At 65.9% G+C, this 56413-nt stretch carries 46 protein-coding genes, 4 tRNA genes and 1 pseudogene (2 of these 51 cut by a window edge); 34 read left to right on the top strand and 17 right to left on the bottom strand.

What is annotated here, in order from left to right; translation table 11 throughout:
* The 7 genes from sdhA to lolD all read left to right on the top strand — a co-directional run.
* Positions 1-1721, top strand: partial view of a succinate dehydrogenase flavoprotein subunit gene (gene sdhA / locus ACCQ10_RS10950; RefSeq protein ID WP_039409054.1) — the 3' portion only. Its footprint begins 70 nt before the window's first position; only the last 1721 of its 1791 coding nucleotides appear in the window; its start codon lies off the left edge, out of view; the stop codon is at positions 1719-1721.
* A 9-nt stretch (positions 1722-1730) separates the two neighbouring features.
* Positions 1731-1934 carry a hypothetical protein gene (locus ACCQ10_RS10945; protein WP_372363107.1) on the top strand — a complete coding sequence of 68 codons (204 nt, stop codon included), beginning with the start codon at positions 1731-1733 and terminating at the stop codon, positions 1932-1934.
* 16 nt (positions 1935-1950) lie between these two features.
* Positions 1951-2733, top strand: a complete 783-nt coding sequence (locus ACCQ10_RS10940; protein WP_039409057.1) for a succinate dehydrogenase iron-sulfur subunit — start codon at positions 1951-1953, stop codon at positions 2731-2733.
* Positions 2734-2841: 108 nt separating this feature from the next.
* Positions 2842-3090: an FAD assembly factor SdhE gene (locus ACCQ10_RS10935; RefSeq protein ID WP_047694862.1), complete on the top strand. Its 249-nt coding sequence runs from the start codon at positions 2842-2844 to the stop codon at positions 3088-3090.
* The gene (locus tag ACCQ10_RS10930) at positions 3041-3493 is read left to right on the top strand and encodes a YgfX family protein (protein ID WP_372360636.1); all 453 of its coding nucleotides are present in this window, start codon (positions 3041-3043) and stop codon (positions 3491-3493) included. Before ACCQ10_RS10935 ends, ACCQ10_RS10930 begins: the two co-directional genes overlap by 50 nt.
* 23 nt (positions 3494-3516) lie before the next feature.
* On the top strand, positions 3517-4758 hold the full coding sequence (locus ACCQ10_RS10925) for a lipoprotein-releasing ABC transporter permease subunit (RefSeq protein WP_039565431.1): 1242 nt from the start codon (positions 3517-3519) through the stop codon (positions 4756-4758).
* Positions 4751-5506 carry a lipoprotein-releasing ABC transporter ATP-binding protein LolD gene (gene lolD / locus ACCQ10_RS10920; RefSeq protein ID WP_184370767.1) on the top strand — a complete coding sequence of 252 codons (756 nt, stop codon included), beginning with the start codon at positions 4751-4753 and terminating at the stop codon, positions 5504-5506. The genes ACCQ10_RS10925 and lolD overlap by 8 nt, the downstream gene beginning before the upstream one ends.
* Before the next feature lie 82 nt (positions 5507-5588).
* Here lolD and ACCQ10_RS10915 read toward each other — a convergent pair whose 3' ends face one another.
* A complete protein-coding gene (locus ACCQ10_RS10915) occupies positions 5589-6653 on the bottom strand; it encodes an SDR family oxidoreductase (RefSeq protein ID WP_372360635.1) in 1065 nt (354 codons plus the stop codon).
* A 425-nt stretch (positions 6654-7078) separates the two neighbouring features.
* On the opposite strand from ACCQ10_RS10915, the pseudogene ACCQ10_RS10910 reads away from it, so the two are divergent.
* From ACCQ10_RS10910 to ACCQ10_RS10850, 13 genes and pseudogenes are all read left to right on the top strand, one after another.
* Positions 7079-9610: pseudogene (locus ACCQ10_RS10910) on the top strand (DNA internalization-related competence protein ComEC/Rec2); the annotation flags it as partial.
* Positions 9504-10166: a MotA/TolQ/ExbB proton channel family protein gene (locus tag ACCQ10_RS10905; protein ID WP_047694852.1), complete on the top strand. Its 663-nt coding sequence runs from the start codon at positions 9504-9506 to the stop codon at positions 10164-10166. The pseudogene ACCQ10_RS10910 and the gene ACCQ10_RS10905, both read left to right, overlap by 107 nt.
* 3 nt (positions 10167-10169) lie before the next feature.
* A complete protein-coding gene (locus ACCQ10_RS10900; protein ID WP_372360634.1) occupies positions 10170-10625 on the top strand; it encodes an ExbD/TolR family protein in 456 nt (151 codons plus the stop codon).
* Positions 10622-12391 carry a lipid A export permease/ATP-binding protein MsbA gene (msbA, locus tag ACCQ10_RS10895; RefSeq protein WP_372360633.1) on the top strand — a complete coding sequence of 590 codons (1770 nt, stop codon included), beginning with the start codon at positions 10622-10624 and terminating at the stop codon, positions 12389-12391. The genes ACCQ10_RS10900 and msbA overlap by 4 nt, the downstream gene beginning before the upstream one ends.
* Positions 12388-13425 (top strand): tetraacyldisaccharide 4'-kinase, encoded by a 1038-nt coding sequence (gene lpxK / locus ACCQ10_RS10890; RefSeq protein ID WP_372360632.1) that lies wholly within the window; start codon positions 12388-12390, stop codon positions 13423-13425. The genes msbA and lpxK overlap by 4 nt, the downstream gene beginning before the upstream one ends.
* 300 nt (positions 13426-13725) lie before the next feature.
* Positions 13726-14505, top strand: coding sequence for a 3-deoxy-manno-octulosonate cytidylyltransferase (kdsB, locus tag ACCQ10_RS10885; RefSeq protein WP_372360631.1), 780 nt, complete (start codon positions 13726-13728; stop codon positions 14503-14505).
* The gene (locus ACCQ10_RS10880) at positions 14502-14966 is read left to right on the top strand and encodes a low molecular weight protein-tyrosine-phosphatase (protein WP_372360629.1); all 465 of its coding nucleotides are present in this window, start codon (positions 14502-14504) and stop codon (positions 14964-14966) included. The genes kdsB and ACCQ10_RS10880 overlap by 4 nt, the downstream gene beginning before the upstream one ends.
* A 23-nt stretch (positions 14967-14989) precedes the next feature.
* Positions 14990-16408, top strand: a complete 1419-nt coding sequence (locus ACCQ10_RS10875; protein ID WP_179455879.1) for a hypothetical protein — start codon at positions 14990-14992, stop codon at positions 16406-16408.
* Positions 16405-18261, top strand: a complete 1857-nt coding sequence (gene uvrC, locus ACCQ10_RS10870) for an excinuclease ABC subunit UvrC (protein ID WP_372360628.1) — start codon at positions 16405-16407, stop codon at positions 18259-18261. Before ACCQ10_RS10875 ends, uvrC begins: the two co-directional genes overlap by 4 nt.
* On the top strand, positions 18261-18893 hold the full coding sequence (gene pgsA / locus ACCQ10_RS10865) for a CDP-diacylglycerol--glycerol-3-phosphate 3-phosphatidyltransferase (protein WP_047694836.1): 633 nt from the start codon (positions 18261-18263) through the stop codon (positions 18891-18893). Before uvrC ends, pgsA begins: the two co-directional genes overlap by 1 nt.
* Before the next feature lie 36 nt (positions 18894-18929).
* A tRNA-Gly gene (locus ACCQ10_RS10860) sits at positions 18930-19005 on the top strand.
* 67 nt (positions 19006-19072) lie between these two features.
* Positions 19073-19146: transfer RNA gene (locus ACCQ10_RS10855), tRNA-Cys, on the top strand.
* Between the two features lie 78 nt (positions 19147-19224).
* A tRNA-Gly gene (locus tag ACCQ10_RS10850) sits at positions 19225-19300 on the top strand.
* A gap of 553 nt (positions 19301-19853) precedes the next feature.
* Here ACCQ10_RS10850 and ACCQ10_RS10845 read toward each other — a convergent pair.
* Positions 19854-19937 (bottom strand) — tRNA-Leu (locus tag ACCQ10_RS10845).
* 140 nt (positions 19938-20077) lie between these two features.
* Here ACCQ10_RS10845 and ACCQ10_RS10840 point away from each other — a divergent pair.
* A complete protein-coding gene (locus ACCQ10_RS10840; RefSeq protein ID WP_372360627.1) occupies positions 20078-21370 on the top strand; it encodes a nucleotide sugar dehydrogenase in 1293 nt (430 codons plus the stop codon).
* On the opposite strand, the gene ACCQ10_RS10835 is transcribed toward ACCQ10_RS10840, so the two are convergent.
* Positions 21354-22616 carry a TIGR03862 family flavoprotein gene (locus ACCQ10_RS10835; protein ID WP_372363106.1) on the bottom strand — a complete coding sequence of 421 codons (1263 nt, stop codon included), beginning with the start codon at positions 22614-22616 and terminating at the stop codon, positions 21354-21356. The genes ACCQ10_RS10840 and ACCQ10_RS10835 overlap by 17 nt on opposite strands.
* Before the next feature lie 11 nt (positions 22617-22627).
* Entirely contained in the window at positions 22628-23059 is a 432-nt protein-coding gene (locus ACCQ10_RS10830; RefSeq protein ID WP_372360626.1) for an FKBP-type peptidyl-prolyl cis-trans isomerase, read from the bottom strand.
* A gap of 59 nt (positions 23060-23118) precedes the next feature.
* Here ACCQ10_RS10830 and ACCQ10_RS10825 point away from each other — a divergent pair, with 59 nt between their 5' ends.
* The 3 genes from ACCQ10_RS10825 to ACCQ10_RS10815 all read left to right on the top strand — a co-directional run bounded on the left by ACCQ10_RS10825 (position 23119) and on the right by ACCQ10_RS10815 (position 25275).
* The gene (locus ACCQ10_RS10825; RefSeq protein WP_047694826.1) at positions 23119-23484 is read left to right on the top strand and encodes a DUF6164 family protein; all 366 of its coding nucleotides are present in this window, start codon (positions 23119-23121) and stop codon (positions 23482-23484) included.
* 173 nt (positions 23485-23657) lie between these two features.
* The gene (locus ACCQ10_RS10820) at positions 23658-24419 is read left to right on the top strand and encodes a sulfurtransferase (RefSeq protein WP_372360625.1); all 762 of its coding nucleotides are present in this window, start codon (positions 23658-23660) and stop codon (positions 24417-24419) included.
* Positions 24420-24627: 208 nt separating this feature from the next.
* Positions 24628-25275, top strand: a complete 648-nt coding sequence (locus ACCQ10_RS10815) for a response regulator (protein WP_372360624.1) — start codon at positions 24628-24630, stop codon at positions 25273-25275.
* A gap of 568 nt (positions 25276-25843) precedes the next feature.
* Here ACCQ10_RS10815 and ACCQ10_RS10810 read toward each other — a convergent pair.
* A complete protein-coding gene (locus ACCQ10_RS10810) occupies positions 25844-29590 on the bottom strand; it encodes an Rne/Rng family ribonuclease (RefSeq protein ID WP_372363105.1) in 3747 nt (1248 codons plus the stop codon).
* Positions 29591-30001: 411 nt separating this feature from the next.
* On the opposite strand from ACCQ10_RS10810, the gene ACCQ10_RS10805 reads away from it, so the two are divergent.
* Entirely contained in the window at positions 30002-30988 is a 987-nt protein-coding gene (locus tag ACCQ10_RS10805; RefSeq protein WP_104580679.1) for an RluA family pseudouridine synthase, read from the top strand.
* A gap of 154 nt (positions 30989-31142) precedes the next feature.
* On the opposite strand, the gene ACCQ10_RS10800 is transcribed toward ACCQ10_RS10805, so the two are convergent.
* The 4 genes from ACCQ10_RS10800 to ACCQ10_RS10785 all read right to left on the bottom strand — a co-directional run bounded on the left by ACCQ10_RS10800 (position 31143) and on the right by ACCQ10_RS10785 (position 35021).
* Positions 31143-32951 (bottom strand): DUF3300 domain-containing protein, encoded by a 1809-nt coding sequence (locus ACCQ10_RS10800; protein ID WP_372360623.1) that lies wholly within the window; start codon positions 32949-32951, stop codon positions 31143-31145.
* 242 nt (positions 32952-33193) lie between these two features.
* Complete coding sequence (gene zupT, locus ACCQ10_RS10795) at positions 33194-34012, bottom strand: zinc transporter ZupT (RefSeq protein ID WP_184440477.1); 819 nt, start codon at positions 34010-34012, stop codon at positions 33194-33196.
* Between the two features lie 233 nt (positions 34013-34245).
* A complete protein-coding gene (locus ACCQ10_RS10790; protein ID WP_166751046.1) occupies positions 34246-34668 on the bottom strand; it encodes an energy transducer TonB in 423 nt (140 codons plus the stop codon).
* Complete coding sequence (locus tag ACCQ10_RS10785; protein ID WP_039409115.1) at positions 34665-35021, bottom strand: 4a-hydroxytetrahydrobiopterin dehydratase; 357 nt, start codon at positions 35019-35021, stop codon at positions 34665-34667. The genes ACCQ10_RS10790 and ACCQ10_RS10785 overlap by 4 nt, the downstream gene beginning before the upstream one ends.
* A gap of 88 nt (positions 35022-35109) precedes the next feature.
* On the opposite strand from ACCQ10_RS10785, the gene ACCQ10_RS10780 reads away from it, so the two are divergent.
* The 3 genes from ACCQ10_RS10780 to ACCQ10_RS10770 all read left to right on the top strand — a co-directional run bounded on the left by ACCQ10_RS10780 (position 35110) and on the right by ACCQ10_RS10770 (position 38261).
* Entirely contained in the window at positions 35110-35709 is a 600-nt protein-coding gene (locus ACCQ10_RS10780; protein WP_372363104.1) for an NfuA family Fe-S biogenesis protein, read from the top strand.
* A gap of 13 nt (positions 35710-35722) precedes the next feature.
* A complete protein-coding gene (locus tag ACCQ10_RS10775) occupies positions 35723-37501 on the top strand; it encodes a transmembrane repetitive protein (protein WP_372363103.1) in 1779 nt (592 codons plus the stop codon).
* A 109-nt stretch (positions 37502-37610) separates the two neighbouring features.
* Positions 37611-38261, top strand: coding sequence for a TraX family protein (locus tag ACCQ10_RS10770; protein WP_372360622.1), 651 nt, complete (start codon positions 37611-37613; stop codon positions 38259-38261).
* A 690-nt stretch (positions 38262-38951) separates the two neighbouring features.
* On the opposite strand, the gene ACCQ10_RS10765 is transcribed toward ACCQ10_RS10770, so the two are convergent.
* Entirely contained in the window at positions 38952-39125 is a 174-nt protein-coding gene (locus tag ACCQ10_RS10765) for a hypothetical protein (protein ID WP_372360621.1), read from the bottom strand.
* On the opposite strand from ACCQ10_RS10765, the gene ACCQ10_RS10760 reads away from it, so the two are divergent.
* Positions 39124-40695: a thioredoxin family protein gene (locus tag ACCQ10_RS10760; RefSeq protein WP_372360620.1), complete on the top strand. Its 1572-nt coding sequence runs from the start codon at positions 39124-39126 to the stop codon at positions 40693-40695. The genes ACCQ10_RS10765 and ACCQ10_RS10760 overlap by 2 nt on opposite strands.
* Before the next feature lie 179 nt (positions 40696-40874).
* On the opposite strand, the gene ACCQ10_RS10755 is transcribed toward ACCQ10_RS10760, so the two are convergent.
* Positions 40875-41486: a DUF1349 domain-containing protein gene (locus tag ACCQ10_RS10755; protein ID WP_372363102.1), complete on the bottom strand. Its 612-nt coding sequence runs from the start codon at positions 41484-41486 to the stop codon at positions 40875-40877.
* A gap of 229 nt (positions 41487-41715) precedes the next feature.
* Here ACCQ10_RS10755 and ACCQ10_RS10750 point away from each other — a divergent pair, with 229 nt between their 5' ends.
* The 3 genes from ACCQ10_RS10750 to ACCQ10_RS10740 all read left to right on the top strand — a co-directional run bounded on the left by ACCQ10_RS10750 (position 41716) and on the right by ACCQ10_RS10740 (position 43477).
* Positions 41716-42258, top strand: a complete 543-nt coding sequence (locus ACCQ10_RS10750; protein ID WP_372360619.1) for a TetR/AcrR family transcriptional regulator — start codon at positions 41716-41718, stop codon at positions 42256-42258.
* A 369-nt stretch (positions 42259-42627) separates the two neighbouring features.
* Positions 42628-43053, top strand: coding sequence for a YqaA family protein (locus ACCQ10_RS10745; RefSeq protein WP_039414550.1), 426 nt, complete (start codon positions 42628-42630; stop codon positions 43051-43053).
* 148 nt (positions 43054-43201) lie between these two features.
* Complete coding sequence (locus ACCQ10_RS10740) at positions 43202-43477, top strand: hypothetical protein (protein ID WP_372360618.1); 276 nt, start codon at positions 43202-43204, stop codon at positions 43475-43477.
* A 69-nt stretch (positions 43478-43546) separates the two neighbouring features.
* On the opposite strand, the gene ACCQ10_RS10735 is transcribed toward ACCQ10_RS10740, so the two are convergent.
* The 4 genes from ACCQ10_RS10735 to ACCQ10_RS10720 form a co-directional block, all read right to left on the bottom strand.
* Positions 43547-44605, bottom strand: a complete 1059-nt coding sequence (locus tag ACCQ10_RS10735) for a Gfo/Idh/MocA family protein (protein ID WP_372360617.1) — start codon at positions 44603-44605, stop codon at positions 43547-43549.
* Between the two features lie 327 nt (positions 44606-44932).
* Complete coding sequence (locus tag ACCQ10_RS10730) at positions 44933-45616, bottom strand: thermonuclease family protein (RefSeq protein ID WP_355603195.1); 684 nt, start codon at positions 45614-45616, stop codon at positions 44933-44935.
* Between the two features lie 397 nt (positions 45617-46013).
* Positions 46014-47330: a PQQ-dependent sugar dehydrogenase gene (locus tag ACCQ10_RS10725; protein WP_372360615.1), complete on the bottom strand. Its 1317-nt coding sequence runs from the start codon at positions 47328-47330 to the stop codon at positions 46014-46016.
* Positions 47327-47743 carry a hypothetical protein gene (locus ACCQ10_RS10720; RefSeq protein WP_166748598.1) on the bottom strand — a complete coding sequence of 139 codons (417 nt, stop codon included), beginning with the start codon at positions 47741-47743 and terminating at the stop codon, positions 47327-47329. The genes ACCQ10_RS10725 and ACCQ10_RS10720 overlap by 4 nt, the downstream gene beginning before the upstream one ends.
* A 703-nt stretch (positions 47744-48446) precedes the next feature.
* On the opposite strand from ACCQ10_RS10720, the gene ACCQ10_RS10715 reads away from it, so the two are divergent.
* Positions 48447-49079 carry a carboxymuconolactone decarboxylase family protein gene (locus ACCQ10_RS10715; protein ID WP_372360614.1) on the top strand — a complete coding sequence of 211 codons (633 nt, stop codon included), beginning with the start codon at positions 48447-48449 and terminating at the stop codon, positions 49077-49079.
* A gap of 63 nt (positions 49080-49142) precedes the next feature.
* Here the strand turns inward: ACCQ10_RS10715 and ACCQ10_RS10710 are convergent, their stop codons facing one another.
* Positions 49143-49433 carry a hypothetical protein gene (locus ACCQ10_RS10710; RefSeq protein WP_052210042.1) on the bottom strand — a complete coding sequence of 97 codons (291 nt, stop codon included), beginning with the start codon at positions 49431-49433 and terminating at the stop codon, positions 49143-49145.
* Between the two features lie 1201 nt (positions 49434-50634).
* Between ACCQ10_RS10710 and ACCQ10_RS10705 the strand changes: the two genes are divergently transcribed.
* On the top strand, positions 50635-53454 hold the full coding sequence (locus tag ACCQ10_RS10705) for a S8 family serine peptidase (protein WP_372360613.1): 2820 nt from the start codon (positions 50635-50637) through the stop codon (positions 53452-53454).
* Positions 53455-53724: 270 nt separating this feature from the next.
* On the opposite strand, the gene ACCQ10_RS10700 is transcribed toward ACCQ10_RS10705, so the two are convergent.
* Positions 53725-56413, bottom strand: the 3' end of a protein-coding gene (locus tag ACCQ10_RS10700) for an autotransporter-associated beta strand repeat-containing protein (RefSeq protein ID WP_372360612.1). The gene runs 7511 nt beyond the window's last position; 2689 of the gene's 10200 nt are visible here — the last part of the coding sequence; its start codon lies off the right edge, out of view — the gene reads right to left on this strand; the stop codon is at positions 53725-53727.

The following is a 56413-nucleotide window of genomic DNA, read 5'->3' as shown; positions in this document are numbered from 1 at the left end:
GCGCCACGTTCGGTCTGGCCCAGAAGGGCTTGCAGACCGTCTGCCTGACCAAGGTCTTCCCGACCCGTTCGCATACCGTCGCTGCGCAGGGCGGTATTTCCGCCGCGCTCGGCAACATGGGCGAGGACGACTGGCGCTATCACTTCTACGACACCATCAAGGGCTCCGACTGGCTGGGCGACCAGGACGCGATCGAGTACATGTGTCGCGAGGCGATCCCGGCCATCATCGAGCTGGAGCACTACGGTGTGCCGTTCTCGCGCACCGAAGAGGGCAAGATCTACCAGCGCCCGTTCGGCGGCATGACCACCAAGTACGGCGAAGGCCCGTCCGCGCAGCGCACCTGCGCCGCAGCCGACCGTACCGGCCACGCCATGTTGCACACGCTGTACCAGCAGTCGCTGGCGCACAACGCGCGCTTCATGATCGAGTACTTCGCGCTCGACCTGATCTTCGACGAAGAAGGCGTCTGCCGCGGCGTGCTTGCGCTGGACATGGCCGATGGCACGTTGCACCTGTTCCGCGCCCATGGCGTGGTGCTGGCCACCGGCGGTTACGGCCGTGCCTATTTCAGCGCCACCTCCGCGCATACCTGTACCGGTGACGGCGGTGGTCTGGTGATGCGTGCCGGCCTGCCGGTGCAGGACATGGAGTTCGTGCAGTTCCATCCCACCGGCATTTACGGTGCGGGCTGCCTGATCACCGAGGGCGTGCGCGGCGAAGGCGGCATTTTGCGTAACAGCAATGGCGAGCGCTTCATGGAGCGCTATGCACCGCACTACAAGGATCTGGCCTCGCGCGACGTGGTATCGCGCTCGATGACGGTGGAGATCCGCGAAGGCCGTGGCGTGGGTGAGCACAAGGATCACATCCTGCTCGACCTGACCCACCTCGGCCCGGAAGTGATCAACGACAAGCTGCCCGGTATCGCCGAAAGCGCGCACATCTTTGCCGGTGTGGACGTGACCAAGCAGCCGATTCCGGTGCTGCCGACCGTGCACTACAACATGGGTGGCATCCCGACCAACTATTACGGCGAAGTCGTGCGCAAGCAGGGCGACAACCCGGACGCGGTGGTGCCCGGCCTGTACGCCATCGGCGAAGCGGCCTGCGTGTCGGTACATGGCGCAAACCGCCTGGGCTCCAACTCGTTGCTGGACCTGGTGGTGTTCGGTCGTGCGGTGGCCAACCGTTGCGCCGAAACGGTTAAGACCAACCAGCCGCACAAGCCGCTGCCGTCCGACGCCTGCGACAAGGCGCTGGGCCTGCTGGACAAGCTGCGCTATGCCAACGGCTCCACGCCGACCTCGGTGATCCGCGACAACATGCAGCGCACCATGCAGTCGGACGCGGCCGTGTTCCGTACCAGCAAGACGCTGAAGGAAGGCGTGGACAAGATGGCCGAGATCTTCGCTTCCTTCGAAGACGTCAAGGTGTCGGACCGCTCGCTGGTGTGGAACTCGGACCTGATCGAGACCTACGAATTGAACAACCTGCTGCTCAATGCAGTGGCGACGATCAATTCGGCCGAGCAACGCAAGGAAAGCCGTGGCGCGCACTCGCACGAGGACTTCCCGGACCGCGACGACGTCAACTGGCAGAAGCACACGCTGGTGACCGTCGACGACAAGGGCAAATGCGAATTCGAGTATCGCCCGGTGCACATGTACACGCTGAGCAAGGACGTGGACGTGGTCCCGCCGAAGCCGCGCGTGTACTGATTGATGCGTCTGCAACACGCTACGTCTGCGTCGAAGGTGCCTGCCGGTGTGTTCCGGCAGATTGGCGCCATCGTGCAGCAGCGGGGCTGTCGCAGGACGCAGGCGCAGCGCCGGCAACCGGCCGGCCGCTGCGCCATCGATTCGATGGTGGCATCCACCGTTTTCACTTTCATGCGCACGGTGCGGTTGTCGTTCGCACCGCGCATCGCCTGAGCCAACGAGAGCAGCTATGGCAGAGTTCACCCTCCCCAAGAATTCAAAGATCGGCAAGGGCAAGCATTACCCTGCACAGGGCGCCAAGAACACGCGCACCTTCAAGGTCTACCGCTGGGATCCGGATGGCGACGCCAACCCGCGTACCGACAGCTATGAGATCGATCTCGACAAGTGCGGCCCGATGGTGTTGGACGCGCTGATCAAGATCAAGAACGAGATCGACCCGACCCTGGCGTTCCGTCGTTCGTGCCGCGAAGGCATCTGCGGCTCGTGCGCGATGAACATCGACGGCACCAATACGCTGGCCTGCACCAAGGCGATTGCGGCCTGCGGCAAGTCGGAAGTGCCGATCTATCCGTTGCCGCACATGAGCGTGATCAAGGATCTGGTGCCGGACCTGACGCATTTCTATGCGCAGTATGCCTCGATCAAACCCTGGATCCGCACCCAGACCCCGCCGCCGCCGGATCGCGAGCGCCTGCAGTCGCCGGAAGATCGCAAGAAGCTCGACGGCCTGTACGAGTGCATCCTGTGCGCGTGCTGCTCGACCAGCTGCCCGAGCTACTGGTGGAACGGCGAGCGTTACCTGGGCCCGGCCATCCTGTTGCAGGCCTACCGCTGGATCATCGATTCGCGCGACGAAGACACCGGTGCGCGCCTGGACGATCTGGAAGACCCGTTCAAGCTGTATCGCTGCCACACCATCATGAACTGCGCACGGACCTGCCCGAAGGGCCTGAATCCGGCACTGGCTATTGCCGAAATCAAGAAGCTGATGATGGCGCGTCGCGCCTGATTGCTGGCAGCGCGGTCCCGCCTGGCGGGATGTGGTTCGCAGCGGCACCGGCCCTTGGGTCAGGTGCCGCTGTCGTTTTCGCCTCTGGCCAGGCGATAGGGAGATGAAATGGACGAGCAAACCTTGCTGAAAAAGTTGCGCTGGCGTTGCCGGCGTGGCATGCGCGAACTGGACCAACTGTTCGGGCGTTATCTGGATCAACGCTGGGCGCAGGCTTCCGAGTCCGAGCGCGCTGTTTTCCTACAGCTGCTGGATTGCGAAGACGATAAGTTGTGGCGCTGGTTCATGGGATACGAGGCCTGCCCCGATGCCGCCAATGCCGCCCTCATCGCCGATATCCGCGCCTTGCCGGCTTGAGTGGCGGCCTTCGCGCGGGCTTGTCTGCGCAGTGAGCGCACTGGCCGTGCTGGCGCTGTGCGCGGTGTGGCGTAGCGGGGCGCCGCTATGGCTGGCGGCGTTGCTGTCTGCCTGGGTGCCGGTATCTGCCGCGCGATCGCTTCGGGCGTTGTTGCGCTCGCCTGCGCGTCAGGTGCTGATCCCGTGGGGCGAGCTGCCCGCCAGCATCGACGGCCAAGCCGTGCAGGACCTGCAGGTTGCGTGGCGTGGGCCGATCGCGGTGGTGTCGTGGGCACGTGCCGATGCACGCCGCGAACGCCTGCATTTCTGGCCTGACACCCTGCCGGCGCCGCAACGACGTGAACTGCGTCTGGCCGCTCACGCACACGCCATTTCGTCCCGGCGGTCGCTAGTGGCACCATAGCGTCCCTTTCCTGGTTGAACCGCATGTTCAAACCTATCCCGGTTGCCATCGGCTTGCGCTACCTGCGCGCCAAGCGGCGCAATGGCTTCATCTCGTTTATCTCGATGGCATCGATCCTGGGCATCGCCCTGGGCGTCACCGTGCTGATCACCACGCTGGCGGTGATGAGCGGTTTTCAGAAAGAGATCCGCGACCGTCTGTTGCAGATGGCCGCGCATGCCACCGTCAGTGCCGACGGCGCGCCCATGCGCGATTGGCAGCATGCGGTCGAGGTCGCCATGGCCGACCCGCGCATCGCCGGCGCGGCCCCCTACATCGAAACCGAATCGTTGCTGCAGGGCCCGCGCAAGCAGCCGGCCATTGTGCGTGGCGTCGTTCCGTCGGAAGAGGCCAAGGTGTCGGTGCTGGCCAAGAAGATGCAGCAGGGCTCGGTGGACAGCCTGACGCCCGGTTCCTACAACATCGTCATCGGCAAGGAACTGGCCCTGTGGCTGGGCGTGGACGTGGGCGACGGCATCGTCGTGCTGCTCAGCGATACCCAGGCCACGCCGTTGGGCGCCATGCCGCGGCTCAAGCGCTTTACCGTCAGTGGAATCTTCGAGGCCGGTTACAACGAAATCGATCGCGGACTGGCAGTGGTCAACATGCAGGATCTGGCGCGCGTCTTGCGCATGGACGGCGTGACCGGCGTGCGCCTGAAACTGCACGACATGGATCAGGCCTGGCCGGTGGCGCGCGATCTGGCGGTGAAACTGCACGGCCCATACCGGGTGAGCGACTGGACGCAGGAAAACGCCAATCTCTATCACTCGCTGAAGATGGAAAAGACCGTGATGGGCATCCTGCTGTCGCTGATCGTGGCGATGGGCGCCTTCAACCTGGTGTCGTCGCAGGTGATGCTGGTGACCGACAAGCAGGCCGACATCGCCATCCTGCGCACACTGGGCCTGTCGCCCGGCGGGGTGATGCAGGTGTTCATGGTGCAGGGGTCGTTGATCGGTTTCATGGGCACGATCATGGGAGTGATCGGCGGCATCGTGCTGACGCTCAATCTCGAGCGCATCCTTGGTGTGATCGAAACGATCTTCAGCGTCAAGCTGCTGCCGGAAGACGTCTATTACATCACCGGCCTGCCCACCGACATGCAGACCCAGGATGTGGTCGTGATCACGGTGGTGGCATTGGTGATGAGTTTCCTGGCGACCCTGTATCCGGCGTGGCGCGCCTCACGCACCCAGCCGGCGGAGGCGCTGCGTTATGAATGAGATCCGGGATTCGGGATTCGGGAATCGGGAATCGGTCGTGCAAAAGCCAAACCAAGCAGAGGCAGTGATTCGGGCCGAGGGTCTGGCCAAGACCTACGCCGAAGGCAAGATGCGCACGCCGGTTTTCGACGGCCTGGATCTGTCGGTGGCCACCGGCGAGACCGTGGCCATCGTCGGCGCGTCTGGTGCTGGCAAGAGCACCTTGCTGCACCTGCTCGGCGGGCTGGATATTCCCACCTCGGGCGAGGTGTATGTGGCGGGCGAGCGCATGTCGGCGCTGTCCGATGGCCAGCGCGGCAAGCTACGCAACCAGGCGCTCGGTTTCGTGTATCAGTTCCATCACCTGCTGCCGGAATTCACCGCACTGGAGAACGTGATGATGCCGGTGCTGCTGTCGGGCCAGGACGTGCCGGTTGCCAGGGCGCAGGCGCTGCAGTTGCTGGAATCGGTCGGGCTCGGGCATCGCATCGAACACAAGCCCAGCGAGCTGTCGGGTGGCGAGCGTCAACGTTGCGCAGTGGCACGCGCCCTGGTCAACAAGCCCGGCTGCGTGCTGGGCGACGAACCCACCGGCAATCTCGACGACAAGACCGCCGGCACGGTGTTCGAGCTGATGCTGGAACTCAACCGCGCGCAGCGCACCAGCCTGGTGCTGGTGACGCACGACCGCAGCCTGGCACGGCGTCTGGACCGCGTGCTGGAGCTGCATCAAGGCAGGCTGCGCGAATTGGCGCCGTCGGCGGTATAGCTGCGAGCCTGCCGACCGTGATGCGGCAGATCGCGTACTGCTGCGGGTTGAAGGCCGACCCGCAGCGATGCAATCCCGTCGATCAGGGGATGATGCGCAGCGCCCGCAACCGGGTAAACAGCTCGAAGAACGAGGCGCGGCTGTCGTAGAAATCTACGAAGCCCAGCTCGCGGCTCTTGGTCATGTCGTTGACGCACTCGATCTCGCGGCCCAGGTCCGCATCGGTATGCCACCACGAGGCCAGGCGATTGACGTCCGCTTCCACCAGGTCGTGCTTTGCCGCCAGTTCGGCCCAAAGCGCAGGGGCCGCCTCGGTCAGGCGCGCTTCCAACGGCTGCGGTGTGTCCGGGCAGGGCGCGGCGTCGAGTTCGAAGAACGCGGCGATCTCGCCCCACATCCAGCGCCAGCGGAATACATCGCCATTGACGGTGTTGAAGGCCTGGTTGCGTGCGGCCGGGCTCAGGCCTGCCCAGGCCAGCTGACGCCCGAGCAGCCCGGCATCGGTCAGATCGGTGAGGCTGTTCCACTGCGCCTGCGAGCCCGGGAATACGAAGGGCTGGCCGGTGTGCTTGCACAGCGATGCATAGACCGCCAGCGTCACGCCCATGTTCATCGCATTGCTGCCATTGGCCATGCCGATCATGGTGTGCGAACGATGCACGCTCCACCCGAAGCCATGACGCTCGGCGTGCGCGAACAGCAGGTCTTCGAGCGTGTAATAGAAATTCTCGCCCGGCTGGCGTGGTTCGCTCTCGCGGAACGGCGTTTCGGCCTTGCCGCTGCCGTAATTTTCGAACGCACCCAGATAATGCTTGGTGCCGGTGACCAGGGCCATGTGCTGCAGCGGCGCATCGCTCAGCGCATCGCACAGGTGACGCATCATTGCGCCGTTGGCTTCGACGTTCTCGCGCTCGGTGTCGCGACGCGTCCAGGTGCAGAAAAAGACGTGGGTAATCGGCAGGCCACGCAAGGCCTTGGCCGCGCTATCCGCGTCGAGCAGGTCGGCTGCGACGGGAATGACGCCATCCTGCGGCAGTGGGCGACGTGCGAGGCCGTAAACGGTCCATCCATCGGCAACCAGGACGTTGGCGAGGTTGTAACCGGAAATGCCGGTCACGCCGACAATCAATGCAATGCCTTTACGCATGTGGGGGAACTCCTCGGAAACAGCGTCGAACATAGCGCTTCGCTCATGAAATCGAGGCGAATTGGGGGCGGCGCCGGCTGGCAGGCTGCACTGGCGATCGTGCGTCACGCAGTGTCCTGCTGATCGGCACGGTGATGCCTCGATGGCGTAGACGGAAGCGGATGCCGCGGTGTCGCGCTCACCGCGTTCGATCGAGTTCGCTTGTCGGCTCCGTTGCTCGGCGTGCCGCTGCGCGGTGCAGGCATGTCGGCCGGGACGACCGCTGCAAGGTGCAACGCCCACCGCACTCTCGCGCCCGCGCAGGGTGTGTTCGTCACGCTCCGCTTTTTCCTACCTGACACGGCGCAGATCACCGCTATGGCCGGTCCGGGCCGTGGTCTAGGCTCGTGCTCTCGGCCTGAACCTTCAGGAGCTGGACCAGCGACATGGATGTGTCAGCACAAGCGCCGCCACCGCCGCGGTTTGCCTCGGCGGTACCCATTGCAGCTGCCATGCTGCTGGGTGTCGTTGGCTGCGCGTGGTCGCCCGCAGTGCTGCCGCGCGCGCTCTACATGGGGTGCCTGCTCGCAGGCGTGCTGATTATCGGCATTGGCCTGTGGCGGTGGCCGCGCCACGGCGCCTGGATGCTGGGGCTTGCAACGGTGTCGCTGGGGTTTGGACTCACCGGCTGGCACGCCACCACCGTGCTGCAGTCGCAGCTGCTGCCAGGTGACGAAGCGCGCGAACGCGCGGTACAGGGGCGGATCATCGGCCTGCCAGTGGCCGAGCAACGCCGGACACGCTTCCAGCTACGGGTCGACGCCGATCGGACGCAGTCGCCGGCATTGCGCGGCAAGCTGTTGCAGCTGGCCTGGTACGACGCCTTCGGCACCTACCGGATCGGCCCGCGCGCGGCCCTGCGCGCCGGAGCGCACTGGCAGCTGCGGCTCAAGCTGCGAGCGCCACGCGGCTTGCGTAACCCCGGCGGGTTCGATGCCGAACGCCAGGCGCTGGCGCAGCGCATCGCCGCGACCGGCTACGTGCGCGACCCCGACGGCGCGCGCCAGGTCGTCGCGCCGCACGGTGTGGACGCCTGGCGCGACCGCATGTCGCAACGAATTGCCGAGCAGGTGCCCGGGCCTTCGGCGCCGTATCTGCGCGCCCTGGCACTGGGCGATACGCGTGGGCTGGACGATGCCGCATGGGCAACCTTGCGCGCGACCGGGCTCAGTCATCTGATCGCAATCTCGGGCTTCCATGTCGGCCTGGTGGCTGCCTTCTTTGCATTGGCAGTCACCGGTGTGTGGCGATGGCGGCCGGGCCTGGCCATCGTGATTCCACGCATCCACGCCGCAGCAATCGCTGCGTTGATCGGTGCGACCGCCTACGCGGTGCTGGCCGGCCTGGCCTTGCCGACGGTCCGCACCGTGTTGATGATCGCGGTCGTCGCCGCGGCGCGCGTGGCGCGGCGACGCGCCACAACGGCGCAGATGCTTGCGCTCGCCTTGCTCGCGGTAGTGGCCTGGGACCCGTTGAGCGTGCTGGTGGCAGGCTTCTGGCTCAGTTTCGCCGGCGTCGCCTGGCTGGTGTGGTGCCTGCCGGCCGACGACCGCGCCATCCTGCGCGGCTTTCTGTCCGCACAGACCGTTGCCACGGTGGGCCTGCTGCCGCTGACGGTCAGCTTGTTCGGGCAAGCCTCGCTGGTGGGCCCGTTCGCCAACCTGGTCGCCATTCCGTGGTGGACCTTCGTGGTTGTTCCGCTATGCCTGATCGGCACCGCACTGGAGGCACTGTACGTCGGAGCGGGGCTCTGGGCGTGGCAGTTGGCGGGGTGGTGTTTCGAGCTGACCTGGCCGGGCTTTGTCTGGCTTGGGCAGACCACGGTGGCCTTGTGGTGGGTGCCCGAATCCGATGCGGTCGCGCTGATCGCCGCGCTGCTGGGCGCGTTCTGGCTGTTGCTGCCGCGCGGCACGCCGGGCAAGACCGTGGCGGCCCTGTTGTGGCTGCCGCTGCTCTGGCCGGATCGCGCCATGCCCGGCGCCGGCGAAGCCGACGTGCAGGTGATGGATGTGGGGCAGGGGCTGGCGGTGCTGGTGCGCACGCAACGGCATGCACTGCTGTTGGACACCGGCCCTGCGGTGCGCGACGGCTTCGACGCCGGTGAGCGCGTGGTCCTGCCGGCCTTGCGCGCGCTCGGGGTGCGCAGGCTGGACGCACTCGTGCTCAGTCATGCCGATGCCGATCATGCCGGCGGCTATGCCGCGGTGCGCGCGGGGTTGCCGGTCGCAGCCACGTTGGCGCCACCCGGCGCACCGCTGGATGTCAGTGCGCGCTGTCATGCGGGGCAGCGCTGGGAGTGGGATGGCGTGCGCTTTCGCTTCCTGCATCCAGGTGCCGATTTCCCGTATTTGCGCAATCAATCCAGCTGCGTGCTGCTGGTGCAGACGCCACACGTCAGCGCCTTGCTTCCGGGGGATATCGACGCGCTGGTGGAGCGCCGGCTGATGCGCGCGCAGGCGGGCGCGTTGCACGCCGACCTCGTGGTGGTGCCGCACCATGGCAGCGCAGATGGGTCGCATGCCGGCTTCGTTGCTGCCACCGGTGCGCGGTTGGCGCTGGTGTCCTCCGGGTACGGCAACCGCTTCGGACATCCGCGCGCGCAGGTCGTGCAGCGTTGGCAGGGCGGTGGCGCGGAGGTGCTCGATACGGCCGAGTCCGGCGCAATCAGGGTCTGGCTCGGCGCCGATGGCCTGCAGGTCCGCGAGCGACGGCGCTGGCAGGCGCGGCTGTGGGATGCTGCGGAACGGCGGCGGTCGGCTGCTATCCTATCGGCGAGCGAATAGGCGGCCGCGCTGCCGGAGGAATCACATCGTGTTGGAGCTGGTCAAGGCGGGTGGTTGGCCGATGGTGCCGTTGCTGTTGTTGGGTGTGGTCGCCTTGGCGATCGTGCTGGAACGTCTGTGGACCTTGCGCCGCAACGAGGTGACACCGCCCGGGCTGGGTGAGGAGGTCCGCAACTGGGCCGCACGCGGCAAGCTGGACCCCTCCCATATCGAATCGCTGCGGCGCAACTCGCCGTTGGGCGCGTTGTTGGCCGCCGCGCTGGATGTGCGTGGCCGGCCGCGTGATCTGATCCGCGAGCGGATCGAGGACACCGGTCGCCACGTGGTGCATCGCATGGAGCGTTATCTGAATGCGCTGGGCACGATTGCGTCGGCCGGGCCGTTGCTGGGGCTGTTGGGCACCGTGGTCGGCATGATCCAGATGTTCCTGGGCATCCTCGATCACGGCGTGGGCGATGTGAATCAGCTCGCCGGCGGCATCGGCAAGGCGCTGGTCTGTACCGCCACCGGCATGATCATCGCCGTGCCGGCATTGATGGCGCATCGCTTCTTCAAGGGGCGCATTGCGGGCTACATCATCGAGATGGAGCAGGAGGCCACCTTGCTGCTGGACACCATGGACGGCCGACCGGTTGTTTCGGCTGCAGTGCCGGCGCCGGCAGTCGCCAAGCCCGTCACGGCGAAGGGCTGACGGATGCGCATCGGCAGTGACCGAAGCCAGGACGAGCCGCACATCGATCTGGTGCCATTGATTGACGTCATCCTCGTCCTCATCATCTTCTTCGTGGTGACCACGACTTTCGACGCACGCTCCACGCTGCAACTGCAGCTGCCCACTGCCAGCGACCAGAACACCAGTGCGCCGCCGCGCGCGCTCAGTGTGCTGGTCAATGCCGATGGCCATTACTTCATCAACGATCAGGAAGTACTGCGCGCGGATGTGGATTCGCTCAAGCAGACCATCGCCCAGATTGCCGGCGATGACCGCGAGCAGACGGTGCTGATGCGCGCCGATGCACGGACGCCGTACCAGGCCGTGGTCACTGCGCAGGATGCGTTGGGGCAGCTCGGCTTCCGGCGCATTGCCATCGCCACGGCGCCCCAGACCGGCAGCGCCGGCACGACACGTACCAACGGAACCCGCCAGTGACCACCTCCACCGACCGCCCGGCGCCAGTCTCGTCCTGGCGCACGTACCGTCGCCTGCTGGCTTTCGCCAAGCCGTACCGGCTGTTGCTGGTCGCCGCACTGATCGCCGCGTTGATCGAAGCAGCAGGCACCACCGGCTTTCTGGCGTTGATGAAGCCGATCACCGACGAAACCTTCATCTACAAGAATGCCGAGGTCAGCCGCTGGTTGCCGGTGCAGATCATCCTGCTGTTTGTGGTGCGTGGGGTGGCCGGCTACATCACCGACATGGCGATGGGCAAATCCGCGCGCAGCATCGCGCGCGATCTGCGCGTCAAGGTGATGGCCAAGTACCTGCGCCTGCCTGGCTCGCGGTTCGATTCCGAGCCGGTGCCGTCGATGCTGATCCGTCTGGGTTCGGACTCGGATCAGGTGGCGCAGGCAGCGGTGGATGCGGTCAAGGTGATGATCCAGCAGTCGTTGCAGGTGATCGGCGCGTTGGCGCTGATGCTGTGGCATAGCTGGCAGGTCACCCTGACCATCCTGGTGCTGGCGCCGGTCCTGGCCTGGGTGATGGACAAGGTGGCGCGCCGGTATCGGCGCATCAGCCACAGCATCCAGGAAAGCGGCGCGCACTTGTTGCAGGCCGCCGACCAGACCTTGTCCAGCCACCAGGAGGTCAAGATCTACGGCGCCCAACAGACCGAAATGGAGCGCTATGGCACGCTGGCCGACCGCAATCTACGGCTGGCGATGAAGGTCGAATCTACGCGCGGCATTTCCACCGCCACGGTGCAGATGATCGGTGCGATCGGGCTGTCGGCGCTGCTGTTCGTGGCAGGTGCACAGGCCTTGGCCGGGCGGCTGACCGCCGGCGACTTCGTGGTGCTGATGACCTCCATGCTCACGATCATTCCGGGCCTCAAGCAGCTCACCAATGTGCAGAACATGGTGCAGCGTGGGCTGGCCTCCGCCGAGCGCCTGTTTTCGGTGCTCGACAGCCCCGACGAGCCCGATCAGGGAACGGTGCCGCTCACCCGCGCAAAGGGCTTGATCGAATTTCGCGATGTGACCGCACGCTATCCCGGCCAGGTGAATCCTGCGCTGGCCGAGGTCAGCTTCGTCGCGCAGCCCGGCACGGTCACCGCGATCGTCGGTCGCTCCGGCAGCGGCAAATCCAGTCTGATCAAGCTGATCCCGCGCTTCTACGAAGCCGAGACAGGGCAGATCCTGCTCGACGGACATCCGGTGCAGGCCTACGCGCTGGCCGATCTGCGTCGACAGATCGCGCTGGTCGGACAGCAGGTGATGCTGTTCGACGGCAGCATCGCCGACAACGTCGCCTATGGCGAAATGCGCACCGCAGATGCCGGGCAACTGGAGCGTGCGATTCTGGGCGCCAATGCGATGGAGTTCGTCGCGCAATTGCCCGAGGGGTTGCAGTCGCATGTCGGGACGAAGGGCGGTCGCCTGTCGGGCGGGCAGCGGCAGCGCCTGGCGATCGCACGTGCGATGCTCAAGGATGCGCCCATCCTGATTCTGGATGAAGCCACCGCAGCGCTGGACAACGAATCCGAGCGGCTGGTGCAGGATGCCCTGCACAAGCTGATGCCCGACCGCACCACGCTGGTGATCGCACACCGCCTGTCCACCATCGAACATGCCGACCAGGTATTGGTGATGGACCAGGGCCGCATCGTCGAGCGCGGCACCCACAGCGAATTGCTGGCGCAGGGCGGGCTGTATTCGCATCTGCACGGCATGCAGTTCCGCGAACGCCAGGCATGAGCAAGCGCGGCACCCGCACCCCGGGTTATTGGTACGACAACAGCCCGATCCCGCTGGCCGCACGCCTGCTGGCACCGATCTACGCCGCGGCCATTGCGTTGCGGCGCAGCGTCTACCGGCGTGGCTTGCGCAAGCGGCATGGCATCCCGGCGCCGGTGATCGTGGTCGGCAATGTCACCGCTGGAGGCACCGGCAAGACCCCGCTGACCATTGCCCTGGTGTCCAAGTTGCAGGATGCCGGCTGGACGCCCGGCGTGGCCAGCCGCGGCTATGGTCGCGATGACGCAGGCACGGCCCGCTGGGTGGATGCCGATACCCCGGTGGCACTGGGCGGCGACGAGCCGGTCCTGATCGCCTGGAAGACCGGCGCGCGCGTGCGCGTGGACAGCGACCGCGTCGCTGCCGCCAGGGCGCTGGTGGAAGCAGGTTGCGACATCATCGTGTGCGACGACGGTCTGCAGCACTACCGGCTGGCGCGCGACGTGGAGATCGAAGTGGTCGATGGCCAGCGCCGCTACGGAAATGGCCGGCTGCTGCCGGCCGGGCCGCTGCGCGAACCGGCCGCGCGTGCGCGCGATTGTGATTTTCGGGTGGTCAATCTGGGCCAGGCCAGCGCTACCGCGGCCCCGCAGGCGCCGGACGATTCCGGTTTCGGCGAGTGGCAGATGCGGCTCAGCATCGACAGCGTGCAACCGATGGATGGCAAGCGCGCGCAACCCTTGAGCATGCTGGCCGGGCAGCGCGTGCATGCGGTGGCTGGCATCGCGCACCCGGAGCGGTTCTTTGCGATGCTGCGGGCACGCGGCATTGGCGTGGTGCCGCATGCATTCCCGGACCACCATGTGTATCGCGCTGAAGATTTCAGCTTCGGCAGTCGCCTGCCAGTGCTGATGACCGAAAAAGACGCGGTGAAGTGCCGGCCATTTGCCGACGAGTGGCTGTACAGCGTGCCGCTCAAGGCAGACCTGCCTGCTGCGTTCTGGGTGAGCCTGCTGGACCGCTTGAACAAGCTGGCAAGCCGCCAAGGCGCATGAACTGCGGCCGTGCGGCGCGGTGTAGCGCGCGAGGCGCGGATAGGAGCGTGGGGGTTGGTGCCCAAGTGCGCAGGCATCATCCGCTCCGTGGCAGCCACGCATGTCGCACTGCCATCGTCGCACTCGCAACACCCCTGCATGCACTGTTCCATGCAGGTCAGCCACTACACTGCGAACCAGCCTGACGTCGGCCTTGTGGCGCGCTGTTGCAGTTTTCCAGAAGCGCGTTGTGCGGGCAGGCGCACTGCGATCATCCTGCCGACATCCATCCCACCATTCCGCCGTTCAGAGCGCATACGCATGACCAACCCAACGCCTGCCGATTTCGTCGTCGCCATCCCGGCGCGCTACGCGTCCACGCGCTTGCCCGGCAAGCCGCTGCAACGTCTCGGCGATCGTCCGATGATCCAGCATGTGGCCGAGCGGGCGCTGCTGGCCGGCGCGCGCGCGGTCTGGGTGGCCACCGATGATGCGCGGATTGCCGAAGCCATCGCGCACGTGCCGGGCGTGCAGGTGGCCATGACCGGTAGCGAGCACCTCTCCGGTACCGACCGCCTTGCCGAATGCGCTCGCATCGCCGGCTGGGATGCGGACACCTGCGTGGTGAATCTGCAAGGCGACGAGCCCTTTGCGCCTGCTGCCGGCATCCGCGCAGTCGCCGAGCTGCTGCTGCACTCCGGTGCCGACATGGCCACGCTTGCCGCACAGGTGGACACCGCGCACGACCTGTTCGACCCGAACGTGGTGAAGCTGGTGTGCACCGCAGGCGGGGATGCGCTGTATTTCAGCCGCGCGCCGATCCCCTGGCACCGCGACAGCTTCGCCAGCCAACCCGAGCAGCTGCCGGTGGACGGGCAGTGGCTGCGTCATATCGGCATCTACGCGTACCGCGCCGGTTTCCTGCAACGGTTTGCGGCCATGCCGCCGGGCATGCTGGAACGCCTCGAATCGCTGGAGCAGCTGCGGGTGATGGAGGCCGGGTATCGCATCGCCGTTGCGTTGACGCCGGAGCAGTTTCCGCCGGGCATCGACACGCCCGATGATCTGGCCCGTGCCCAGGCGCGCGTGGCCTCTGCATGAAGCTGTTGATCGTGTGTCTGGGCAATATCTGCCGCTCGCCGATGGGCGAGGGCGCCGTCCGCGCGCAGCTGGACGAGGCGCGGCTGTCGCGGCGCATCCAGGTCGATTCGGCAGGCACCGGCGACTGGCACGCTGGCGATCCGCCGGACCCGCGCGCCATCCGCTGCGCGCGCGGGCATGGTGTCGACATTTCCGGCCTGCGTGCGCGTCAGGTGCTGCGCGAGGATTTCGAGCACTTCGACTGGCTGCTGTGCGCCGACGGCAACAATCTACGTGATCTGCAACGGATCGCCCCCGCAACGCTGCGCGACAAGGTGGGACTGTGGTTGCCGTGGGCCGGCGTGGAGACACGTGACGATATCCCCGATCCATATACCGGCAGCAGCAAGGATTTCGAGCAGGTCTGGCAACTGGTCGATACCGCCGCGCGGCAGACGGTGGCCAGACTCACCCGAGGCTAATCACGCTTGGGCATAATCACCGCATGAATGCCCAGCTCACCCAGGAACTGCCGGAATTTCCCACCTGGCTCAACGCCAGGCCGTCCACCTTGCAGGAACATCGCGGCCGTGCGCTCGTGCTGGCCTTCGTCAACGCCAGCTCGGTGTGGTGCGCCGAACGCCTGGCCGAACTAGCGCAATGGCAGGCACGCAGCCCCGGGCGCTTGCAGGTGATCGTGGTGCAGGTGCCGCGCTTCGACAGCGAGCGTCTGCCGCAACGCTCGCTCAAGCAGTTGCGCGGCCACGGCGTCAGCGCGCCGATCCTGCTCGACAAGGACTGGGAAACCTGGCGCCGGTTCAACATCCAGTCCTGGCCCACGCTGGTGCTGCTGGACGCCTACGGGCGCGAGCGCCAGCGTCTTGTCGGCGTCACCGGCGATCTGGACAGGGCGCTGGCCGCCTTGTGCGACGGCCAGCAGCCGCCTTCCGATGCAGACCTGCAGGGCGTGGCCGAGCGCGACCCCGAGCCGCGGTTGGCATTGCGCTTTCCCACCGGCCTGGCCGCGACCGAAGACCGTCTGTACGTCGCCGACACCGGCCACCATCGCGTGCTCGAGTGCACGCATGGCGGCCGTGTGCTGCGTCAGTTCGGACATGGCAACGCCGACCTCATCGATGGCGGCATCGGCGAAGCCGCATTCCGCCGCCCGCAAGGCCTGGCACTGGAACGCGACCAGCTCTACGTCGCCGATACCGGCAACCACGCGTTACGGCGCATCAACCTGCGCAGCGGGCAGGTGGACACCCTGTGCGGCACCGGTCGCTCTGGCGAGCCGGTCGAAGGGCCGCTGGCGTTCGCCGGCGCGTCCGCTCTGAACTACCCGCAGGGTCTGGCCGTTGCCGACAACCAGGTGTTGATCGCCATGGCCGGCGACAACCGCATCTGGAGCTACGACCTGGGTCGCGCGGCATTGAGTGCGCGCGCCGGCACCGGCTCCCTTGAAATCCGCGATGGCAGCGGCCATCTCGCAGCTTTCGCGCAACCGGCAGGATTGGCGGCAGTGCAGCAAGTGGCGTACGTCTGCGATGGACTGGGCTCGTCGATCCGCACCATGCAGTTGCGCGGTGACCTGGTGCAGACCCTGGTCGGCGGGCAGGGCCTGTGGCAGTTCGGCGATGAGGATGGGCCACGCGGCACCGCGCAGTTGCAGTTTCCGCAAGCCATCGCGCTGGCCGCCGACTCGCCGTTGCTGTGGATCGCCGACACCGGCAACGGCCGCCTGCGCTGCCTGCGCCTGGGCGGCGGCGAGCTGACCACGGTCGAGCTGCCGCGGCGCCTGCATGGCCCGGCCGGTCTGGCGGTGGCCGCCGGTGCGGTCTGGATTGCCGAAACCGATGCCCATGCCGTGCTGCGTTACGACCTGGCAAGCGGCGTACTGAGTGATGTTGCGATAGACGAATGAACGCAAGGCCCCAAGCCGATTTCGATGGAAAAGCGTTTGCTGCGCAGCTGAGCACCGCGCCCGGCGTCTACCGCATGTATGCGGCCGACGACACCTTGCTGTACGTCGGCAAGGCGGGCGCGCTGCGCAAGCGCGTGGGCAGCTATTTCAACGGCACGCCGAAGAATGCACGGCTGACCTCGATGCTGTCGCAGGTGGCGCGCATGGACGTCACCGTGACCCGCAGCGAGGCCGAAGCGCTGCTGCTGGAAAACCAGCTCATCAAGTCGCTGTCGCCGCGCTACAACGTGTCCTTGCGCGATGACAAGAGCTACCCGTACGTGCTGCTCACGCGCGAGGACTGGCCGCGGATCGCCTTGCATCGTGGCCCGCGTGCCGTGCAGGGGCGCTACTTCGGCCCGTACACCGGCGTGACCGGCGTACGTGAGACGCTGAGCCTGATGCACAAGCTGTTCAAGTTGCGCAGTTGCGAAGACAGCGTGTTCCGTAACCGCTCGCGGCCATGTCTGCAGTATCAGATCGGCCGTTGCAGTGGCCCATGCGTGGATCTGGTGGCCGCGCCCGATTACGCCGAGTCGGTGCGCCGCGCCACCATGTTTCTGGAAGGCAAGAGCGACCAGCTCGGCGAAGAGATCATGCATTCGATGCAGCAGGCCAGCGAGGCGCTGGAATTCGAGCGTGCTGCGCGCTTGCGCGATCTGTTGTCGTCGTTGCGCAGCATGCAGAACCGCCAGTACGTCGATGGCCGCGCCGCCGACCTGGATGTGCTGGCCTGCGCCACGCAGTCCAGCCAGGCCTGCGTGCTGCTGCTGAGCTTCCGCGATGGTCGCAACCTGGGCACGCGCTCGTTCTTTCCCAAGACCAACGGTGAGGACAGCGCCGAGGAGATTCTCGGCGCATTCGTATCGCAGTACTACGCCGAGCATTCGCCGCCGCGCGAGATCCTGCTGGATCGCGAAATCCCCGAGGCCGAACTGATCGAAGCCGCACTCAGCGCCGCTGCCGAACACAAGGTCGCGCTGAAGTGGAACGTGCGCGGCGAGCGTGCCGGCTATCTGCTGCTGGCGACCCGCAACGCGCAGCTGACGCTGGTGACCGAGCTCACCAGCCAGAGCGCGCAGCACGCTCGCAGCGAAGCACTGCGCGAAATGCTCGGGCTTGCCGAACCGGTCAAGCGGGTGGAGTGCTTCGACATCAGCCACACCATGGGCGAAGCCACCGTCGCGTCGTGCGTGGTATTCGATGCCAGCGGACCGGTGCGCGGCCAGTATCGGCGCTTCAATATTTCCGGCATCACCCCGGGCGACGACTACGCCGCGATGCGGCAGGCGATCGAGCGGCGGTTCCGGCGCGCGGTGGAAGAAAACGGCGTACTGCCCGATGTGCTGTTGATCGACGGCGGTGCCGGCCAGCTGGCCCAGGCCCAGGCCGCGCTGGCCGACCTGGGCGTCGAGAACGTGCTGCTGGTAGGCGTGGCCAAGGGCGAGGAGCGCAGGGCGGGGCACGAGGCGCTGATCATGGCCGACGGCCGCGAGCTGCGCCCAGGCGCGGCGTCGCCGGCGCTGCAGTTCATCCAGCAGGTGCGTGACGAAGCGCACCGCTTTGCCATCACCGGTCACCGTGGACGCCGCCAGAAGGCGCGCATGACCAGCAAGCTCGAGGATATTCCCGGTATCGGGCCGCGACGTCGCGCCAGCCTGCTCAAGCATTTCGGCGGTCTGGTCGGCCTCAAGGCCGCTGGCGAGGCCGAGATCGCGCGGGTGGACGGAGTCAACGCCGCACTTGCCGCGCGAATCTACGCTAACCTGCACGGGCTGGCGCTTCCCGATGCGGCAGGCGAGTCGAGTCCGTAATGAAGTTGACCATCCCCACGTGGCTGACACTGCTAAGGATCCTGATGATCCCGGTGCTGGTCGTGGTGTTCTACCTGCCGTACACGTGGACAAATTTTGCGTCCGCCGGCGTGTTCGCGCTGGCTGCCATCACCGACTGGCTGGATGGCTGGGTCGCGCGGCGCTATCACCAGTATTCCGCGTTCGGCGCGTTTCTGGACCCGGTTGCCGACAAGTTGATGGTCGCAGTGGCGTTGTTCCTGATCGTGCAGGGTCATCCCACCCCGTGGATGGCGTTCTGGGCGGCAGTGATCGTCGGCCGCGAGATCGCCGTCTCCGCGCTGCGCGAGTGGATGGCCGAGATCGGGCAGCGTGCCAAGGTGCGCGTGGCGGTGATCGGCAAGGTCAAGACCACCGCGCAGATGGTTGCGTTGCTCTGCCTGCTGTATTCGGTCACGCCGGGGCAGATGCCAACGCACGAAATCTGGTTGGGCAATCTGATCTTCCGTGCCGGTTACTGGACGCTGGCAATCGCCGCGCTGCTGACGCTGTGGTCGGGTTTCCAGTATCTGCAGGCGGCCTGGCCGAGCCTGCGTGCCGACGAAAAAGCCGCAATCAGCAACAAGCCGAAAAAAATCGAAAGCAACAGTTGACACCTATGCTGTTCGCTGTAGAATTTCGCCTCCCAAGCGGGAATAGCTCAGTTGGTAGAGCGCAACCTTGCCAAGGTTGAGGTCGCGAGTTCGAGTCTCGTTTCCCGCTCCAGTTAGTGACAAGGCTCCCGTGTTGGGGCCTTGTTGTTTCAAGGCAGGATGCCTTGGGTTGATGTTTCGGCCTGGTGGTAGAGTGGTTATGCAGCGGACTGCAAATCCGCGTACGCCGGTTCAATTCCGGCCCAGGCCTCCACATCGCATGCGCTTTTTCTCATCGCAACGATGACAGGGCTAGCGCAACGAAGTGACAAGCTGTACAATTTAGTTTCACGCGGGAATAGCTCAGTTGGTAGAGCGCAACCTTGCCAAGGTTGAGGTCGCGAGTTCGAGTCTCGTTTCCCGCTCCAAATTCGAACCCTGGATATCAGATGATATCCAGGGTTTTTTATTTGTACCTGTGTGTCTGGATGTGTGCCGTTACTAGCCTGGTAGAGATGCTTTGGAAAGCATTTTTGAGCGATGGCGTAGTGGGCGCTGCCGGATGTGGAGTTGCAACCGCCTAGGCGGCAACGCATTGCGACAGTGCAGCTCTCTGCACCCGTGCGCACATAAGCAATCTCGCCCGGATACGTCGTTATGCGGCTTTACATCAGCGAAGCCGACGCATACCGAGTAGCGGTAGCCGCCTTCTGCCTCGACTGGATCTTGGATGCCGTTCGGGTCTCACCAAGCGTGGCGCCGACGCTCGTGATGATGACTGCGAAAGGGGTCAGTGCCGATTGACAGAATGCCACCGCACCTCATGGCCGCTATGGCCTGCTTCAGCATGAGGTGATCAGCCACAGCTGCAGACAGTGAAAGAACGTCACGTTGAGTTGTCGCGAAGTCAACTCCGTCAGCTCTCGGATGACGGTGCCTCACGTCATCGGTGCAGCAGCAGATTTGCGCTGCGGTGGAGTGTGCCCGGGGCGGGGGTCGAACCCGCATAGCCTCACAGCTGAGGGATTTTAAGTCCCTTGCGTCTACCAATTTCGCCACCCGGGCATGGCGATAGCGTGCCTGATTGCGCGGCGATTGTGAATCTCTAGACGAAGATCGCGCCCACTGCCGGTCCAAAACCCGCGTGCGCTATGCTGCCGCCGCACAGCTGCGCGGCAACCGATCGCGCGATCTCAAGGAATTGCATGTCCGGCACCCCGCTTGTCCAACCGCAGCACGCACGCATCGCCGTCATCGGACTGGGCTATGTCGGCCTGCCACTTGCAGTGGCGTTCGGCGAGCAGCGCGACACCCTGGGGTTCGACATCGATGCGCAGCGGGTTGCGCAGTTGCGCGAAGGGCACGATGCCACGCTGGAACTGGACGATGGCGAACTGGCTGCGGCTACGCAGCTGCGCTATAGCGCGGCCGCAGAGGACCTGTCGACGTGCAGCATCTTTATCGTCACCGTCCCGACGCCGATCGATAGTTTCGAACAGCCGGACCTGGAACCGTTGCGCAGCGCCACCAGGTTGATCGCTGCCGCGCTCAAGCCGGGCGATCTGGTGATCTACGAGTCGACCGTCTACCCGGGCACCACCGAAGAAGTCTGTGTGCCGTTGCTGGAAGCGGTGTCCGGCCTGCGTTTCAATGCCGATTTTTTCTGTGGCTACAGTCCGGAGCGGGTCAATCCAGGCGACCGGCAACGCCGGCTGCGCGATATCCGCAAGATCACCTCCGGCTCGACGCCGCAGGCAGCCGATGCGGTCGATGCGCTGTATACCAGCATCATCACCGCCGGCACCTGGCGTGCGTCCTCGATGCGTGTGGCCGAAGCGGCCAAGGTGGTGGAGAACATCCAGCGCGACGTCAACATCGCGCTGGTCAACGAGCTGGCGTTGATCTTCGACAAGCTCGGCATCGACACGCTCGATGTCCTGGAAGCAGCAGGCACCAAATGGAATTTCCTGCCATTTCGCCCCGGCCTGGTCGGCGGGCATTGCATTGGGGTGGACCCGTACTACCTGATGCACAAATCCGAAAGCGTGGGCTACCACCCCGACCTCATTCACACCGCGCGGCAAGTCAACAATCGCGTGGGCCGGCACGTGGCAGAGCGGGTATGCGGCATGCTGGCGATGCGCGGCGTTGCGCTCGCGCAGGCGAGGGTGCTGGTATTGGGTGCCACCTTCAAGGAAAACTGCCCGGACCTGCGCAATAGCCGTGCGCTGGAGCTGGTGCAATTGTTGCAGGCGGCCGGCGTGCAGGTTGACACCTGCGATCCCTGGGCCGACCCTGCAGAGGCGCTGCTGCATGCCGGCGTGCAGCTATGCGAAGGCCCGGAGGAGGGCGCGTACGACGCCGTCGTGCTGGCGGTGGCGCATGCCCAGTATCGCGACTACGACGCCCGGCGCATTGCTGCACTGGGCAAGCCAGCTGCGGTGGTCTACGACGTCAAATCGGTGTGGCCGCGCGTGGCCGTCAGTGATCGGCTGTGAGTTGATTGCCGTGCTGCTTTAGCCACTCGATCGCACCAGACGCAGCGCGATGCCCGCTGGCGAAGCAGGCGGTCAGCAGATAGCCGCCGGTCGGTGCTTCCCAGTCCAGCATTTCGCCAGCACAGAACACGCCGGGGCGCGCCAGCGCCATCAACTGCGCGTCCAGGGCTTCCAGTTCCACGCCACCGGCCGAGCTGATCGCCTCTGCGAGCGGGCGCGGCCGCAGCAGCCGCAGCGGCAGTCGCTTGAGCGTGCGTGCCACCAACGCCGAGTCGTCGCCGGCCTGTTTGCCGAGCAGTTCATAGACCAGCGCGGCCTTGACGCCCTCGATACCGATTTGGCGGCGCAGATGTTCGCTGAAGCTACGCCCCTTGCGCGGCCTGGCCAACTCGGTGTCAACGCGTTCCAGCGAACGGTCGGGTAGCAGATCCAGCACCAATTCGGCTGCGCCATGCGCCCCGATCTGCGTACGCAGCTCGGCCGCGATCGCATAGATCAGGCTGCCCTCGATCCCGGTTTCAGTGATCACGCATTCGCCCTGCAGCGCGTGCTGCACGCCCGTGCTGTCGCGCCAATGCGCGACCACCGGTTTGAGCGGTGCGCCCGCATGCCGTTGCGCGAAATGCGCACTCCAGTCGAGATCGAAACCGCAGTTGGCCGGCACCAAGGGGCGCACGGCGATGCCGTGCTGCTGCAGCGGGGCCTGCCAGGCGCCATCGGAGCCGAGCTGCGGCCAACTGCCGCCACCCAGTGCCAGCACCGTTGCATCCGCCTGAAGGTCGATAGCGCCGTCAGGTGTGGAAAATCGCAGCGCACCGTCAGCGTTCCATCCCAGCCAGCGATGCTGCACATGAAAGGTGACGCCCTGGTCCTTGAGGCGACGCACCCAGCCGCGCAGCAAGGGCGCAGCCTTGCGGTCGATCGGAAACACCCGCCCGGAGCTGCCGACATAGGTCTCCACGCCCAGCTCGCGCGCCCAGGCGCGCAATGCATCGGCATCGAACTCCTGCAGCCACGCCGCCACCATTGGCGTGCGCTCACGATAGCGCTGGGCGAACAGCGGCATCGGATCGGAGTGGGTGAGATTGAGTCCGCCCTTGCCGGCGATCAGGAATTTGCGCCCCACCGAGCCTTTCGCCTCGTACAGATCCACGGCGATCCCGGCAGCACACGCCACTTCGGCAGCCATCAATCCCGCAGGCCCGCCGCCAATGACCGTCAGCCGCGGTCTGCTCGCATCCATCATCACTTTCGCACTCAGCGCGGCTGCACGCCGAGCAATTCCACATCGAACACCAGCGAAGCGCCCGGGGGTATGACACCGCCTGCTCCGTTGTCGCCGTAGCCGTAGTCCGGGGGAATCATCAAGGTGCGCTTGCCGCCCACGCGCATGCCGGCAACGCCTTCGTCCCAACCGCGGATCACCTGGCGGCCACCCAGCACGAACTGGAACGGTTCGGCGCGATCCAGCGAACTATCGAACTTCTTGCCGTGTTTGTCGGCCGCCTTTTCGTCGTACAACCAGCCGGTGTAATGCACCGTCACCAGGGAACCGGGCGTGGCCTCCGCGCCGGTACCGGCGGTGTGGTCGATCCGTTCGAAGCTGGCGATGGTGCCACCGGAGGGCGGCAGGGCGGGCGCACAGCTGGCAAGCAGCAGGGCGGCACAGAGCGTCAGCACAAGGCGCATGGGTATGTCCGTGAAGGAAGGCCGCCATTATCGCACCTGGCTCCCGGTATCATCGTCCCATGGCCAAGCTGCTGCTCAACCTGCGCAATGTCCCTGACGACGAGGCCGACGAGGTGCGGGCGCTGATGCGCGAGCATTTGGTACAGATCTACGAAACGCGGCCCAGCAACTGGGGGATCTCCGCAGGCGGTATCTGGCTCAGCGACGACGCGGACCACGCACGTGCCAAGGCCTTGCTGGGTGCCTACCAGGCACAGCGCGGCGCGATCGCACGCGCCCAGCGCCAGGAGGCGATTGCCGCCGGTACCGCAGAAACCTTTGGCGCATTGCTGCGCAAACGCCCGGTCTTCGTGATCGCCACGCTACTGGGCATGCTGGTCGTGGCCTCGTTGGTGTTGCTGCCGTTTCTGCTGTTGCGCGGCTGAGCGGCCCGGGGCCGGGACCGATGTGACTGAGATCGCGGCAGATCCAACGCCTCTGCCATCGAGCAGCGCGCCGCGTGCCGCTGCGCCGCGCCGCGCCGCGCCGTTCCGGCCGGAGCACGTTCGATCTTGTCCAAGCGCTCGCTAGCTCGGGCCTGCCGCCTTAAAATAGCCGCATGATTACCAATACTGCGGCTTACCACTTCGTCACCATCCAGGACCCGCAGCCGCTGGCCGACAGCGTGTTGGCGCAGGCCGAACAGCACCTGCTGAAGGGCTCGGTGCTGGTGGCCGAGGAGGGCATCAATCTCTTTCTGGCGGGCGAGGCGGACCGGATTGACGCGTTCTACCTGTGGTTGCAGTCGGACAGCCGCTTTGCACACATGCGCATCAAGTACAGCCAGAGCACGCATCAGCCCTTTGCGCGGCTCAAGGTGAAGGTCAAGCCGGAGATCATCAGCTTCCGTCGCCAGGATGCATCGCCGCTGCCGGGCCGTGCGCCTGCGGTGAGCCCTGCAGTGTTGCGGGAGTGGATGCGCACTGGCCACGATGATCGTGGTCGCCCGCTGGTGCTGCTGGACACGCGCAATGCGCAGGAAGTGGCCTATGGCACGTTTCATGGCGCCCTGACCTTGCCGATCGACAAGTTCACCGACCTGCCTGCAGCGCTTGAGCCGCACCGCGCCGCGTTGGCCGATGCCACGGTGGTGAGCTTCTGCACCGGCGGTATTCGTTGCGAAAAGGCCGCAGTGTGGATGCAGGCCGAGGGCATGGACAACGTGCTGCAGTTGGAGGGCGGCATCCTGGGCTATTTCGAGGAAGTCGGCGGCGAAGGCTACGACGGCCGCTGTTTCGTCTTCGATGAGCGCGTTGCACTGGACCCGCAATTGCGGCCGCTGGTGGACGACGCGCGGACCACCGAGCCAGGAAAAGTCTGACCGGGCACGACTGGGTTGCCCGATGCAGCCGGCATTGCAGGCGCTCGCATCATGTCAACACGCTGCACTACAGAGCCGCCACGTGGTACTACACGTCGGAATGCGTGCAGTTCGCTCTAACTTGAGCGTAATACGTTGCATCGAGCTTGCCCTGAATTATTCACGGAGCTAGGCTGCATCAGCCAGCCGCACAGCGAGGACAACAAGGATGACCATCAGAGTTTTTCTGATCGACGATCATGCACTCGTGCGTACCGGCATGAAGATGATCCTGTCCAAGGAAGTGGACGTCGACGTGGTGGGTGAGGCAGAGAGCGGTGAAGCCGCGTTGCCGCAGATTCGTCAACTCAAGCCCGATATCGTGCTGTGCGATCTGCACCTGCCCGGCGTGAGCGGTCTTGAAATCACCGAGCGCATCGTCAAGGGCGATTACGGCACGCGCGTGATCATCGTGTCCGTACTCGAGGATGGTCCGCTGCCCAAGCGCTTGCTCGAAGCCGGTGCGTCCGGCTACGTGGGCAAGGGGGGCGATGCGCATGAATTGCTGCGCGCAGTACGCGAGGTGGCGTTGGGGCGGCGTTATCTGGGCAACACGATTGCACAGAATCTGGCGCTGTCCAATCTCGAAGGTGGCGGGTCCCCCTTCGATGCGTTGTCGCCACGCGAGCTGGAGGTGGCCTTGTTGCTGACCCAGGGCCTGCGCCAGGAAGACATCGCCAAGCGCCTGAATCTCAGTGCCAAGACCATCAATACGCACAAGGCGCGCCTGTTCGAAAAGGTCGGCATCCAGGACAACATCGCGTTGGCCCGTCTGGCAAATCAATACGGCCTGACTGATCCTGCCCGCACGATGTGACGCCTGGCCGTCGCTGGCTGAGCACTGCGCTGCAAGGATTGAATCGGTCTGGTTACCGGTTCCAGAATGCGTAAAGCTGGCTGGTGCCCTGGATCCCGCTGGCGGTGGCTTGTAAGCGGTCGTCGCAGCACGCAGCGCAGGGCGAGGCGATTCCGTTGATTAAGGCAGCGCCTACACGCCGAAAAAAGCGTCCATCGCAGCAAGCGACAGGATCAGGACTGGCAGGTGGTTAAGCGATGGCCTGCAGCCACGACGTAGAGCGGCGCCTGCTGCACTCCGGGAGTTCTCACGACAAGAGCGCTGAAGTCGCTTCATGCTCGATCAGCATCCGCTGGCCCGCACAGATGTAGCCGCTGCAGGGCACGGCTGTGTGAGAGCAGGCTCTCGGTGTGATGTGCGAACGAGAGTGGCCTGCGCTGGTGTTGTTCTTTCAGCGCTATCAGCACCACACGCGCACAAAAACACAGCGGCACCACAAGCGCAAAAAAACACAGCGGCCCGAAGGCCGCTGTGTCTTGACGCTTCCTGACCGGCTAATGCAGGTCAGCTAGTGCGGCCGGCGTAACGATCAGTGCTGGTCACGCGGCTTGTCGGCGTCACCATCTTCCTTGGAGGCACCCTCGGCATCGGCATCGGCATCGGCATCGGCCGACGACGCTGCAGGCTTGGACGCTTCGGAGACAACAACGGTCGCCTTCGGCGCGTCGGCTTCCGGCCGCTGCGTAGCTGCAGGCGCTACCGCTGCCGGCTGCGTTTGCTGCGCCTTGGGCGGGACCGGCGTAGCAGACGTTGCAGGTGTTGCATCATCCTTGGGGGCCAGTGCGTCCAGCATGGTCGTCTGCACCGGCGCGTAGGGCTTGCGTACCGGAGCGGGTGCTTCGTCTGCAACAGGCGTCTGCGGCACCGTCGTGGTCGAGGTCACTGCGACATCGACGGACGGAACGACTGCACCGGTCTGCTCGGCATGCGGTGCCTTGGCGGTCACCACGGCGGCCTGCGCAGAAGGAGCGGTTGATGCAGCCGCTGCAGGAGCAGCCTGCTCTGCCGTCACCGACGTCGATGCCGACGGCTTGGCAGGCTCCCGCTGCGCTGCCGACGTTTCCGGCACGGTTGCGGTGAGGCGGTCCGGCGTACCGGCTGAGGACGCTGCGGCATCAGTCGATGCCTTGGGGACTGGCGTCGGCTGCGTGACAACGGTCGGCTCGCTCGTCGACGACGGTGCAGCAGCTGGCGCGACTGGCTTGGTGACAGCCGCCGGTGCGGCAGGCGCTGCCGCGCTGCCCGGTGTCGCCGTCACCGCAGGTACCTCGGCAGCGGGCGAGGGCACAGTGGCGTCAACCGCCACTGGTGCCGAGCTGGCGGCCGGCGTTGCCTCGGTTGCCGACGCCTGCTTGGCGATCGGGGCCGGAGCTCCGGGCGAGGTCGCAGCGACCTCTTGCGATGTCGCCGGAGTCTCTGCTGCCGGAGCAGACGCAGTCCGCGCCGGCGCTGCCGCGACGGCAGCGTCATTGCGTGCCCGCTCCGCTGCGGCGGCAGCCGGGGCTGTGGCTTGCTGCTCGAACGACGGTGTCGCGTTGGACACTGGCGCCGTCGTCGCGGCGGTATCGCTGCCCGACTGGGTTTCCGCACGTTCCTTGGGAACCGGGCGTGGTTTCACCGGTGCCGCAGCGTCGGGCTCGGGCCTGGTGCGGGTGGCCGGCGCGGGAGCGTCGTCATCGAAGTCGAACTCCGGCTGACCCGCACGCGGAGCGGCAGATGCCTGGCCCTGCGTATTGGCTTCGTCGCCGTCGTTGTCGCCTTCCAGATCACCGTCAACATCGCCATCGAGATCGTCCGTCTCCAGACCATCCACGTTGCTGCCACCCTCACCGTTTGCACCGGCGCCACGACGACGACGACGGCCGCCGCGACGACCGCGGCGGCGACGGCTTCCACCTTCGCCATTGGCCGCATCATCGCCCGCGCCTTCCTGGCCGGGAGCATCCGCAACCGCATCACTGCCGCGATCGGCCGTGGACTCGCTCACCACAACCTCGACCGGGTGCGACTGGGTTGCCGCAGCCGTGCTGGTCTGCACGGTGGCAGGCGCAGCGGTTTCAGCGATGGCTGCAACCACACCCGTCGTCGTTGCACTTGCTGCCGTCGAGGTCAGGGTCTGCGCCGAGGCGGTCCCTTCATCCTGACGTGCAGGACGCGGCTGCCGCTCGGACGGTGCGCCATCCTGCTGTGCAGGTGCACGTGGCGGACGGGGCGCCTGGTTCTGCTGCTTGGGCTTCTGCTGCTGCGGCTGTTGCTGCTTCGGTGCCTGCGACTCGTTGCGCGGCGGCTTGGGCGCCTGCACCTGCTGCTGGACCTGGGCGCCGTTTTGCGCGGCCTGGCCGTTCTGGCCATTGGCCGGCTGGCGGCGCTCGTCGCGACGTTCCTTGTTGGCGCCGTTGCCATTGCCGCGCTGATTGCCGCCGTTGCCGCCATTGCGGGCATCGCGTCCGTCACGGCGTTGGCCGCCACGTTCACCGCGCTCGTTACGTGGATTACGGCCGGCATCGTTCTGCCGCGGGCGCTGGGTCGTCTCGGGCGTTGGCGCGATCGGCTCGACCCCACCGAAGATGCGCTTCAGCCAGCCAACCACACCAGTGACCGGCGCCGGGATCGGCACCGTCACCACCGGGGCCGGTACCGCGACGGGCGCCACCGGGGCAGGGGCCTCTTCACGCACCGGCGCCGGCTGGCTCGGCTTGATCGAGGTCACCGCCGGGGCCGCCGGGATGTTCAACTGCGCCTTGGTCAGCGCATGCACCGGCAGCTTGCGCGGGGTGCCGCGCTGGTAGCTCGGCTTGCCGCTGTCTTCGCCCAGCTCGTTTTCACGCAGGCGGGTGACTTCGTAGTGCGGGGTGTGCAGCTGCTCGTCGGCGACGATGATGATCGGCGACTCGTGGCGCTGCTCGATCTCACGCAGCGCGCTGCGCTTTTCGTTGAGCAGGTAGTTGGCGATTTCCACCGGGGCCTGGACCAGCACCTGCCCGGTGTTTTCCTTCATGGCGTGCTCTTCGGCCACGCGGATGATGGACAGCGACAGCGACTCGACACTGCGCATGCGGCCATGGCCGTCGCAACGCGGGCAGACGATCTGGCTCGATTCGCCCAGGCTCGGACGCAGGCGCTGGCGGCTCATTTCCATCAGGCCGAAGCGCGAGATGCGGCCAAGCTGCACGCGGGCGCGGTCGTACTTGAGCGCGTTCTGCAGCTTGTTTTCGACTTCGCGCTGGTGCTTGGACGAGGCCATGTCGATGAAGTCGATGACCACCAGGCCACCCAGGTCGCGCAGGCGCAGCTGGCGTGCCACTTCTTCGGCCGCTTCCAGATTGGTCTGGAACGCGGTCTCTTCGATATCGCTGCCCTTGGTGGCGCGCGAGGAGTTCACGTCGACGGCGGTCAGCGCTTCGGTCTGGTCCACTACGATCGAGCCGCCCGAGGGCAGGCGCACATTGCGCTCGTAGGCGCCTTCGATCTGCGATTCGATCTGGAAGCGATTGAACAGCGGGATATCGTCGGTGTAGTGCTTGAGCTTGCGCAGGCTCTGCGGCATCACCTGCTTCATGAATTCCTGGGCGTCGGCGTACAGCTCCGGCGTATCGACCAGGATTTCGCCCACATCGGCGCGCAGGTAGTCGCGCAGGGCGCGGATGATCAGGCGCGATTCCTGGTAGATCAGGAAGGCGGCCGGCTTGCTCAGCGCGGCCTCGGCGATCGCCTTCCAGGTCTGCAGCAGGTAGTCCAGATCCCACTGCAGTTCTTCGGCGTCACGCCCCACACCGGCGGTGCGGATGATCACGCCCATGTCGTCGGGGATGTCGAGCTTGTCCAGCGCTTCCTTCAGCGCGGCGCGGTCTTCGCCTTCGATCCGGCGCGAAACGCCACCGGCGCTCGGCGAATTGGGCATCAGCACCATGTAGCGGCCGGCAAGCGAGATGAACGTGGTCAGGGCGGCGCCCTTGTTGCCGCGCTCTTCCTTGTCGACCTGCACCACGATTTCCTGGCCTTCGCGCAGCAGCTCGCGAATGGTCGACTTGTTATGGTCGACGCCGGCCTGGAAATAGTCGCGGGAGATTTCCTTCAGCGGCAGAAAGCCATGGCGCTCGGCGCCATAGTCCACGAACGCCGCTTCCAGAGAAGGCTCGAGCCGGGTGATGCGGCCCTTGTAGATGTTGGATTTCTTTTGTTCCTTGGACGGCTGTTCGATGTCGATGTCGTACAGGGTCTGGCCGTCCACAATCGCCACGCGCAGCTCTTCGGCCTGCGTTGCGTTGATTAGCATTCGCTTCATTGTTGCGTTCCTCACGCGCTCTACCGCGCGGAACGCCGTGACGTTTCGCCTCTGGAACAGCTTGTCGGCCCTTCGCGCAACGCGCGGACAGGCCTGACCAGGGTTTCCAGCGCTGCAACACCACGGCATGCCGCGGGAGCGCTTGTCTTTGGGTTTTATAGGTGTTTCAGGGCCGGCAGCCGCGTCCGGACGAACCGGGACAGCGCACGGGACATGTTCAGCGCAACGGTCAAAGACCGCCGGCGATGGCCGGGTAGGCCGGTGAGCCGCTAACATGGCCGCCCCTGGGGCGGTGGTCGCGCACTGTGCCGGAATCATCGGAAGTCAGGCTTCTGGCCAATCAACTTCCAACGAAATCAAACCCTTATCTCGCTCGCCGAGTGTAACAGAATAAAGAGCCGGATGACCGACCCCCAGCCTCCCAAGCCGCCTGCCGACCGTGTGGGCGTGCGCATTCTCAAAGTTCCGGAAGACCGTGCAGGGCAGCGGCTGGACAATTTCCTGCTCGGCCAGCTCAAGGGCGCGCCGCGCAGCCTGATCTACAAGCTGGTCCGCAGTGGCCAGGTGCGGGTGAACGGCGGGCGGGCCAAGGCCGAGCGCAAGCTCGAGGGCGGCGAAGAAGTGCGCATCCCGCCGGTGCGGGTGAACGAGGAGGGCGACAAGGCCGCGCCACCGTCGTCGTTCCTGGCCCGGCTGGAAGCGGCGATCGTATTCGAGGATGCGCGGCTGCTGGCGCTCAACAAGCCGTCCGGGGTTGCCAGCCATGGCGGCAGCGGGATCAGCTTCGGTGCCATCGAAACCCTGCGGGCGTTGCGGCCGAATCAGACCCTGGAACTGGTACACCGGCTCGATCGCGATACATCCGGCCTATTGATCGTGGCCAAGAAGCGCTCGGCGCTGACCGAGCTGCAGGCCTTGATGCGCGAGGACGACCGCGTCGAGGGCCGCGGCATTACCAAGCGCTACCTCACCTTGCTGGTCGGGCGCATGCCCGACGGCGTGATGACGGTGGATGCGCCGCTGCATATCGGCCTGCGCCAGGGCGGCGAGCGGCATGTGCAGGTGAATGCGATCGGCAAGCCGTCGCTGAGCCATTTCAAGTTGTTGGAACGGCGCGGCGGGCACTCGTATTGCGAAGTGCGCATCGAGACCGGCCGTACCCACCAGATCCGTGTGCATGCCCAGCACCTGGGGCACCCGGTGGCCGGCGACGACAAGTACGGCGAGGCCGAGGTCAACAAGCGGCTGCGTGACCAGTTGGGCCTGAAGCGGCTGTTCCTGCACGCGGCGTCGCTGGAGTTCGCGCTGGATTCCGGCAAGACCCCGTATGTGCTGAGCGCGCCGCTGGCGCCGGAGTTGGCCGAGGCACTGGACCGCCTGGGCCGCTGACGCAGGGGGTGCTACGCCAGCGGATCACTGCAGCCCTGGCTGACCGGAGTCAGCCAGGGCCTGTCGCGTAGCGAAAGAAGGCGACACATGGGACGCCAGCTTCGGCTCCTTCCCTCGACGTGTATGACGGCTATGCGATGACGAGACAGCCGCCTCAGCTGTCGTGACGACGCTCGTGATGCGGCGGCGCCTGTGCATGCGATTGGGACGGCCGAGGTGCCGGCGCACGATTTGGGGCGGCGCGGGGTGTGGCGAACGTGGCGACGCGCTGCGGACGCTGCTGCGCCTGAACCTGCATCAGCGGGCGTGGCTCCGGACGCGGCAGTTGCACCGGCAGTTGATGTTCCGCCCGTGGTGGCACCACGAGCGCGGCTTGCTGGCGAGGCGCCACGCGGGGTTGTTCCCGCAACTGAGGCGGCCGGGGCTGCAGCGATGCCAGCGTGCGCGGCGGGATGTCGTGCATGTTCCGGGCGGTAAATGCCTCGCGCGGCGACAGGGTGGGACGAGCCGTTTCACGAGCCGTTTCACGAGCCGGCTCACTGGCAGGGCGGGTAGTACCCGCAGGCAGCGCCTGATGTGCCGGCAGTGGTGGCATGCGCGCCAGCGCGATCGGCGATTCGCCCGTCCGCATTGCCGGAGATTCGGCAGTGGGCATCGGGTGCGGCGGGTTCGCTGGGCGCGCTGGCGACGGTAGGCTCACAGGCACGGGCTGCGGAGCTCTCGCGGCCACCGGGCGTCCTGCCTGCAGCATCTGCGCAGTGAAGTGCGGTGCGGACAGGTGCGCGACGTCGGGCGCATGGTGCAGGTCGGCGGGCGAGGGCGCCGGCGCGGTCGGTCGCGGCAACGTACCGAGTGATGGTGCAGCCGCTACAGTCGGCATGGCCGTGCGCGCCGCGGGCGAGCCTGATTTCGCAACCTCCGGTCCTGGCACAGGCGTGTAGGTCGTGTTCGACCACTGACGCTGGTCCTGCTGCACAGAGGACCGCGCCTCCACGACGGTGGTGTGGTTGTTGATGATGGTGGTACGGGGCGCGTAGACGCGCTTCTGGTAGACCACGTAATGCGGTGCGGCTGGTGGCGCGTTCCAGTCCACGCCCCAGCTGTTCCAGCCCCAGTGATGCCACGCCGGCGCCGGCGTGGCCCAGCCGAACCAGCCGTGGTGGTGCTCCAATGCGCTGCCGACCAGCACACCGACGCCAAACGACACCGCGCCAACGGTCGCCACATCGCCCTGGTCATACCAACGCACCGGGCGGTAGCGGTACTCGCGGTACACATTCACCGGCGCTCCGTACACCACGTCCGGGTCATAGCGCGGCACATACACCACCTGCGGTTGCGCAGGCTCGATGGTGATCACCGGCGAGGGCGGTGGGACGCGTTCTCCGTCCAGGACCGGCGTTACCACGACGTGCCGGGCGACCTGGACCTGCTGCTGTGGCGTGCTGCGCAGGTGGCCGCTCGCTTGCGCCCGCTGGCGCATGATCTGCACTGCGTCGAGCACGTCGTTCGGGTCATGTGCATAAGCCTCGCCCAGTGCGCGGGTCCAGTCGAGATTGCCTACCAACTGGTCCACGACATCGGGGAAGGCGGTCAAGGCCTTGACGCTGGGGTCCCAGGGCTGCGCGACGGTGGCTTGCGCGCGGTCGGCGGCTGTCAGGGCGCGGTTGCTGTGCAACCAGTCCTGCGCAGTGAGCACCTGGTCTGGATAAACTGATGCCGCCAGCGTCTGGGCCAGCAGCTTGTCGGGAAACAGGGCGATCGGTGCCACCAGTCGATACAGCTGGTCGGCGGTGGGCGCGGTGTAGGCCGGCGCCGTCGGCGTGACGGTGGCCGAGTCGGTTGGCGTCGCTGTGGGTGTCGGCGACGGTGCGCTGCGTTGGCAGCCGCCGAGCGCCAGGACACCGCTCGATGCGAGCGCCAACGCCCAGGCAAGGCGCCCCCGTGCCCATGTGCGTTGCATACGGCACCTCGCTGTGCGCGCGTGGATGACGCGCGTACCATGCGCCGCATTCAATGTCTGGAAGCTGGCTGACGTGCGGGCGATTGCCAGGCTGCGCGCCCATGTTCAGCCGCCATGCGGCTTGCCGAAGTGGCCGGCCGTCAGCGCGGGTGGACCGTCTTCCTGTGCGCTGCGCACGCCACGTTTCGATCCTTGCCCAAGGCACCCGGCGGCGTGGCAGTGCTCGATCGCCTACTCCGCGCTCAAGGTGTGGCGAAGCGGAACAACACCAGGCTGATTGCCAGCGTGCCCATGCCCGAGACCAGGCCGTAGACGGTCTCGTGGCCCTGCGCATAGCGCTTGGCGGCCGGCAGCAGCTCGTCAAGGGCAAGAAATACCATGACCCCGGAGATCAGCCCGAACACCGCACCGAACACGGCGTCGGACAGCACATTGGACAAGGCCAGATAGCCGATACCCGCACCGATGGGTTCGGCCAGTCCGCTCAGCAGGCTGGCGCCGAAGGCATAGAACTTGTTGCGTGTGGCGAAGTACACCGGCACCGCGATCGCGATGCCTTCTGGGATGTTGTGGATGGCGATGGCGAACGCCAGCGGCATGCCCACTACCGGGCTTTCCAGGGTGGCGAAAAACGTCGCCAGACCTTCGGGGAAGTTATGCGCCGTGATCGCAATGGCAGTCATCAGGCCAACGCGCCGGATATAGGCACGGTTGTCGTCGCGGAACTGCGGGTCGTCCGTGGACAGGCTCTGGTGCGGGTTGGGCACCAGTCGGTCGATCGCCATGATCAACAGCATGCCGCCCAGGAAGGTCAACGTGCCGAAGGTGAAACCCATCTTGTCGTTGTAGGCGCTGGAAAATGCCGCGATCGACTTGTTGAGGATTTCCGACAGCGACACATACACCATCGCACCGCCGGCGAAGGCCAGCCCGAACGCGAGCAGCCGCGGATTGGGCTTTTTGGCGAACACCACCATGAGGCTGCCAAGACCCGTGGCCAGTCCTGCGGCCAACGTAACCGCCAGCGCGGTCCAGACGTTCTGTGATGACACCTCAAGCATGTGATGCGACGACCTCGTGGAATGGAAAGCGCTCCTGCGGCAGGCACGTCACGTGCGCGGTCGCTGGCGGCAGCAGGATGGCCATCCACGGATGACGAACGCGTGCTGTCGAAGGCGACCGTGCGGGACATGAAAGCTGGGCAAGGCCATGGGCGCGCTGCCTCATGTATAGGCGGCAGCGAGCGCCTGTGCCCGCCGCCGATCAGCCCCTGCGGCAGGGCGGGCTGCGGGGTTCAGCTGCCGCGGCGTGCGCGCTCTTCGATGGCGAAGCACTCGTCCGGGCGCGGCACCGGCGGCTTGAACGCGACCGGCACCTGGATGGTCTGTGGCACCGGCTGCCCGTTGCGGGTGGCGGCCTTGAACTTCCACTCGCGCACGCGCTTCTGGGCGGCCTCGTCCAGCACCGGCTGGCCGCTGCCCTGCGTCACCGACACATCGGTCGGCGTGCCTTCGGTCCCGACGACCACCCGGAGCACGGTGGTGCCGCCGACGCCGGCACAGGCCAGCTCGGGCGCGTACTCGGGAGGCGGCGTCTTTACGGCGGCAAGCTCGGTGGGGGCCACGGTCGGGGTGGTGGCCTGTTGCGGAGCTTTGCCGCAGCCGCTGAGGCCGGCCGTCAGGCACAGGCCGGCGAGCGCAGCGCGAAACATGGTCATGCAGTGACTCCCTGATCGTAGAGTTGTGCGGTCTTGGCCGCGCAGATGAAGTCGTTTTCACTCAGACCGCCCACGTCGTGGGTGGAATAGCGCACCACGACCCGGTCGTAGTGCACGCCCAGGTCGGGGTGATGGTCTTCGCGATGCGCAATCCAGGCCAGCGCGTTGACGAAGGCCAGGGTGCGGTAATAGTCGGCGAAGCGGAACGTGCGCGTGATGGCCGTGCCGGCTTCGCTCAGCTCCCAGCCGGGAACCTGCGGCAACAGCTCGGCCAGGCGTGCTTCGCCAAGCTTGTGGTCGCTGCCCTTGCGCGGAAGGCAATGGGCCTGCTCCAGGGGAATCAGATCGGTCATGACGGTCTCGCAGGGGTGGCGGACGGCGCACCCGCCAGGATCACGGTGTTCCATGAGCGAGGGCGCATTGAGCGGTAGAATAACCCGCATGATCCAGATATCCGACAAAGCCCAGACCTATTTCCGCAAGCTCATCGAACGCGAGGGCGTGCCCGGCATGGGCGTGCGCCTGAGCGCAGTGGATGCGGGCACCCCGCGCGCCGACGCCCGGCTCGAGTTCGCCGAACCGGCGGACCTGAGCGGCGACGAATGGGCGATCGACTGCGACGGCTTCACCTTATATATCGTCGCCGCCAGCGTGCCCTGGGTGGATGGCGCCGAGATCGACTACGTCACCCAGTCCACCGGCAATCAGCAGCTCACCATCAAGGCGCCCAAGATCAAGGGCGAGGCACCGGCGGAGTCGGCCTCGATGGTGGAGCGCGTGCGCTGGGTGGTGGAGAACGAGATCAACCCGCAGCTGGCATCGCATGGTGGACGCGTGGCGGTGCAGGAAGTCTCGGCCGATGGCGTGGTGCTGCTGCGTTTCGGCGGCGGCTGTCACGGCTGCGGCATGGCCGATGTCACCCTCAAACAGGGTATCGAGAAGACGCTGATGGGACGCGTACCCGGCGTGATCGCGGTGCGCGATGCCACCGATCACGCCACCGGCGACGCGCCGTATATCCCGCGCGACAGCGCGGCCTGATTCCGCGCCACCGGTGACAACGGCTGCCGATCTGCTGCAGGCACTGCGCGCGCGCATGCCGGGCAAGCTCATTCTGGATCGGCGTACCGGCCTGCCGTATGGCTGGGGTATCTGGATGGGCAGCCGCGCACACGCCGCTGCGCCGTTCAACGATGACCAGCTGACGGATGTGCTGCTGGCACGGGCACAGCCGTCGCAGCGCGAGGTGGGCGGTGCAGCCATCCTGTCGCCATTCCAGGCATTTCGCAGTCTGTGGTGGCAGCACTGGGACCCGCGTCCGAAGGATCAGCGTCGGCAGCACTGGTTGGCGTTGCTCGGCAGTTTTCTGATCCACCTCGGTTTCATTGCGCTGCTCGTCTGGGTGGTCACCGTGCGCTGGGCGCCGGATGACACCAAGCCTGGCGATGAATCGCGGGTACGCATGACCTTCATTGGCGATGGCGCGGTGGAGCAGGGCGGTGGTGCGGGGCAACCTGGGCCTGCGGCACCGACTACGGCGTCTGCTTCAGCGCAAGCAGATGCATCGGTGGCAGCGGGCGAACCAACTCCATCGCCGACGCAGGCGCAGCCGGCTGCCGATCCGGTCGAAAGCTCCAGTACGGCACAGATGCGAAACGAGGCGCCGGAGCCTGCGGATGCGGTCAGCGAACCGGTGACCGCGGATGTTCCGCAAGTGACCGTGCAGGTGCCGCCGGTGACGATCGAATCCCCGCTGCAAGTGACCGAAACGCCGGTGGCCACCAACGATTTTGTCGTGCCACCGCCACCAACGATCACGCTGACGCCGCGTGCCATCGAACGCGCGGCGCCGCAGGTCGAGGTCCGTCAACGCGACATCCAGACAGTGACCGAGCGCCCGCAGGTTCGCGAACTGAAACGTCCTGCTACCGAAGTGGCGGTGCGCACTGCCGATGCGCCAACGGTGCGCGAGCGCGCCGTCGTCATACCCGAGCGCCCACACGTGCCGGCGCCGGCCGCACGCGTGCGCGAGATAGCACCGGCGGTGCGCATGCCGGATGTTGCGGTGCGCACCGCAGAGTTGCCGAGCGTGCCCGATCCGGCGCCGACGCCTGTGGCGGCGGCACCTGCGGCGCAAGCGGCGCCTGCGGATGCTTCACCGAGGCAGCCAGCCGCCGCGGAATCGGTGCAAGCGACAACGCAGACGCAGGCCAATCCCTCTCAGCCCGAGCGTTCCAGCAGCGCGGCAGCATCGTCAGCAGCTAAGCCGGCAGCCGACAGCAACGCCGGCCCGAAGCCTGCCGACCGCAGCGGCGGATGGGATGTGGCCGCCAATGCCGACGACTGGAGCAAATCCGACCGCACCCGCCGCGGCGAAACCACCGGCGGCAATGGTCGGCGCGATGGCATGTTCAATAGCGACGGCAGCGTCCGCGTGGCCGGGACCGGCGATGCCGGCAGCGGCGCTGGCGATCGCGGGCCGCCCGGCAGCGACACCGACACCTGGACCCGCGACCAGATCGCCCAGGGCGGCACCTGGCTCAAACGGCCGCCGTACGGCTATACGCCGACCTCGCTGGACAAGTACTGGATGCCCAACCAGACGCTGCTGCAGGAGTGGGTGCGCCGCGGGCTGAAAAAGATCGAGATTCCGATCCCGGGCACCACTACCAAGATCAGCTGCGTGGTGTCGCTGCTGCAATTCGGCGGCGGCTGCGGCCTGAGCGACCCGAACCTCAACGACCAACCAGCCACTGCAAGGCCGCCACCGGATGTGCCGTTCAAGCGGGAGCTGCAGGAGGACAAGGGTACGCTGCGGCGGAGTGGCGAATGATCGTGGGCCGTCTCCCGTTCCGTCGAACAGCTGCCGATGGGGCAGGGCGGCGACGTTCCCCGCTGGCACGCTCGCGCACGCAGCCGAACCGGCGCGGCGAACCGCCGCAATGACCAGCGGCGGCCGTGAATTCTTGAAATGGCTGGCCGCCGTCTTCATGACCGGCGACCACGCGCTCAAGATCCTGGGCTTCGGTTACGTGCCGGTCGTGACCGAGTTGGGGCGCGTCGCGTTCCCGCTGTTTGCGTTGGTTCTGGCCTACAACCTCGCGCAGCCCGATGCCGACGTTGAAAAGTCGGTCAAGCGCTTGTTCGTGTGGGGCCTGGTCGCCGCGCCAGTGAACGCGATCGCGACGCAGACGGTGTTTACGCTCAATGTGCTGCTGTCCTTTGCATTGTCTGCCGTCTGCATTCTCAGCATCGAGCGCCGTCGATGGGTCTTTCTGACGGTGTGCGCCGTGCTGGCGCCGGCGGCGGTCGATTACCAATGGAGCGGCCTGGCAGTGGTGCTGGGCGGCTGGGTGTACTGGCGCAATCCATGGCATTGGCGATTGCCGAAAGCCGTGTCAGCGCTCTTGTTGCTGGCGCTGCCGGTGTTCTCGCTTTTCTTCATCAACGGTAATTTCTGGGCATTGCTGGCGATACCGTTGCTGACGCTTGCGCGCCTGCGCATTCCCGTGCCACGCACAGGCAGGGCCTTTTATTTCTACTACGTGGGTCATCTGATGGTTCTCACGGGGTTGTCGTACGCAAGGGTTTGAGACAACCACCAGACTGCGTGTGTCGCCCATGGGCGGGACGAGCTGCAGGATGCACTTCACAGCAAATCGCGGTATCAGCACCAGAGCTTCGGCGCCTGCAGCGAGAGCCTGATAAAGCAGCGTAATGCGTGCTCCTCCTGCTGCGGCAGTGAGCGGCTTGGCCTCATTGTTTGGTAGCCGTCGCACATTGCGGCACGTGGAGTGAAAGTAACCGCTTTTACATAATATACATTATGCGAAGTGAAAGATGTGGTCACACGGCGCCCCAACCGGCAGCTGTTGCGCTTGTAGGCTGTGTGTACTGGTGGTGCGACGCGACTAAGCAATGGCCGCCCACCGGGCGGCGGCCATTGAATTCATATCAGATGCAAGATGTCCCAAGTACCGAAGACCGCAACATCCAAGCCCGTCGAACGATCCTTGTCGCTGCCCTGACCCTGGGGCTACTGATGAATCACCCATCCGATGAATCACCCATCCGACGCGCAAAATCATCCCTCCGTCAACGCAGTGCCTGATGCCGGCACGTCAAAGCAGTTCCCGGAAGGTCGGCCCACCCTCCCAGAGTGGACTCATCTCGGCATGTCTATGCGGGCGCTGGAACGCGCCTACCTCGAATCGTATGAGCAGTCCGGATTCCGGTTGGCCAGCCGCCATGTTTCGCCGTCCCCAGGCGCCAGGCAGTCTGAATCAATCTGCCACGACAATTGCGTTATCGGCCTGGATTGCGCCCGGCGTGACAGCCGTTCGCATTGCCGGGTCTTCAAGAAATCGAAGGAAGTGACAGTGCCGGTGCACGCGGCGCAGCGTTCCGGGCTGCATGATGACGCGTGCAACCGTCTCCTTCAGGCAAAGGCGTTGCATGGCACTGTCCCTTCGTTCGCGATCCCTGGCACTGATGACGCTCTCGGCTGTCCTTGCGACACTGACTGCATGCGAAAAACCCGCGTCGCCAGCGGCGCCCTCCCCGCCTGCAACTGCGCGAGCGCAAGCGCCGGCCAGCATCCAGTGGCAGGAAGGCAATGTCGACAAAGCCTTTGAAGAAGCCAGGAAGACCGGCAAGCCGCTCTTGATGTACTGGGGTGCGGTGTGGTGCCCGCCTTGCAATCGCCTCAAGGCCACCACGTTCAAGGATCCGGCATTCATTGCGCAAGCGCGACAGTTCGTAGCGGTGCACCTGGATGGAGACCTGGAGGAGGCGCAGGCCGCTGGTGAGCGCTTTGGGGTCAAGGGCTATCCGACCATGATCATGCTGCGTGCGGACGGCAGCGAAATCACCCGGGTGATCGGCGATACCACCACGGCCCAGCTCATCCAGAGCCTGCGCGCAGCGACCCAGTTGCCGACCGGCACCAAGCAACTGCTGGACGCAGCGTTGAAGACTCCGGCATCGCTGAAGCCGGATCAATGGGCGTTGCTGAGCAACTATGGCTGGCTGCTGGACAACCAGCTGGTCGATGCCAAGGACGCCCCCGGCGTGCTCGCCACGCTGGCAAAAACAGCGCCGGAGCCGCATCTGCAACGGCGCTTCGGGTTGTTGGCGGTACTGGTCGGCGGGCAGAAGCCGGTGGCCTCTGCGGCAACGCACGCACTGCTGCAGGCCGTGATCGCAGACCCGGCGGATGTACGCGCCAACCTGCACGTACTGAGCGCGTATGCCGCCACGCTGGTGGCCGCCGCCACCGACGATGCAGGCGAGCGCGCCGCCTTGTCCAAGGCATGGAATGCGGCATTGGCGCAGGCCTACGCCGACCCCACGCTGCCGATCGTGGACCGCTTGCGCACCGCATCTGCAGCGGTCGACCTCGCACGGTTGGCCCAGGGACAACCCGCAGCATCGGAGGCGGCCGGGCCGCAGCCTCCCCTGCCCGCCGACGTGGTCGACACCGTGCATCAGCGCGTTCAGTGGGCGCTGGCAACGGCAAAGACGGCCGAGGAGCGTCAGTCCACCATCGAGGCCGCCGTCGACCTGCTGGTCGACGCGGGCGACAACAGCGGCGCCGAACAGGTACTGCTGGCCGAGCTGGGGCGCAGCAAGACCCCTTCGTACTACATGCCTTACCTGGGTCATCTGGCCGAGGAACGCGGCGACCGCAAGACCGCGTTGTCCTGGTTCAAGAAGGCGTACGAAGCTCCAGGTAGCGAGGGCACTCTGATACAGCGCGGCATGCCCTACCTGGGTGCCATGATCCGGCTCAGCCCTGACGATGCGCGTGGCATCGAGGCGGTTGCCACCCAGGTGCTCGGCGATCTGGCCAGGCAGCCCGACGGCTATCTGCGCAAGAACCGCAGGCATTTCGATCCTGTCGGCGCATCCTTGCGAGCCTGGAGCAAGCAACATCGTGCGCAAGGCGCTGCGGTGATGGCCCGGGTGCACGAGACGGCCAGGACCCTGTGCGGCAGCAAGACCGATTGCTCGGCCTGGCTGGGCTAGGCCGCGAAGTCTGCGGCGAGCGCGTCCACGGTGGCGCGTACGACTCATCCCACCGCTGGCATGTATCTCGCGAGGGCGCGACCGACATCGCGCTGATGACTCGCCTCGACGGTAGCTGCAGGCGTGGCCGCCCCACTCTGCCCGTCGTGGAGCGTGCCAATCGCGCTGGCAGGCATCTCTCACGACAGATCGTGCAGTTCCTTGCCCAGCACCGGGCCGAGTTGCCAGTCCGAGAACTGCACCTTCAAGCCTTCGCGTTCCGGTGTGCAGGTCATCGGGCCGGCCAGATAACGTGCGGCGACCGGGAACGGGCACAGCCGAACCAGCGGCCAGTAGATGCCGTCCCTGGACGCCTGCAGACGCAGCACGCCCTTTTCGACGGTGGCGCGCATCCAGAAGTCGGACGGCTCTCCTTCGTAAGGACCGGTGGCCCAGTCCGACCTGCCGTCGGTGAGCACGCTGCTGAGCATGGCGCGGCCGTCGCTGAGCTCGATGCCAGCCTTGACCCACTGGCGCTCGTTGGCGCGGATCATGATGCCGGCCTGGTCGTAGAGTTGATCGAACCTGCCGCGAATGCGTAGCTGGCAGGTAAATGCAGCCGGCGCCACGAAGCCGAGAAAATGCCCGCTGTCGCGCGTGAAGCCATAGTGCGTCTCACGCCAGAAGTCCGTGCCCTTGTCGGTCACGACCTCGAGCACGTCGTCGTCCAGCACGCGATGCTGCCTGGGCGCATTGAGCCAGCTGCCCTGCTGCCAGCGACTGGGCGCTGCTGCGCCTGCACCGGTCGCCATGACCACGCTGCCGGCAGCCAGGCCACCCAGGGTCAGCCTGCGCCCGATATCGATGGGGTGTTGTTCGCAATCGCTCATGCCTGTTCCTCTCGAGGTAACGCTACGCCATGCCATCCGGGGAGCCTCCGCGTCAGGCGCGGAAGCCAATTGCGCCAATTTGTACATCCGTACCAATTGGTGAGTCAACTCTGGATTACCATCACGGCGGTCGATACGTGCGTGGATGCAGATGAGCGGCAGAACCTGGCGCCAGGATCCAAACCGGAAAGAACACATCGAGCTGGCCGCGCTGCAGGTGATCGTGGAGCATGGCGTGGCCGGCACCACCTTCCGCAAGGTCGCCGAGCAGGCGCAGGTGCCCCTGGGTGCGACCACCTACTACTTCGGCTCGATGCACGAACTGTTGATTGCCGCCTTTACGCGCTTTTCGCAGGAGGTCTCCAGCAACTTTGCCGCCGAAGTCCGCGCTGCCAGGAACCGCGACCAAGCCTGCGATGCGGTGGTGAACATCATCTTTGCCGACGGCACGGCGTCCCCGCGGGTGCTGCTGCTCAGCTATGAGCTGTATGCGTTTGCGCGCCGTCATCCGGAGATGACCGCGATCATGGAGCAGTGGATGGCACGTAGCCGGGCAGCGCTGGAGCTGCATTTTTCCAAGGCCGCTGCGAGCGCGATCGATGCCTTGATCGAAGGCATGACCATCCACCGCTCGGTGGTGCGCATGACCAAGAAAAGCGTGCGCAATGCGGTGGGGCAGCTTGCCTTGCTGTGACGGCTGGTCAGGCTCGTTGCTGCATGCAAGCGAGGCAGAACCTGGCAGTGCGGTGTGCACCGGCTGACGCAGGCACTGCCAGCCATGGACCATCTGCTCGGGAGGGCCGCGTTGCTCGCGAACCGGGCCCTACACGCGGCGTGTCACCCGTGTGCAGCTGGCCGCTGCGCAACCGGCGATTCTCGCAGTGCCCTGCCCTACCGGTCGCCCGGTTGGCCCGGCATGCGCTGCATCGCCGCCAAAGCGGCGCGACGCCTGCCTCCAGTCAGCACCCGCAGCTGCCAGGGCGATTGCGCAAGCGGTCGTTGCCAGGCCGCTGGTGGCGGACGTCGATACACTCAAGCCGCCTCCATCCGCTACAGGTCATCGTTGACGTACCTCTCGTTGTTTGCCCTGTCATTGATCGCCGCTACCCTGCTGCCTGCGCAATCGGAAGCGGCATTGGCAGCCTTGTTGCTGGATGGCGGCTCGGTGGTGGGGCTGGTTGCGGCGGCGAGCCTGGGCAACGTCCTGGGCTCGCTCATCAACTGGTGGATCGGGCGCGAGGTGGTGCGCTTTCAGGAGCGACCCTGGTTTCCGGTCAAACCGGCTGCCCTGGCGCGTGCACAGGCGTGGTATGGCCGGTACGGCAGGTGGTCGCTGCTACTGAGCTGGATGCCGGTGATCGGCGACCCGCTGACACTGGCCGCAGGCGTCATGCGTGAGCCGCTGCGCGTCTTCCTGCCGCTGGTGGCTGTCGCCAAGACCACGCGTTACATCGTGCTGGCATGGGCAACGGTGTCGCTCATGCGCTGACCGCAGCACGCGCGTCAGTCGGGGGAGCTCGTCCCCGGAGGTGGCGCCGACGGACCGTTAACGCACGTTGCCTATGCTGACGACGCGCAGCGGGGCACCCGTTGCGTCTCCAAGGACAGTGCATCACGGACATCGCAAAGGAGATCGTATGAAACAACTGCACAGTGTGTTGCTTGCTGGATGCCTGCTCGGCCTGAGCGCCCAGGCCTGGGCGGAGGTCGCCAACCTGACCAACAGCGCCGATGGCGCCAACCGCGATGCGGGCATTGCGGCGGTCAAGAAGAAACTGCAGGACGCCTGTACGTCGCGTCAGGGCAAGGTTGATCCGGCATCGTTCGAAGTGGTGTTCGAAAAGACCAGCACCAACCCCGACGTCCCCAAGCCGTATTACGTGGATGCCAAGATCAAGTGCGACCTGCCGTAACGAAGGCGGCGGGCGCGCAGTAGACCTCCGCGCCCGCCGCCATCGCTGCAAGCTGCATGGCGCCGCTGTTCAAAGGGCTGCTGCGCCAGCCGCACTGGCGGCCTGCACCTGTGCGCGTGCCACGTCCAGTGTGTGCATGATCTCCACCACTTCATCCAGGGGATGCAGCGGCGATTGGGTGTAACCCTGGCCGATGTATCGGGCGGCCGCGGTGGCTTGCCATGACAGTCCCTGGTAACCCTTGATGCCGGTCGGGTCGGTCCATTCCACGGCGGCGCCGGCATCCTGGTTGCCGGCAATGTGCAGCGTGGTCGGATTATGGAAATCGCCGGCCAGGTCGATACGGCCTTCGGTGCCGGCGACATAGGCGCGCGAACTGCTGCGTCCGACGATGGAACTGATCAGGGTGGATTGCGCATGCGCGCCATGCGACAGCACCACGGTCGAGAAGGCATCCACACCGGTTTCGGTGAGCGCTCCCACCGCAGTGATTGCGGTGGGGGCCGCGAGGATCATGGAAGAGAACTGCACCGCGTAGACGCCCAGGTCGAGCAAGGCGCCGCCACCGAGTTCGGGCCGGCGTTGCCGGTGTGCGGGGTCGCTGGGGCCGTGCTGACTCAGGTCGGCAAACACATGCCGCACGTCACCAAGCGCGCCGTCGGCCAGCAGCCTGCGGATCACCGAGGTGTGTGGGAGATATCTGCTCCACATGGCCTCCATCAGGAACAGGCCGCGCGCATGCGCTTCTTCCACCAGCACGCGCGCATCGGCGGCGCAGGTGGTCATGGGCTTTTCGATCAGCACATGCTTGCCGGCACGTAACGCTAGCAGGCCGTGTTCGAGGTGTTCGCTATGCGGCGTGGCGACGTAGACGATATCGATATGCGGGTCTTCGACCAAGGCGTCGTAGCGATCGTACGCACGGTCCATTGCCCAGGTGTTCGCAAACGCATGCGCACGCTCGGCACTGCGCGAGGCCACCGCAACCGGACGTTGCGCAGTGTGACGACGCATGGCGCCCACGAATGCCGAGGCGATGACGCCGGGGCCCAGCACGCCCCAGCGCAGCGAGGGCTCGCCCTGGCCAGGCAGAAAAAGCGCGGGCTCCGGCACATGCAGTGACGTCATGGGGATGGGCATCTCTACGGGGATGGCGCGATGCTAACAAACCGGATGAGGTGATCCATGTTGCAGGTAAAGCCATGCGCGACTGCGTTTACCTCGAGGCGAGCGCGGCCGTAGACCAAGGCGGCGCGCTGGCGCTGGCATGCACGCGTTACCCATTGCATGACGGCACTGCGCAGCAAGCGCAGGGGGCTTGGATGCTGCTTCCGAGCCCGTGCAGACAGCATGCCGCAGCTGCGACGCAGTGCCAGCAACCGCCATCAGCGATAGGCATCGGGTTGCAGGACGCGAACCCTGCAACAGGCTGCGCGAGACCCCACTGCCCGCCCCTCAGCGTGCTGCGCGGCGCCAGCCTGCATTGATCGCTTCCTGCGGCGAGCAGAAATACCGCTCGCCCTTTGCCGCCGAGATGCTGGTGCGTGCATAGTCGCGCTGGCCCGGCACGTGGAAGATCTTGTTGCCCTTGCCGGAAATGTTGCCCTTGATGGCGCAATGGCCCGGTGCGGGCGGCGATGGCCGCACGCGGGACGCGACCTGGTTGCGTTTGTTGCGCCGATAGTCGGCAGGCATCTGGAAGCTGCCTTGCCAGAGATTGCGCTGTTGCTGCTGGGCGAGGCGCTCGTCGGCGACGAACGCAGTGGCGTACTGGCGATAGGCCACGGCCCAGCCTGAACGTACCATCCAGCGGTTGACCGATTGGCCCTGCATCGTGCATTCGGCAACGGTGCGACCGTAGCGATCGGTCTCCTTCGGCTGACAGCGTACGGTCTTGTCCGTCAGATGGCTGTCCAGTGCGGCAGCGGATCGACGACCGCACGGCCACGGGCGCCCAAGCTGATCGCTGCACTGCTGCGCACTCTCCGGCGCGTCGATCCCCCACAGGCGGATGCGTTGTTGCGCCACGGTGATCGTGTCTCCATCCGTGACGGTGGCCCGACCAACAATCTCTGCTGCAGCAGCCGGTGACATCAACAGCAGCCCGGCGCCGATCGCCATCAAACATCTCAACACCATCTACAACAATACCCTTGGCGATCGGCAGCACGTCGTCCCGTCGTTGCCGCCTTGTTGCACGTTTTAGCCGAATGGCAATGCCCGGCCATGTCCTGTGCCCGACGCCCACGCGGCAAAGCCGGCGCGGGGCCGGCACTGTATGTCAATGCGATGCGGATGCCTATCCCCGTCAGCGCGGTTGTGCTCGGCCAGCCGCCTTGAATGGGCCGATGCAACTGCGAGTTACGCATCTCGCCACACGCAGCCGAAACCGTGGGCTTGTCGTTGCGGCACTATTTACCAAGAGCAATGTTTACTTCAGCAGCAAACACACTACGTCCTGCCGGGCGCGCGTCCAGTGGAGCGCTTGCGTCCTGCCCGGCTACTTGCGGAGCCGGGCAGGCTTGCAGGCGGTGACTTACTGTGTGGCAGGTGCAGCGGCGGCGGTCTCCGGCGTGATACGCCAGATGATGTTGGCCAGATCGTCGGCCACGATCAGTGCGCCGCGCGGGTCCACCGTGACACCGACCGGGCGGCCACGGGTCTTGCCGTCGTCGCCATGGAAGCCGGCGACGAAGTCGATGGGCGTGCCTGCCGGGCGGCCGTCGCGGAACGGTACGAACACCACCTTGTAGCCGACCGGCGGGTCGCGGTTCCAGCTGCCGTGTTCGCCGACGAACACGCCGTCTGCGAATTTCGCGCCCAGGGCGCTCGACGAGAACGCAACGCCCAGCGCCGCGACGTGCGAGCCCAGGGCGTAGTCCGGCTCGATGGCGGAGGCGACCTTTTCAGGGTCCTGCGGCATGACGCGGGTGTCGACGTTCTTGCCCCAGTAGCTGTAAGGCCACCCATAGAAGCCGCCTTCGCGTACCGATGTCAGATAGTCCGGCACTAGGTTCGGGCCGATTTCATCGCGTTCGTTGACCACGGCCCACAACGCACCGGTGCCGGGCTGGATCGCCAGTGCGGTTGGGTTGCGCAGACCGGTGGCATACGGCTTGTGTGCGCCGGTTGCTGCGTCCACCTGCCACACCTGTGCGCGGTCGACTTCGGCGACCATGCCGCGCTCGGTGATGTTGCTGTTGGAGCCGATGGCCACGTACAGGTAGCGTCCGTCGGCACTGGCGGTCAGCGCCTTGGTCCAGTGGTGGTTGATGGCCGATGGCAGGTCGGTCACCTTGCTCGGCGCGCCGCTGGCCTTGGTCTGGCCCTCGCGATACTCGAATCGCACCAGCGCATCCTGGTTGGCCACGTACAACGCGTCGCCGATCAACGCGAGCCCGTAGGGCGCGTTGAGTTTGTCGGCGAATACGGTCTTCAATTCATAGGTGCCATCGCCGTCGGCATCGCGCAACAACGTGAGGCGGTTACCGCTCTTGGCCTTGGAGGTGCCCTTGGCCTTGATCGGGCCGGCAATGATGTCCTTGGGCTTGAGGTTGGGTGCAGCGCCGCCACGGCCTTCGGCCACCAGGATGTCGCCGTTCGGCAGCACCAGCGTCTGCCGCGGGATGCCCAGATCGGTGGCGATGGCGGCGATGCGATAGCCTGCCGGAACCGTGGGTGTGCGCTCGCCCCAGGCGGTGGGCTCGGCGATCGTCATGTCGGGCAGCACGCCACGGTCGGGTGCAGGCAATTGCGGCGTGGCGCCGTGTTGGTCAAGCTCAGGTGCCTTGCCGCAGGCAGCCAGGGCGGCAGCCAGGGCGGTGACCGCCAGAACACGTGTCGCGCGGCTCATCGTGCACCTCCCATGCGCAGACCCGACAGCCCGGCCCAGGTAGCGACCAGGGCGAACAAGGTGGCAATGCCCGACAGCACCAATGCGGCCGGCATGATGGCCCAGGCGTCGCGCGCATGATGCAGGGCGTCGAAGAACCCCACGATCCACGTTGCCACCAGTGCAATGAGATAGATCACGTTGCGGCTGCCACGCACCAGCCCAACGATGGCCGCCACCAAGGCAAGCGTGGTGAGCACCATTGCGCCAACCAACAGCCACGAAGCGAAGTTGCTCCATTGGATCTGATAGCTGCTCCAGTAGGCGTAGTCGCTGAGCAGCGTACCCAGGAACAAGGGCCACACACCGCCGAGAACGGCTGCATGGAACGGATGGATGGCCCGATCACGGGTCGGGACAGCGGTTGCATTCATGGCGGACTCATTGGGAACGATGGCGAAACGTGCCCACGATGCTGCCAGCTCGCATGTGACGACCAGGATGATATTGGCGAATCTGCACTGACACGATGCACGCAAGCACAGCAGCCCCATGCGTGGGGCCCGCATGCAGTCGGGCGCGACGCTGCAGCGCACACGAACGATTGTCTGCAGCAGTGTCATTTGCGGTGACACCGCGACCGACGCTGTGCTTGCCGCGACAATGGCATGCTGCGCAGTGCGTGCAGGGTTCTCCGCACATAGGATCCATCAAGCGCCTTAGCATCGAATGCGATTCGCTGATATCGGTGGTCTGTCGATCTGATGCGTGCCTGACGCTGCGATGGCAACGTGCCGATGCACGACTGCTCACAGGCCGCCACGACCACACGTCCTCGCCTCAGTGCATGCATTCCACACCGATGGGGTGGTCATTCGGATGCAGCAGGCCAGCGTCAAACAGCGTGCCGCTGCAACCACGCATGCCTGATGCGGCATCGACGTGCCGCCGCATGTCTAACCCATGCATGGTCGGGCAGGCGCTTGGAATCGCCTGCGTCTATCCCTAAATCTAGCGGAGAACCACGGCAGCCTGGCACGACGCAGTGGTCGCGCGTGTGGCGACTCGCCCTTCATCGCGGCCGCGGTCTGTGTCCTGCCCCTCCCCCCGCGACAGCAGTTTCCGGAGTCAACCACCATGCCCATCTCGGACAGCCTTACGGCCCGGCAGCAGGCCATCGTCCCCATTGCTGCATTCGCCGCCACCGGCGATATCGATCGCCTGGACGGCGCCTTGAACGCGGGCCTGGATGCCGGCCTGAGCGTCAACGACTGTAAGGAACTGCTGGTGCAGGTGTACGCCTACGCCGGCTTTCCACGCAGCCTCAATGCGCTTGCCGCATTGATGCAGGTCACCCAGGCGCGCCGCCAGCGTGGCCTCGACGATGCGCCCGGCACCCTGCCGGGCCCGGTGCCGACCGGGCCGGCGTTGCTTGCGTTGGGTACTGCCAATCAGACGCAGTTGGCCGGCGCGCCGGTGGCAGGCCCCCTGTTCGAGTTCGCGCCGACCATCGATACGTATTTGAAGACGCATCTGTTCGGCGACATCTTTGGGCGCGACAACCTGGACTGGGTCAGCCGCGAATTGGCTACGGTGAGCATGCTGGCGGCACTGGAGGGCGTGGAAGCGCAATTGCTCTCCCATCTGAAGATCAGCATGAACATCGGCGTGAGCACGGCGCAGCTGAACGCACTGGCCCAGGTCCTGGATCAGCGCGTCGGCGCCGCCGCCGGAACGCGCGCCAAGGCGGCGCTGGCCAAGACCCGGTGAGCCCGTCATTGCCAGGATCATGCCGCATGCGGTCGGCGGCGCGCCGCAAGCCGGTGAAGCCGCCTATTCGGAAGCGCGGCGGTGCGGCGGCCGTCGCTGCGGTGCCATCCGCGCAAGGGCCTGCTTCCTGATCAACTGGTCGATGTACTGCTCTGCCAGTCGGGTGCCGATCTCCAGCGCGCTCTGCAGCGAGCCGAAAGTGGGCGCGCTGGCCAGAGGTACCGTGTGCCCGCACACCTGCAAGGTGTCCAGCACCACGCGTTGAGGCTCCAGCTGGCGGGCGACGACACGATACGGCAGGCCCTGATCGGTCCCGTCCATCGCCATCAAGGTGTCGCTTTGCTTGGTGCCCATCGACCCGAGGATAGCGGCGATTCCGCACCACGCCAGCGTCCCACTTTGAATGGTTTATGCAGACGCTACCGGTGACGCCGCGATGCCAGGCCCTTCGCTGTCGGCATCCCTTATTGGGCAGCCTCCAGGGCAGCGCCCATGCGAAGCGATGACGACGTCGTGGTGGTCGTGCCGCGCCTCGCCTGGCGACGGGCTGCTACGCGCCGGGGTCAGGGCGCCTTCTGCGCGTCTCACCATCAACGTTCGTCGACGGGTACCCGGCCGGTGACTCGCCCTCCCCTGCATGTAATGGCAGCGGTGGATAGCTCAAGGAGCAGCAAGTTGGCGGCGCCTGCCTAAGCTTAGGAAGCCTGGGCCGTCGACCCGGGGTGGAAGTGGCACGGCCAGTATTTATAGTGATTTATTCGCCGGCCACTAAAATATACTTTGACCCCTCATCTGGCGAATATTTCCGACGCGCCGGCTTGCCAGGGATATTTTAAATACTGGCGTTAAATAAACAAAATTATTGAAGCCATTCATTTTCATGCAACCGATTGCGCAATTTTGCGCAAAGAACGTCGAATTTTGCACAATCTCCGCGACAAGACTGCAGTCGATCCTCACGGCCGCGGCTTGATAAATAGATCGCGCGGCGTCCACGCCATGGATAGCTTACCGATGCGACGCCCCTGATATTCAAACATAGCAGCTAGCAGAAGAGCCCGTTAGATGCCCTAACGTGCGCTTGAATCCGCTACGCCGGGTGGGCAATCCCCCTACATCTGCTAGCGGTTTCCCCTATTACCTGCGATTTGGGTCTCATCTAGGATTGCCGCCCCTCGAGAAACGTGACCACTTATTGTCCAGCTCGGTGTCACCTTTGGTTCCAATCGGGCCATTCGCGCACCCTTTAATCCGATTTAGCTATGGATTAAATCGTAAATGGCTATCGAGCGGTTCCATCTCTGAATAGCAACTGTCCATTCAGATTTTAGAGGCGGCAGGTAGCGCCGTTAAACAATCCGCAAGCTGCGGCGATTGCAATCGTGCATCAGCCGGGTTTGTCGCAAGCGCTGCTCCGAGGGGACGGACCAGCAAACCCTCGAAGTGAATAACCCGTGAAATATATGCCTTCGCTGGCGCTCGCTGGCGCAGGAACCCTTTGCGCCAGATTCAGATCCAGCAGTAGCGGCGCGCCTCCTACGGAATCGACCAACCCATGAATCGCTCGCTGCTTGCAACAACCATCGCCTCCTGCCTTGTCCTGACCGCCTGTGGCGGCGGCGGTGGCGGTGGCAACGTCCGTAACGACCCGCCACAGAGCACCGTGATCGCGCCAGCGCCGACTGTTCCGACGACGCCGGCACCGACCACGCCCGCACCTGCTGTTCCGACGACACCGACGACACCGACGACACCGACCGCGCCGACCACGCCGGAAACCACCGCCGACCCGCTGCCCAAGACCGCGCCGGTTCCGGCCCCTGCGCCTGCCCGCTACCAGGGCGTGGGTAGCAACCTGCTGGTGCCGATCAATGCCGATCTGGCGCAGCAGGCCGGCGCTCGGGGTCAGGGGGTGAAGCTGGCGGTGCTGGACGACAATCTGGTGCCGAGCTACACGCCGATCAACGGCAAGGTCGATAGCGTCAACGATTACACCGCCAGCCCGGGCACGCCCGAGTCGTCGTCCAATACGCTGCGCGGCCACGGCACGATCGTGTCGGCGCTGGTGCTGGGCTCGGCGCAGGACGGTTTTGCCGGCGGTGTTGCGCCGGATGCAGACCTGTTCTATGCACGTATCTGTGCGGAAAATTCCTGCGGTACCCAGCAGGCGCGTCGCGCGGCGGTGGATCTGGCCGCCTCCGGCGTGCGCATCGCCAACCTGTCGCTGGGCGCCTCGTACGCCGATGCCGCCGGCAGCGCCAATGCGGCCGCGGCGTGGCGGTTCGCACTGACCCCGCTGGTGCAGGCAGATGCGCTGATCGTTGCCTCCACCGGCAACGAAGGCGCGGCGGAAGCCTCGTACCCGGCGGCCACGCCGGTGCAGGAAGCCAGTGTGCGCAACAACTGGCTGGCCGTGGGCGCGATCAATGTCGATAGCTCCGGGAATGCCGCGGGCCTGACCAGCTATTCCAACCACTGCGGTGCAGCGGCGCAGTGGTGCCTGGTCGCGCCGGGCAGCTTCACTGCGCCAGCGCTGGCCGGCACCGAGTTGCAGGGCCAGGTCGCCGGCACCTCGTTCTCCACCGCAGCCGTCAGCGGCGTCGCCGCGCAGGTGCTGGGCGTGTACCCGTGGATGAGCGCGTCCAACCTGCAGCAGACCTTGCTGACCACCGCCACCGACCTGGGCGACCCGGGCGTGGACGCGCTGTACGGCTGGGGCCTGGTCAATGCGGCCAAGGCCATCAAGGGGCCGGGCCAGTTCGCCAGCAACTGGTCGGCCAACGTCGGTGCCGGCTACGACAGCACCTTCGGCAACGATATCTCCGGTGCCGGCAGCCTGACCAAGAACGGCACCGGCAAGCTCACCCTGAGCGGGACCAATACCTACACCGGCGGCACCACCATTGTCGATGGCGTGCTGTCGCTCTCCGGCAGCCTGCGCTCGGACCTTCTGGTCGCCAACTCCGCCACCTTCGAGTCACGCGGCGGTGTCATCAACGGCGGCTACAGCCTGGTCAATGCGACCGGCACCACCGCCATTGAATTGGGCAAGGGCCTCACCGTCACCGGCCTGGCCAGCTTGAAGGGCAATCTGCTGCTGTTGCCGGAAGCGGCCGGCTACACCGTCGGCAGCACCGAACGGATCGTCAAGGCCGGCGTCCTGCAAGGCACCTTCGACCGCGTGCAGTACGCCAACAATTTCTTCTGGACCGCCTCGCTTGCGTACGACCCGACCACCGTCACCGCAACGTTGACGCGGAATGCGTCGGCCGCGAGTGCGCAGGCGGCAGGTGCACCGCAGGCAGTGGTCAGCGGTGCAAGCCAGGCCGATACGCTGTTAAAGGTGCTGGATACGCGCGTGGCCTCCGGCGACACTGCAAACCTGGGCGGCCTGATCAGCGCCACCGGCGCGCTGCTGGCGGCTTCCGATGCGCAGGTGGCTGCATCGCTGCCGACGCTGGTCGGTCAGGTGCATGGCGTGGAGCGCACGCTGGGCTTCCAGTCCGCACTCAACGATGCCCGGGTTGCCGCCGATCGTCTGCCGTACCTGGCCGACACCACCACGCTGACCACCTGGATGCAGGGCAGCTATCTGGATGGCGACATGCGCCGCACTGGCTTTGCCTCGGCCGACTACACCCAGCAGGCCACCACCGTCGGTGTGGATCTGCCGGTGGGCGGCACCGGCACGGTGGTGGGCGCAGCGCTGACCTCGGGCCAGGATCGCGCCCATATCGATGCATCGGCCAGCCGTCTGCGCTCGGATCGCTATGCGATGACGGCGTATCTGTATCAGCCGCTCGGCCAGGCGTATGTGTCCGGCATCGGGTCGTACGGCATGAGCAGTGTCGAGACCGAGCGCAACGTGCAGGCCGGCAGCATCGGCGAGCGTCTGCAGGACCGCCGCCACGACACCAACTGGTCGCTGCGTGCCGAAGTCGGCCTGATGCCGCACGCAGGGTTGTCGCCGTTCGTGGCGGCAGGTGTGGTCAGCCAGACCCAGGACGCGTTCAGTGAGGCCTCGGTGACCGGGTTGGGCCTGAGCGCCGGTAGCGACACCCTGCGCGCAGGGTATGGCGAAGTCGGCGTGCGTGGTCACCTAGTGCACGGCAAGTGGGGCTTCGATGGCCTGGTTGCGTATCGCTCGCTGTTGGGTAATCCGAATGCCGACTTCACCGCCTGGTTCACCGGTCTGCCGGAAGCACGCTTCAACGTGGCGGGCACGCCGGTCTCGCGGCAGGCCGTGCGCGCCTCGGTGGGCGTGCGCTACGAATTCAACGATGCGTTCTCGCTGTATGGCAATGTCGGTGCCGAGCGCGGGCGTTCGGATTCCAACAGCATCAACGCCAACGTCGGTCTGCGCTGGCAGTTCTGATTGCAACGATGGCGTGCCTGGCACGCCATGGTCAGACGGGTGTGTCGCTTCAGCACTACAAGGCCCCGGCATGCCGGGGCCTTCTGCTGTGTGGTGCCGTGCGTAAGGAGGCATGCAAGAGCAGCTGAGCGACATCATGCTCGAGGTCCGTGGTGGTCAGGCGATGCGCCGGAGGCAGGGCCGGCTCGCTGGCAGGCGAATTGCCGATAGCGAGCGGAAACCAAAAAGCCCCGGCAGGCCGGGGCTCGTTGGTTCACGCTGTTGCTGCGATCAGAAGCTCCATCCCCAGGTCACCTGCCCGCCGTAGGCGGTCTGGCCGTCGCCGTTGAGTCCCTGCAACGACAATGCCATGCGGCTATTGGGCGAGGTGATCACGCTGACGCCCACCTCACCGATGGCTGCATTCTTGGCCAGGGTGACGCTTTGCACCGAGAACTGCGCACCGGTGCCGACAAAGCCCGCCGAGCGCTGCACGGCACGGTCGCCGAAGGCATGCCGCCAGCCCACCGAGGCGTAGAGCGAAGCCTGCTCTCCCAGTTGCCAACGCCCGCGCAGGCCTACCGTGCTGGTGGTGAATTCGTCCTTGGCGCTGCCGACAGACAGTGCGGCGATCCCGCCGCGCTCGTTGAACCCATCCGTCTTCAGATGGGTGTAGTCGGCCGCGATGAACGGGCTGTAGACCGCGTTGCCGGTGCGCAGGTTCCAGGACGCTTCCAGCGAGGCGGTGACGGCGGTGGCATCGTAATCGTTGGTGAGCCGCTCTTCGAGCACGCCGGGCAGCATCACCCGACGCGAGCCGTCCACGCGGTAGTCGGCGTAGTCCACCGCGCCTTGCAGCGAGAACGCAGACCAGTCGGCCTGGCCATACACGCCGACATGCGTACCGTCGATGTCGGCCCGGTCGCCCCACTCGCGCGACCAGCTTTCGATGTCCTGGCTGCCCACCGCAATGCCGACCACGCTGCGCTCCCCGACGCGCCGCTCGGCACCGGCCATGATGCCGTTGTCTTCGCGCCGCACCGAGATGGCATTGGCATCGCCATCGACCCGGTTGGGCAGGCTGCGGCCGGTGATCCACACCGTGGTCTCGCCGATACGGGTGTCCTGGCTGTCGCCACGCAGATGATTGCCGATGCCGCTGTAGAGGAAGCGACTGTCGAACATCGCAGTGGCGGTGCTCGCATGGCTTTCGCCCGACAGCGACGCAAACGCGGTGGCCACCGCCTGCGCATCGTCCGGGAGACGGACCACGGCCTGGTACACCGGGCTGGTGGTGGGCAGGCCGTCCACTGCAGCGGCGGTGGACTGCTGGTTGGGCGTGGTCACCGCATCGACCATGCCGGTGGTGTTGCGGCCGAAGAAGACCGACAGCCCCGTTGCGCTGGTGCTGACATTCGGGTCGATGAAGGCATAGTCGGAGATGACGTTGGTGAATTGCCCGCTCAGCCCGCCGGCGGCGTTGATCACCGGAATCTCGGTGAACAATGGCAGGTCGGCCGCACGCACCACCTGCAAGGTGCTGCCCGGTGCCAGCGTCGCGGCGCCGCCCACCGTCACCGGCGTCACCACACCGCCGTTGCCCGGCGTGACCTGCACGGTGGAACCGGGGCCGATGGTGGCGTTGCCGCCAATGGTGACGGTGCCGGTGGTCCCGCCGATCGCCAGGGTGCCACCGGACGTGGTGAGGCTGCCGATGGTCCCGCTGCCGGTCAGCGTACCGCCCGGTCCGACCGTCACTGGCCCGCCGATGGCGGCGCCCGGATTGTCCGGATTGCCCACGCTCAGGGTGCCCGCGCTGATGGTGGTCGGCCCGGTGAACCCGCTGCTGTCCGCGGTGACCAGCAACGTGCCCAGGCCGTCCTTGAGCAGAGTGCCGGTGCCCGACAGCGTGCCGGCATAGGTTCCATTGGCGTTCTGCAGGAACACCAGCGCGCTGTTGTTGGCGATGTTGCCCTGCAGGCTGTCGGTGTCGCCGATCAGCGTTCCGGCATTGACGGCGGTGCCGCCGAGATAGCTGTTGACCCCATCCAGGGTGACGGCACCGACGCCGTTCTTGATCAGCGTGCCGCTGCCGCTGATGTTGCCGGCAAAGCTGCCGTCGCCGGCCTGATCGAACACCAGCACTGCGTTGTCGAGGATAGTGCCCTGCAGGCTGGCGGTAGTGCCCTGCAACGTGCCACTGGCAATGGTGGTGCCGCCGCCATAGCTGTTGGCCCCGGCAAGCGTCAGGACGCCGGCCCCCTGCTTCACCACGTTGCCGGTACCGCTGACGATACCGGCAAATGTGCCATCGGTGGCCTGGTCGAAGACCAGCGTGGCGTTGTCCACCACGTTGCCCTGCAGGCTGGCGGTGTTGCCGATCAAGCTGCCCGCACTGACCAACGTGCCGCCGGTGTAGCTGTTGCTGCCGGTGAGCTGCAGGACACCGGTGCCGGTCTTTTCCAGCGACCCGGTGCCGCTGACCACACCGGCGTACACGCCGCCGGTGGTCTGGTTGAACACCAATGCTGCGTTGTTGGTGATGTCGCCCTGCAGGCTGGTGGTGTCGCCGATCAGGCTGCCGGCCGCAATGGTAGTGCCACCGGTGTAGCCGTTCGCCCCATTGAGCAGCAATGCGCCCGCACCGTCCTTGACCACGCCGCCGGTGCCGGTGATCGAACCGTTGAAGATGCCAGCGGCCGCCTGATCGAACACCAGGCTGGCATTGTCGACAATGGCGCCCTGCAGGCTCGCACTGTTACCCACCAGCGTGCCGGCATCGACCGTGGTGCCGCCGGTGTAGGCATTGCTGCCGGCCAGCGTCAGCGTGCCGGTGTTGGTCTTGATCAGCGCCCCGCTACCGCCGAGGCTGCCGGACAGGGTCAGGTCGGCCGGGTTGTCCACGGTGAGCACGGCGCCCAGGTTGATCGTGTTGCCCAACGCTGCGGCAATCGCGTTGCTGAGCACCGAGTCGCCGGTG

It is taken from the genome of Xanthomonas sp. NCPPB 1325, assembly GCF_041477645.2.
Classification (GTDB): domain Bacteria; phylum Pseudomonadota; class Gammaproteobacteria; order Xanthomonadales; family Xanthomonadaceae; genus Xanthomonas; species Xanthomonas cannabis.
Note: the sequence above shows the minus strand (reverse complement) of the source record. Positions and strands in the feature narration are given on the sequence as shown.

What these genes read in the sequence shown, in the direction of transcription:
- ACCQ10_RS10940 (WP_039409057.1), top strand. Translation starts at nt 1,951, where the DNA reads ATGGCAGAGTTCACCCTCCCCAAGAATTCAAAGATCGGCAAGGGCAAG.
- ACCQ10_RS10935 (WP_047694862.1), top strand. Translation starts at nt 2,842, where the DNA reads ATGGACGAGCAAACCTTGCTGAAAAAGTTGCGCTGGCGTTGCCGGCGT.
- ACCQ10_RS10930 (WP_372360636.1), top strand. Translation starts at nt 3,041, where the DNA reads ATGCCGCCAATGCCGCCCTCATCGCCGATATCCGCGCCTTGCCGGCTT.
- ACCQ10_RS10925 (WP_039565431.1), top strand. Translation starts at nt 3,517, where the DNA reads ATGTTCAAACCTATCCCGGTTGCCATCGGCTTGCGCTACCTGCGCGCC.
- lolD (WP_184370767.1), top strand. Translation starts at nt 4,751, where the DNA reads ATGAATGAGATCCGGGATTCGGGATTCGGGAATCGGGAATCGGTCGTG.
- ACCQ10_RS10915 (WP_372360635.1), bottom strand. Translation starts at nt 6,653, where the DNA reads ATGCGTAAAGGCATTGCATTGATTGTCGGCGTGACCGGCATTTCCGGT.
- ACCQ10_RS10900 (WP_372360634.1), top strand. Translation starts at nt 10,170, where the DNA reads ATGCGCATCGGCAGTGACCGAAGCCAGGACGAGCCGCACATCGATCTG.
- lpxK (WP_372360632.1), top strand. Translation starts at nt 12,388, where the DNA reads ATGAGCAAGCGCGGCACCCGCACCCCGGGTTATTGGTACGACAACAGC.
- kdsB (WP_372360631.1), top strand. Translation starts at nt 13,726, where the DNA reads ATGACCAACCCAACGCCTGCCGATTTCGTCGTCGCCATCCCGGCGCGC.
- ACCQ10_RS10880 (WP_372360629.1), top strand. Translation starts at nt 14,502, where the DNA reads ATGAAGCTGTTGATCGTGTGTCTGGGCAATATCTGCCGCTCGCCGATG.
- ACCQ10_RS10875 (WP_179455879.1), top strand. Translation starts at nt 14,990, where the DNA reads ATGAATGCCCAGCTCACCCAGGAACTGCCGGAATTTCCCACCTGGCTC.
- uvrC (WP_372360628.1), top strand. Translation starts at nt 16,405, where the DNA reads ATGAACGCAAGGCCCCAAGCCGATTTCGATGGAAAAGCGTTTGCTGCG.
- pgsA (WP_047694836.1), top strand. Translation starts at nt 18,261, where the DNA reads ATGAAGTTGACCATCCCCACGTGGCTGACACTGCTAAGGATCCTGATG.
- ACCQ10_RS10840 (WP_372360627.1), top strand. Translation starts at nt 20,078, where the DNA reads ATGTCCGGCACCCCGCTTGTCCAACCGCAGCACGCACGCATCGCCGTC.
- ACCQ10_RS10835 (WP_372363106.1), bottom strand. Translation starts at nt 22,616, where the DNA reads ATGATGGATGCGAGCAGACCGCGGCTGACGGTCATTGGCGGCGGGCCT.
- ACCQ10_RS10830 (WP_372360626.1), bottom strand. Translation starts at nt 23,059, where the DNA reads ATGCGCCTTGTGCTGACGCTCTGTGCCGCCCTGCTGCTTGCCAGCTGT.
- ACCQ10_RS10825 (WP_047694826.1), top strand. Translation starts at nt 23,119, where the DNA reads ATGGCCAAGCTGCTGCTCAACCTGCGCAATGTCCCTGACGACGAGGCC.
- ACCQ10_RS10820 (WP_372360625.1), top strand. Translation starts at nt 23,658, where the DNA reads ATGATTACCAATACTGCGGCTTACCACTTCGTCACCATCCAGGACCCG.
- ACCQ10_RS10815 (WP_372360624.1), top strand. Translation starts at nt 24,628, where the DNA reads ATGACCATCAGAGTTTTTCTGATCGACGATCATGCACTCGTGCGTACC.
- ACCQ10_RS10810 (WP_372363105.1), bottom strand. Translation starts at nt 29,590, where the DNA reads ATGCTAATCAACGCAACGCAGGCCGAAGAGCTGCGCGTGGCGATTGTG.
- ACCQ10_RS10805 (WP_104580679.1), top strand. Translation starts at nt 30,002, where the DNA reads ATGACCGACCCCCAGCCTCCCAAGCCGCCTGCCGACCGTGTGGGCGTG.
- ACCQ10_RS10800 (WP_372360623.1), bottom strand. Translation starts at nt 32,951, where the DNA reads ATGCAACGCACATGGGCACGGGGGCGCCTTGCCTGGGCGTTGGCGCTC.
- zupT (WP_184440477.1), bottom strand. Translation starts at nt 34,012, where the DNA reads ATGCTTGAGGTGTCATCACAGAACGTCTGGACCGCGCTGGCGGTTACG.
- ACCQ10_RS10790 (WP_166751046.1), bottom strand. Translation starts at nt 34,668, where the DNA reads ATGACCATGTTTCGCGCTGCGCTCGCCGGCCTGTGCCTGACGGCCGGC.
- ACCQ10_RS10785 (WP_039409115.1), bottom strand. Translation starts at nt 35,021, where the DNA reads ATGACCGATCTGATTCCCCTGGAGCAGGCCCATTGCCTTCCGCGCAAG.
- ACCQ10_RS10780 (WP_372363104.1), top strand. Translation starts at nt 35,110, where the DNA reads ATGATCCAGATATCCGACAAAGCCCAGACCTATTTCCGCAAGCTCATC.
- ACCQ10_RS10770 (WP_372360622.1), top strand. Translation starts at nt 37,611, where the DNA reads ATGACCAGCGGCGGCCGTGAATTCTTGAAATGGCTGGCCGCCGTCTTC.
- ACCQ10_RS10760 (WP_372360620.1), top strand. Translation starts at nt 39,124, where the DNA reads ATGGCACTGTCCCTTCGTTCGCGATCCCTGGCACTGATGACGCTCTCG.
- ACCQ10_RS10765 (WP_372360621.1), bottom strand. Translation starts at nt 39,125, where the DNA reads ATGCAACGCCTTTGCCTGAAGGAGACGGTTGCACGCGTCATCATGCAG.
- ACCQ10_RS10755 (WP_372363102.1), bottom strand. Translation starts at nt 41,486, where the DNA reads ATGGCGACCGGTGCAGGCGCAGCAGCGCCCAGTCGCTGGCAGCAGGGC.
- ACCQ10_RS10750 (WP_372360619.1), top strand. Translation starts at nt 41,716, where the DNA reads ATGAGCGGCAGAACCTGGCGCCAGGATCCAAACCGGAAAGAACACATC.
- ACCQ10_RS10740 (WP_372360618.1), top strand. Translation starts at nt 43,202, where the DNA reads ATGAAACAACTGCACAGTGTGTTGCTTGCTGGATGCCTGCTCGGCCTG.
- ACCQ10_RS10735 (WP_372360617.1), bottom strand. Translation starts at nt 44,605, where the DNA reads ATGACGTCACTGCATGTGCCGGAGCCCGCGCTTTTTCTGCCTGGCCAG.
- ACCQ10_RS10730 (WP_355603195.1), bottom strand. Translation starts at nt 45,616, where the DNA reads ATGGTGTTGAGATGTTTGATGGCGATCGGCGCCGGGCTGCTGTTGATG.
- ACCQ10_RS10725 (WP_372360615.1), bottom strand. Translation starts at nt 47,330, where the DNA reads ATGAGCCGCGCGACACGTGTTCTGGCGGTCACCGCCCTGGCTGCCGCC.
- ACCQ10_RS10720 (WP_166748598.1), bottom strand. Translation starts at nt 47,743, where the DNA reads ATGAATGCAACCGCTGTCCCGACCCGTGATCGGGCCATCCATCCGTTC.
- ACCQ10_RS10715 (WP_372360614.1), top strand. Translation starts at nt 48,447, where the DNA reads ATGCCCATCTCGGACAGCCTTACGGCCCGGCAGCAGGCCATCGTCCCC.
- ACCQ10_RS10710 (WP_052210042.1), bottom strand. Translation starts at nt 49,433, where the DNA reads ATGGGCACCAAGCAAAGCGACACCTTGATGGCGATGGACGGGACCGAT.
- ACCQ10_RS10705 (WP_372360613.1), top strand. Translation starts at nt 50,635, where the DNA reads ATGAATCGCTCGCTGCTTGCAACAACCATCGCCTCCTGCCTTGTCCTG.